The following is a 57535-nucleotide window of genomic DNA, read 5'->3' as shown; positions in this document are numbered from 1 at the left end:
AGGCACATGACGCAGCAAGAACCGGGCAACGATTACCCCCTCAGCGAAGTCCCGATGCATGCGCGCAAGGGCCTGGCGTCCACCGCCATGGTGCTGCTGGGCTTTACCTTTTTTACCGCGACCATGTTTGCTGGCGGCAAGCTGGGCGTGGCGTTCAGTTTCGTCGACATGCTCGGCGTCGTGGCCTTGGGTAACCTGCTGTTGGGCATTTATGCCGCAGGCTTGGGTTACATCGCATTCAAGAGCGGCCTGAACTCGGTGTTGATGGGGCGCTTCTGTTTTGGCGAAGTCGGCAGCAAGCTCAGTGATTTGATCCTCGGTTTCACCCAGATCGGCTGGTACGCCTGGGGCACCGCTACCGCCGCTGTGGTATTGGGCAAATATTTCGAGCTGAGCCAGGGCAACGTGCTGGTGCTGATGGTGCTGTTTGGCCTGCTGTTCTGCGCCACGGCCTACGTGGGCTATCGCGGGCTGGAGATTTTGTCCTACATCGCCGTACCGGCCATGGGCATTCTGTTGTGCCTGTCGATGTGGGTCGCCACGGTGAAAGTCGGCGGGCTGCAGGGGTTGCTGGCGGTGGTGCCGACGTCGGAACTGGACTTGTCGACGGCGATCACGTTGGTGTTCGGCACCTTTGTCAGCGGCGCGACCCAGGCCACCAACTGGACGCGCTTTTCGCGCTCGGCCAAGGTCGCGGTGCTGGCCAGCCTGATCGGTTTCTTTGTCGGCAACGGCTTGATGGTGCTGATCGGGGCCTATGGCGCCATCGTCTATCAACAGCCCGACGTGGTGGAGGTGTTGCTGCTGCAAGGCTTTGCCACGGCCGCGATGGCCATGTTGCTGCTCAATATCTGGAGCACTCAGGACAACACCATCTACAACTTCGCCGTGGCCGGTTGCAACCTGCTGCGCACCCGCCGCCGCAAGACAGTCACCCTGGCCGGTGCGGTGATTGGCACGCTGCTGGCGTTGCTCGGCATGTACGACATGCTGGTGCCGTACCTGATCCTGTTGGGCACGGTGATTCCACCGATTGGTGGGGTGATCATGGCGGACTTCTTCTATCGCTATCGCGGCCGCTACCCGCGCCTGGCCGAGGCGCGCCTGCCCGCGTTCAACTGGCCGGGGCTGACGGCCTACGCCGTGGGCACCGTACTGGCGTTCAATTCGCCCTGGGTGGCACCGCTGGTGGGGATCGTGGCCGCGTCGCTGACCTACATGCTACTCAGCGCCGTACTGCGCGGGCGGGCAGCGTTGGCTGACGTCCAGGCATGATACCGACCCTCGACGCCCGGTTTCACCAAAATGGTAACCTGGCGGCCGCCTGCCTGATTGATTTTAGCCAAGAGGAACTTGCCCATGCACATCATCAACGCCCGCCTGCGCAACCGTGAAGGCCTGCATGATCTGCACCTGGAACACGGCCGGATCGCCAGCATCACGCCACAAACGACAGCGCCCACGGCCGCGCCCGACGACCTCGACGCCGCCGGCAACCTGGTGATACCGCCCTTCGTCGAACCGCACATCCACCTCGACGCCACCCTCACCGCCGGCGAACCGCGCTGGAACATGAGCGGCACCCTGTTCGAAGGGATCGAGTGCTGGGGCGAACGCAAAGCCACCATCACCCACGAAGACACCAAGGCCCGCGCCAAAAAAACCATCCAGGCCCTCGCCGCCCATGGCATCCAGCACGTGCGCACCCACGTCGACGTCACCGACCCGAACCTCACCGCGCTCAAAGCCATGCTCGAAGTGCGCGAAGACAGTACGCACCTGATCGACCTGCAAATCGTCGCTTTTCCCCAGGAGGGCATCGAGTCATACCGCAACGGCCGCGAGTTGATGGAGGAAGCCATTCGCCTGGGCGCCGACGTGATCGGCGGCATCCCTCACTTTGAATACACCCGCGACCAGGGTGTGAGTTCGGTGAAGTTCCTGATGGACCTGGCCGAACGCAGCGGCTGCCTGGTGGACGTTCACTGCGACGAAACCGACGACCCACACTCACGCTTCCTCGAAGTGCTGGCCGAAGAAGCCCGCAGCCGCGACATGGGCGCCCGCGTCACCGCCAGCCACACCACGGCCATGGGCTCCTACGACAACGCCTACTGCGCCAAACTGTTCCGCCTGCTCGGGCATTCCGGTATCAGCTTTGTCTCCTGCCCCACCGAAAGCATTCACCTGCAAGGGCGCTTCGACAGCTTCCCGAAACGGCGCGGCGTGACCCGCGTCAACGAGCTGCTGGAAGCCGGCATGAACGTGTGCTTCGGCCAGGACTCCATCGTCGATCCCTGGTACCCCCTGGGCAACGGCAACATCCTGCGGGTGCTCGAAGCCGGGTTGCACATCTGCCACATGCTCGGTTACCGCAACCTGCAAAGCGCGCTGGACCTGGTCACGGACAACAGCGCCAAGGCCATGGCCCTCGGTGATCGCTACGGCCTGGAGCCCGGCCGGCCGGCCAACCTGTTGATCCTTTCGGCAGACAGCGACTACGAGGTGATTCGCAGCCAGGGCCTGGCGCTGTACTCGATCCGCAACGGCAAGGTATTGATGAAGCGCCAGCCCGCGCAGGTGGCGTTTTTGTAGAACGCGGGGGGCGACGATCGAATCGAGTACGCTGTGCTTGCGACTCGAATCGATCAGCCGCGCGGCCCTGCCTCGATCTGCGCCCGTGCAGCCCCGAACAAGCTGACGCTCAGCACTGTCTCAGCCTGCGTCTGCAACCGAACCGGCACCGTACCGCCCGGCATCACCACCGCGACCTCCCCGCCCTCGACCCAACCAGCGCGCCACGCCGCGCACGCCACGGCACAGGCGCTGGTCCCGGAGGATGCCGTCGGCCCCTCTCCCCGCTCGAACACCCGCGCGAGTACTCGATTGCCGGACGCCCGGGCGGCCCATTGCAAATTGACCCCGGCCACGCAGGGCTGGCCACGCCCGGCAGGTGGCGCAAATGCAATCGCCTGCAATGGCTCGAACAGCGCGGGCTGGAGCATCGGCTGATTGTCCGGCAGTGCAGCGGCCTGCGTCACCAACGTCACACAATGGGGGTTGCCCACCCGGACAAACTGGCTGCGCGTCCATTGCGGGTTGATTGCCGCCAGCGCGGGCACATGGCTGAACGCACAACCCTCGGCGACAAGCGGGTCTACGCCCACCGCGCCGACCGCCAGCGGGCCGAACGCCGGCTGCCCCAAGGCCAGCCAGAACCCGCGAACCTGCTCGTACAGCGCCGGCTCTACATAAGTCGCCAGCGGCGACCTCGCATCCGGTTTGTCGTGATGCACCCGCAGCTCGCAGCCCTGCGTCATCAAACCCTGATCGCTCAGCGCCTGGGCAAAGATGGTCAGACCATTGCCACTGCGTTCCGCGAGGGAGCCATCCGTGTTGACGATCAACAGATCAAACGGCGGCGCCGCCTGAAACGGTCCCACCAACAACCCATCACACCGGTGCGCCTTGGCACCGGCCGGACGCGGCGAAGGCCCCCAGCCACATTCGGCGGCAATCGCCGGCAGTGCCCACGCGTCCCGCCTGCTCGCCGCGAGCGCTGCATTGTCGGGCACCTCGACACCGTGGCGGCGCAAACAGGCCGGGCTGACCACCCCATAGATATTGCCGCGGGCATCGTAGAACCGGGTCATGTTGTCGCCTGCCTGAAAGTCCTTCATCGCTTCCTCCGTCAAGTCACCTGCACACAGAAGCAGCAGCGTATTACAGAACGGTCGACGTGTGGGAAGTGGCCTGGAAGGTGCGTCATCCGCCGCAAGAAGCCTGGGGTTCAGCAATTCTCACGGGGATTACGCACCTTCCAGAACACCTCCTACAGCGCGATGACCTCTAGGTGGCTGCGAGCGGCCAGAGCGTTCCGTGATGGAGAAAATAAAATCCGCAGTCGGCGTGAACCCCGCGCGAACCTGGCTCGCTCGCTGGGGCCTGATGTGCAAGGATGTCGCGCCGGACATCGTTCGCTGAACGCAAAACCAAGGATTTTCCATGACTGCCATCCCCACCCCAGCGCCCGTGGTTCCCGGGCGGCTGGAGCAAATGTCGACCCGTATTGCCTTCTTCATCGCCGGCTTCAGCATCGCTGCCTGGGCACCGCTGGTGCCGTATGCCAAGGCCCGCGCCCAACTCAACGAGGGCACCCTGGGCCTGTTGCTGTTGTGCCTGGGCGTCGGATCAATCATCGCCATGCCGATGGCCGGCGCACTGGCCTCTCGTTATGGTTGCCGGCGCGTACTGAGCGCCGGGACGATTCTGCTCTGTCTGGCCCTGCCCATGCTGGCCACCGTCAGTTCGATCCCACTGCTGATCGCCGCTCTGTTCCTGTTCGGCGCGGGCCTGGGCACGGTCGATTCCACGGTCAACCTGCAAGCGGTAATCGTTGAGCGCGCCAGCGGCAAAACCATGATGTCGGGCTTCCATGGGTTGTTCAGCCTGGGGGGCATCGTCGGTGCAGCGGGGGTTTCCGGGTTGCTGGGGTTGGGGTTTTCGCCGCTGCAGGCGACTCTGGTGGTGATCGTCATCATGGCGCTGGCGCTGCTCAAGGCCGGCCCGCATTGGTTGCCCTACGGCAGTGAAAGCTCAGGGCCGCCGTTTGCCATTCCCCATGGCGTGGTGCTGTTTATCGGTTGCTTGTGTTTCATCGTATTTTTGGCCGAAGGCGCCGTGCTCGACTGGAGCGCGGTGTTCCTCAGCGCTGAACGCGGCCTGGATGAAGCCTATGCCGGCCTGGGTTATGCGGCCTTTGCCCTGACCATGACCGCCGGCCGTCTGAGCGGTGACCGGATTGTGCGTCGACTGGGAGCTGCGCGGGTGATCGTCGCAGGCGGAACGCTGGCGGCGGCCGGGATCTTCCTCGCCACCCTGTCGCCAGCCTGGGAAATGTCTCTGCTGGGCTACGCATTGGTCGGCGCCGGCTGCTCAAATATCGTCCCGGTGCTCTACTCCGCGGTCGGCAAGCAGACCGTCATGCCGGAACACATTGCCGTGCCGGCCATCACCACCCTCGGGTATGCCGGCATTCTGGCCGGGCCTGCGGTGATCGGCTTCATTGCCCATGGCAGCAGCCTGGCGACCGCCTTCCTGCTGATCGGGGGATTGCTGGCAGCGGTGGCGGTCAGCGGCAAAATACTGCGGGTATGAACAAAAGACATGAGCGGCCTGAATCCTTCAAGTAGCTCATGCATGCCTGATCGCTTTTTCTCTGCCTTATCGTTTTCCCGGGCAGAACGGTACAACGGCTAGCCTAAATGCCGGTCGGCGTTATTGGCGGGACGACAGGACAACTTGCTCCATAAACCGGCGAGCGTTGAAAGCACTGGGTTGGACACCGGTTCTTCCATGAGCGCTCGAGAACCTTTATCGAAATCTTCGGCAGTGGGCGCCCTGAAGCTGAACTTCGGCGACGACGTGAGGTTGAGCGCCTGCGAACGGGATTTGCTTTGGACTCCGGCTTCCCGTGCAGGTATCGCCAAGGTCGCAACAGTGTATTGGGAGGGTTGAGATTCAAATGATGTCGGATTCATCGTCCACACCTGATTCGGTAGATGAAGACACCAATAGCCATTCAACGGCTGAAGGCAATGTCCTCGTGGTAAAACCTCGCAAGCGGTTCCTGCCTGGTTGAAGTGGTGCTTCCTGCTCAACACGCTCGCCAACCTATGCCGCGGGTGACGCGGCATTCGGCTGTGCCAGAGTTAACGCAGCAGTTTCAGCAATTCGCGTCGCGAAATCTTGCCGTCACGCTGCCACTCGTCAACGTTATCCATCCGCCCCTGCAGAATCGAACGGGACATGACTTCCTTGGCCAATTGGATGAGATGGTCAGTGGAGGGTTTGCCCGTCAATGGTTGCGCCGCGAGTTCTTTGAGCTTGTCGAGCTTTATGGTGTCGCCTCGGCCGCTCCCCTTCAACTGATGGAAATGGCCGAGCATTTCTTTGACCAGTTGTTTGTCGTCTTTGAGTTTAAAGGGGTTATCTGAACCAATGAGGCTCAGAATATCGTCCTTGGACAAGCGACCATCCGAAGCCCCGGTACTCATGTTTCGATCGAGCGCCCGCAGCAGATCGGGACGCCGCATCAGTTCCTTCGCCAGCCGAATATTGGCGTCCATCTGGGGATTACCGGTCAACGGTCGATTGGCCATTTGTTTCACGCTTTCGAGCGTGACTTTCCGCGAATACTGTCCCCCCTTGAACGCGCCATAATTGCTCAGCAGCGCCTGGGCCAGTTGTTGGTTGCTTTGCTTCGAGTAATACGGGTCAGGCCGCTCGGGAGTTGGGCGCGGAGGTGGGCCTGGGTTCGGGCGCACAGCATCAGGCAGCGGACGTGGCGGCGGCCCCGGGTGAAAATGACCGTGGCCAAAGTGCGGGCGTGACGCCGCGCTGCCGAATGCCGAGCCGAAGTGATACGAATCCCAGAACGAGCTCTGGCTGGCAGACGAGGTCGTAGACCACTCGGCAGTGGACATGTGGCCTCTGAGAGACTTCTCATCAGAGGAATGAGCGACAGACTGATGGAATACTGATACCGACATTTAGTTCTCCAGTTCGGTTTGATCAGACGCCTTACCTCACCGTCCCAGCCGCCCGACGATCGACAAATCGTAAAGGAAACCAGCGGAAGCAGGCTTATCCTGTGTGGCAGAACTGTGGGAGTCGGTTCCTGAGAGAGCTGAAAGTTTCCAACTGCCGGGTAGGAAGAGCATCTGCCGGGATAAGGAACTCATCCCCCTCCCAAGCGGTTTCGGCGCAACCCGCCCCATCGCCGGGGTCGGCGTAAAGGCTCAGTCATCAAGAGCGTGCTCAATCGGCGAATGCCAGCCGGCTGAGCTGACGGGCTTTTTTACGTGAACTTGTGCGGTGCCCTGCCAGTCAGCTAACTGAACGCAACTCAAAGGTAGGTAGCTGATGCATTTCTCGCTGGAGCAACAAGTCGCTTGGGTCACCGCTGCCCGTTCCGGCAGCACCTTGTTTATCGAGGGCGGCTTGCGCCTTTTCCCGGAGTATCGCGGCAATGGTTGATTTCAAGAACGAGCCTCAGAGCGCCATCGATGCCCACGGCATCATCGGCGACATGCGCAGTGCCGCATTGGTGAACGACAAGGGCAGCATCGACTTTTTCTGCTGGCCTGAGTTCGACAGCCCCTCGATTTTCTGCGCGCTCCTCGACACCCCCGACGCCGGCATTTTCCAACTGACACCGGACCTGCCCAACGCCCGCCGCGAGCAGATCTACCTGCCCGACACCAACGTGCTGCAGACGCGCTGGCTCAGCGATGACGCGGTGGTGGAAATCACTGACTTTTTGACCATCAGTGAGGAGATCGACGACCTGCCCCTGTTGATTCGCCGCGTGCGTGCGGTCAGTGGCCGGGTGACGATCCACCTGCGCTGCGCCGTGCGTCACGACTATGCGCGCACGCCCACCCATGCCAGCCTCGACAACGGCACCGTGTGTTTCGCCGCCGACGGCCAGCCCGGCCTGCGCCTGTCGAGCAGCCACCCCATGCAGATAGACGACAACGCCGCAGTGGCCAGCTTCGTCCTGGCCCAGGAAGAAGGCGCCGAATTCGTCCTCGGCGGGCAAGACGACCCGCGCGTCGACAGCAGTTGCACCGACCTGGCGCTGGCGCATAGCTTGAAATTCTGGCGAGGTTGGATCGCGCAATCGAACTACCGCGGGCGCTGGCGCGAAATGGTCAATCGCTCGGCCCTGGCCCTGAAACTTTTGACCTCGCGCAAGCATGGCGCGATCATCGCCGCCGCCACCTTCGGCCTGCCGGAATCGCCCGGCGGCGAGCGTAACTGGGACTACCGCTACACCTGGATACGCGACGCCTCGTTCACGGTCTACGCCTTCATGCGCCTGGGTTTTGTCGAAGAGGCCAATCACTACATGCGCTGGCTCAGAGGCCGGGTCAGCGACTGCAGCGACCAGCCCGCCAAGATCAACATCCTGTATGGCATCGACGGCCGCCAGGAACTGCCGGAAGCCCAACTGACGCACTTGCGCGGGCATGGCGGTGCGACGCCGGTGCGTATCGGCAACGAGGCGTTCGACCAGGTTCAACTGGACATCTACGGCGAGTTGATGGACGCGGTTTACCTGGTCAACAAATACGGCGAAGCCATTTCCCACGAAGGCTGGAAACACACGGTCGAGCTCGCGGATCAGGTCTGCGACATCTGGAACCGCAAAGACGTGGGTATCTGGGAGATGCGCGGCGAGCAGCACCACTTCCTGCATTCGCGACTGATGTGCTGGGTCGCGCTGGACCGTGCGATTCGCCTGGCGTCCAAGCGCTCGCTACCGGCGCCGTTCGCGCGCTGGGACCAGACGCGCCAGGCGATCTACGCGGATATCTGGGGTAACTTCTGGAACGAAGAACGCGGGCACTTTGTGCAGCATACCGGCAGCACCGCGCTGGACGGGTCGATGCTGCTGATGCCGCTGGTGCGCTTCGTCGCCGCCACCGATCCGCGCTGGCTCTCGACCCTCGCAGCGATCCAGAAAAGCCTGGTGCGCGACGGCATGGTCTATCGCTATCGCAACGACGACAGCCAGATCGACGGCCTGCCAGGCACCGAAGGCGCGTTTGCCGCCTGCTCGTTCTGGTACGTCGAATGCCTGGCCCGCGCCGGGCAGGTGGAAAAGGCGCATCTGGAGTTTGAACAGTTGCTGCGGTATGCCAACCCGCTGGGGTTGTACGCCGAAGAGTTCGACAACCAGGCGCGGCACTTGGGCAATATGCCTCAGGCGTTGAGCCATTTGGCGCTGATCAGCGCGGCGACGTTTCTGGACCGCAAATTGAGCGGCGAGAAGACGGTGTGGCAACCTTGAACGCCAACGCTGGCGGTGAGTCAGCCAACCTGGATGCAGGACACACTTGATCCTCGACGCTCTCAGACTTGTGGCTTTAGCGGATCGGCACTAGTTTCATCAGCAATCATCGCCCAGCCGACAGAAGCCCACCATGCGCATCGCCCCTCCGCTGCTTCACATACGCACCTCTATGCTCATGTACACGCCGGGCGATCCCGCACTGGCGTCCATCGAACAGGCGCTGGCGCTGCAACCGACGATCACGGTGCCGACGATTTCGCTGTGCGGCGCCGACGATGGCGTAGGCCCGCCGCCGCTGGAGGATGAAGACGCGCAGCATTTCAGCGGCGTCTATCGGCGGCAGGTGCTGCCCGGCGTGGGCCACAATATTCCTCAGGAAGCGCCGCAAGCGACCCTTGCGGCGCTCCTGGAATTACTCGCCTAGGCCACTGGCGAAAAGCGCTCGCGATAGGCCTGCGGCGTCACTGACAAGACCCGCAGGAAGCTGCGCCGCAAGGTCTCTTCACAGCCGAACCCGCACTGCACGGCGATGCGTTTGATCGATGCGCTGCTGTCCGCCAGTTGCCGGCGGGCGGTTTCGACGCGGATCAGCTCGACCGCGCGCGCCGGGGTCTGGCCGGTTTCAGCGCGGTAATGGCGCACGAAGCTGCGCTCGCTCATGCCGGCCTGGGCGGCCAGGGTGGCGAGGTTCAGGTCGAGGGTCAGGTGTTCCGCGATCCACGCGTGCAACTCGGCGAAGCGGCTGTCGCCTTTTTGTAATGACAAGGTCACGCTGAATTGCGATTGCCCCCCGGGACGCTTGAGGAACACCACTAGGTGTCGCGCCACTTCCAGGGCCACGGCACGCCCCAGGTCTTCTTCCACCAGGGCCAGACACAGGTCGATACCGGCGGTCACTCCGGCCGACGTCCACACCGCGCCCTGCTGGATGAAAATCGGGTTGGACTCCACCGTCAGCGCCGGGAATTTGCGCGCCAGCTCTTCACAGCGCGTCCAATGGGTCGCCACGCGGCAGCCGTCGAGCAAGCCACTGGCCGCCAACAGAAAAGCCCCGGTACACACCGACGCCATACGCCGGGTGTGCCGGGCTTTTTCGCGCACCCAGTCCACCAGCGCCGGATCTTCGGCGGCGCCGTACACGCCCCAGCCGCCGGCGATGATCAGGGTGTCGCAAGGCGTGTCGACGGCCGGCAACGGCTCGGCCACCAGCGCCAGGCCGGCGGAGGTCATCACCGGCGCTGCCTGGGCGGCGATCACCGAGACCGCGTAGGGCAACGGCGCACCGCGCTGGCGCGCCAGGTCGTTGGCCGAGGCGAACACCTGCAAAGGCCCGGTCACGTCGAGCACTTGGGCATTATCAAAAGCGAGTACGTGAATGAGTCGAGGCATGATTGGCGTGATATGTGGGTTCAATGGCGTATTCGCCAAAGCCTAGGCCTCTAAAGTGAAGCCGTCCACCCTTTATCGGAGCTTCGTTCATGACCTTGCAGATCGGCTTTTTGTTGTTCCCCGGCATCCAACAACTCGACCTCACCGGCCCCTATGACGTATTGGGTTCGTTGCCGGATGTGAAATTGCACCTGGTGTGGAAAGACCTGGCGCCGGTCACGTCCAGCACCGGGTTGGTGTTCACGCCGACCATGACCTACGCCGATTGCCCGCACCTGGATGTGCTCTGCGTCCCCGGCGGCAGCGGCGTCGGCCCGTTGATGGAAGACCCGCAGACCCTCGACTTCCTCAAGGCCCAGGCGCTCACCGCGCGTTATGTCACCTCGGTGTGCACCGGTTCGCTGGTGCTCGGTGCGGCCGGCTTGCTGCGCGGTCGCAAGGCCACCACCCATTGGGCCTACCACGACCTGCTCGCCCCGCTCGGCGCCATCCCGGTTCAGGCGCGCGTGGTGCGTGACGGCAACCTGTTCACTGGCGGCGGGATTACCGCAGGGATCGACTTCGCCCTGACCCTGGCGGCTGAGCTGTACGACGAAGCGACCGCGCAACTGGTGCAGTTGCAGATCGAATACGCACCGGCGCCGCCGTTCAATTCAGGCCGGCCGGATACCGCGCCCACGTCTGTGCTGGAAGAAGCCAACAAGCGCACGGCCGAGTCGCGCAAGGTCCGGGGCGAGATCACTGCGCGGGCGGCAGCTCGACTGGGTTGACACGCGTCGCCGTTCAGCGCGGGCAGGCGCGCTGAACACCTGCCTGATGCTCAACACGTCGCAGTTGCCGCTGCGCGGCTAGTCGCCGATGATGCGGGTCAGCGCGATTGCGATCACACTTGATCCCAAAGGCGTGGGCCGTCCTTTCCACCCAAGAAGTCCATTGATGAATACCCACGACGGATTAATTCCCTGCATCATTTCCGGCGGTTCGGGTACCCGACTGTGGCCAGTGTCCCGGCAGAACATGCCCAAGCCGTTCATGCACATGCGCGATGGCCAGAGCCTGCTGCAGAAAACCTTCCTGCGCGCCAGCCGCCTGCCCGGTGTGGAAAGCGTGCTCACCGTCACCAACCGTGACCTGCTGTTTCGCACCCTGGATGACTACCGTCTGGTGAACAACGCACAACTGCGCCTGGACTTGTTGCTGGAGCCCTTCGGCCGCAACACGGCAGCGGCGATTGCCGTGGCCGCGCTGCATGTGCAGGAGCACTTTGGCGACGACGCCCCGTTGCTGGTGATGCCCGCCGACCATTTGATCCTCAATGAAACCGCGTTTGCCGTGGCCGTGAGCCAGGCCCGCGAGCTGGCCGAAGCCGGCTATCTGGTGACCTTCGGTATCGAGCCTGATCGCCCCGAAACCGGCTTCGGCTACATCGAACAAGGTGCAGCGCTGGGGGCGGGAAACCGGGTCAACCGCTTTGTCGAAAAACCCGACCTCGCCACCGCGCAAGGCTACCTCGACGGCGGCAAGCACCTGTGGAACGCCGGCATATTCTGCTTCAAGGCCAGCACCCTGGTGAACGAGCTGACCACCCACGCCCCGCAGGTGCTGGCGGCCGCCAAGGTTGCGCTGGCGCACAGCCAGAGCCTGCAGAATACAACCTCGCGCCAGCGTGAACTGGATGCCAAAGGCTTCGGCAGCGCACCGGACCTGTCCATCGACGTGGCGCTGATGGAGAAATCCGCGCAGGTGGCCGTGGTGCCCTGTGACATTGGCTGGAGCGATATCGGCTCCTGGGAAGCCCTGCGCCAGCTCACCCCCAGCGATGCCCAGGGCAACCAGGTCAATGGCGAAGCGATTCTGCATGACGTACACAACTGCTACATCGACTCGCCCAAGCGCGTACTCGGCGCGGTGGGCGTGCGCGATCTGATCATCGTCGACACCGCCGACGCCCTGCTGATCGCCGATGCCAATCGCAGCCAGGATGTGCGCCACATCGTGGCCGAGCTCAAGCGCCAGAACCATCCGGCGTACAATCTGCACCGCACAGTGACGCGACCATGGGGCACCTACACCGTGCTGGAGGAAAGTGCGCGCTTCAAGATCAAGCGCATTGTGGTCAAGCCGCTGGCGTCACTGTCGTTGCAGATGCATCACCACCGCAGCGAACACTGGGTGGTGGTCAGCGGTACCGCACAGATCACCAATGGCGAGCGGGAATTGCTGATCAACGCCAACGAGTCCACCTACATTCCGGCCGGGCACAAACACCGCCTGACCAACCCCGGCATCATCGAGTTGGTGATGATCGAGGTGCAGAGCGGCGAGTACCTGGGCGAAGACGACATTGTGCGTTTTGACGATATCTACGGGCGCGCGCCCGCAGAAGGATAGGCCTCAGTCATCCAATGGCTGAGGGGCCGGTTTGCTGCCAGGTTTTGCCGGTTTGGCGGGCTTGGCGCCCTTGGCCGGAGCGGGTGCGACAGGTTCGGGCTCTGCAGCGGCAGCCGCTTCTTTCTCGGCCATCGGCATCTGATCGATGGCGCTGAAGAAGTCCTTCAAGTCGAGGGCATCCGGTGGCACGGTCTTCTCAACTTTCTTCTCACCATCCTTGCCCACCAGGATCACTTTGGTGCCGCTGCCAGCGCCTAATTTGAGGGCGCGGATCAGCGCGTTGGTTTCAGGCGGTGTGAGCTTCTTGTTGTCCTTCGGGTCTTTGGCGAACATCTCCCCTTCGGCACCGATGCTGCCGAACTTCACGGTGTACAACACCATGCCGCGCTCTTCAAAGGACTGCTTGGTGGCGGGCTCGTCCAGCTGTTTCTTGAGCTTGACCAATGTTTCATTGCCGGAATCAAGCTCCACCACCACCAGCGGCCGGGCTTTGCCCAAATCCTGCTTGAGCGGGTTGATATCAGCAGCAGCCAACAGCGGCCCCGTAAAAGCCATCAAGGTAGCCAGGGTCAGCGACCGGATGAGCATGCGCACCTCCTTTGAATTCCATGCAGGGTTCTTGAGTTTCATGTCTGCGACAGCCAAATTCAAGGATGATTCCTACACCACCTTGAGAAAGCGTAGGCCAGGACGCCGGCTACGCAAGGGATGGGGCGGTTTGGCGGCCATTGTTTCTTTTGGTTGCCGAAACATTAAGAGACCTCCCACTCCGGCCAATGCCGAGCAAACACAGGCGCCACGAGCGGATCGGCATCCACTCTGTCCAGGGTCTGCGCAAACGCCGGCCGCGAGGCGTGCAACGCTTCTCGCGCCGCATCCCAGCGCGACACCGCCGCCGCCATGATGCCCAGGGCATTCGGCTGCTGATCGGCGGCGAACAATTGGTCGGCAAACTGATCGGCGAACACCAACCAGGCCCGGTGCAGGTAGCAGCGCGTGCCGCTGATCAATTGTGCTTGCGCGGCCTCATCGGCGTCGCCCAGCCAGCGTGTCGGGTAGTCAATGATGCCGATTGCCGAGTAGCAATTGGCGGCGATGTACACCAGGCCGCGGAGGATCTGGCCGCGGTTGCCGGCGAGTAGGTTGGCGGCAGGGAATTCCAGGCCCAGGTGGATCAGGATCGCCGCGCTTTCCGTCAGCACCTGGCCATCGGGGGTTACCAGCGTGGGGATCTGTTTGAGCGGGTTGATACGCGCGAGCGCTTCGCTGCCCTCGCCGTCCTGCCAGGAGCTGGCGTCTACCCGATGCCATGGCACCGCGCAACGCTGCAGAGCAATTTCGATCATGCATGAGCCGGAGTCGTCGGTGCCATAGAGCGTGTACATGGGGTTTCCTCCTTGGTGTCGCGTAGCAATTGCCGAGCACGCCAACAGCGTAGACGCTCACCCGCGCGAGGCAAACAGTTTAGAACAGGCCCATTTGCCCGCCGACCAGGGTACCGAAGTCGTCATTCACAAACGGCAGGATCGCATCGGCCACTGGCTGCAATTGCCGGGTGACGTAGTGGTCATAGTCGATCGGGGCCTGGCGCACTTCCAGCGGTTCCGGGCCGTTGACGCTGATCACATAGCTGATCCAACCGCCGCGCTGGTACTGGCGCGGGCGGTTCATGCCGTCGTTGTAGTCGTCGGCCAGGCGCGCGGCGCGCACGTGGGGCGGGACGTTGCGCTCGTAGTCGTCCAACCGGCGGCGCAGGCGCTTGCGGTAGATCAGCAGCTCGTCGAATTCGCCGCTCAAGGTGCGCCGCACGTAGTCGCGCACGTAATCCTGATAGGGCTGGCGGTGGAAGATACGATGGTAGAGCTCCTGCTGGAATTGCCGGGCCAGGGGCGACCAGTCGCTGCGCACGGTTTCCAGGCCTTTGTAGACCATCTCTTCGCTGCCATCGCCGCGCACCACCAACCCGGCGTAACGTTTCTTGCTGCCCTCCTCGGCGCCGCGAATGGTCGGCATGAGGAAGCGCGTGAAGTGGGTTTCGTATTGCAACTCCAGGGCGCTGTGCAGGCCGAATGCGGTGTGCAAATGCGCGCGCCACCAATCGTTGACGTGCTGCACCAGCGCCTGGCCGATGCGGCTGGCGTCCTCCTGGGAGTGTGCGCTGCCGAGCCAGACGAAAGTGGAATCGGTGTCGCCGTAGATCACTTCATAGCCCTGGGCTTCGACCAGTTCGCGGGTCTGGCGCATGATCTGATGGCCGCGCAGGGTGATCGACGACGCCAGGCGCGTATCGAAGAACCGGCAACCGCTGGAACCGAGTACGCCGTAGAAGGCGTTCATGATGATTTTCAGCGCTTGGGACAACGGTGCATTGTGTTCGCGCTTGGCCTCTTCGCGGCCTTCGGAGATGCGCGCGACGATGGCGGGCAGGCAGTGTCGGGTACGGGAAAACCGGGCGCCGCGAAAGCCTTCCACCGACGCGCTGTCATCGGGGTGCTTGAGGCCTTCGACCAGGCCCACGGGGTCGATCAGGAAGCTGCGGATAATCGACGGGTAGAGGCTTTTGTAGTCCAGCACCAACACCGATTCGTAGAGGCCGGGGCGCGAATCCATGACAAACCCGCCGGGGCTGGCCTGGGGCGGTTTGTCGCCCAGGTTCGGCGCGACGAAGCCTTGGCGGTGCATCAGCGGCAGGTACAGGTGGGTGAATGCGGCCACGGAGCCACCGTTACGGTCGGCCGGCAAGCCGGTGACGCTGGCCCGTTCCAGCAGGAACTTAAGCAGCTCGGTCTTCTCGAAAATCCGCGTGACCAGTTCGCAGTCCTTGAGGTTGTAACGCGCCAGGGCCGGCTTGTCCTCGGCGAACATGCGGTTGATTTCGTCCATGCGCTGGTAGGGCGTGGAGATGTCTTTGCCTTCGCCGAGCAGGGTTTGCGCGACGTTTTCCAGGCTGAAGGATTCAAAACTCCAGGTGGCCGAGCGCAGCGCTTCAATACCGTCGATGATCAGCCGCCCCGCCGCGGCCGCGAAGTAATGATTGCGGCTGCCGTGTTCGCGCCAGGTCATGGGCTCTTCGCCACGGCCGAGCAAGAGTGGCACGTTGAGGCGCTGGGCATGTTCGTGGAGCACGCGCAGGTCGAACTGCACCACGTTCCAGCCGATGATCGCGTCGGGGTCATGCGTGGCCAGCCACTGGTTGAGGCGTTCGAGCAATTGGCCGCGGGTGTCGCAATAGTCGAGCTTGAAGTCCACCGCGTCGCTCTTGTTCGGCGGGCCGAGCATATACACCTGACGCTCGCCGCAGCCTTCGAGGGCGATGGAATACAGATCGCCCTGGGCGGTGGTCTCGATGTCCAGGGACACCAGTTTGAGCGGCGGGCGATAGTCGGGCGCGGGTTTCATCTGCGCGTCGAGCAGCGCGCCCGTGGCGTCGGGCGTGCCGTCGAACCACACGGGGGCGGTGATGAAACGCTCCATCATGTAACGCTCGGGCGGGCGCACGTCACCTTCGTAGACATCGACACCGGCGGCGCGCAGGCGCTTTTCCAGGTCCATCAGTTGCCGATGCTGGCGGGTGTAGAGGCCCAAGACCTTGCGGTGATGGAAATCGCACAGCTCCAGCGGGCGCAATTCGATATCGCGCTCGCCCTTGAGCAGCCAATCCAGCGGTTTGCGATGGGCTTCGGGGATGAACATCACCGAGCTTTGCACGGGGAGGCGGATGAACCTCGGCCCCTGGTCGGTGGCCAGCCAGAAGCTGACCTGCGTCCCCGCCGGGGTATCGCGCCAATGCCGGGTCAGGACAAAACCCTGCTGTAAATCCACCGTGCCGCACCTCAGGAATCACTTTCAGGGCGTGATTCTACCCGGCATCCGGCCAAACGCGGCACGTTAACGCGCACACGGCGCGCAATCGCCTCAGGCGATGCCTTGGTGGAAGTGGCTCAGGTAGCCTTCGATATTGCGCATTTGCTCGTCCCATCCGCGGGAATTCATTTTGAAGGCTTTCAGGCGGCGGGCTTCGGGCACTGCGTCGAAGCCGGATTCAACAACCCGCAGCAAAATGCCCGGGGCGCGGTCTTCAACGGTGAACTCCACCAGCGTCGGTGTTTCCTTGTCGTAGTCGATGCCTTTTTCTACGGCGAAGGGGTGCCACGAGAACGAAAACCGCGTCTGCGGCAAGATGTGTTCGATCCTGGCCTTCCAGATCACGTGTTCGTAACCTGGGTAAGTGATCGGCGCTTCGATCGTTTCCCCGGCGACAAAGGTCTTGCCCTTGAGGGCGATGCCAAACCAGCGGCCGAATTGCTCGGCATCGGTGAGCGCCTCCCACACCTTTTTGCGTGGAGCGTTCAGTAGGACTTTCCGTTCGATTCGATCTGATACGTGCATACGTCACCTCCTCCATTGACAGTAGGCGACATCGACCAATGCGCAACCTTGGGTTCTGCGCGATGATGATGCCCCCATTGTTGACCCGGCCATAGGTTATGACTGACCCGTTGAATGGAAGTTGCTTCTGTAAAGCCGTGCGCTACCAGGTGGACAGCCTGGACATGCCCATCAGCCACTGCCACTGCGATAGCTGCCGCAAGGCGCATGCGGCGGCGTTTGTGAGCACCGCAGGCGTGATGCGTGAACATTTTCGCTGGACGCAGGGCGAGGAACTGTTGGCGGCCTTCGAATCTTCGCCAGGCAAATTCAGGCGCTTCTGCTCCCGCTGTGGCTCACATCTGATGGCCGAGCGTGGGCATCAGCCCCATGTGATTGTGCGGGTGGCGACGCTGGACGATGATCCGGGTGTCAGGCCCACCGCGCATATCTGGACGGCCCATGATGTGCCGTGGCTGGCACATGAGGGCGTGGCGCAGTGGGACGAATGGCAGGTGTGAGTCAGACGTGGGGATCGCCGGGGGCTTTGCTCGGCGTCGCATATTGCGGCTTCAGGTGGCCTTCGTGGTCGAGCAGCCAGGCGTCCATGATCTGGCGCACCACCGGGCCTGCGACTCGGCCACCGGCCTCGCCGTTTTCGATCATCACCGAAATCACGATTTGAGGGTGCTCCGCCGGCGCAAACCCGACAAACAGCGCGTTGTCACGGTGGCGCTCCAGGGTTTTGTCGCGGTTGTAGCGCTCACCCTGCTTGATCGCCACCACCTGCGCGGTACCACTCTTGCCGGCAATCCGATATTGAGCACCCTGCGCGGCCGCCCGGGCGATCCCGCGGGGATCGTGCATCACCAGTTGCATCCCGTGGTTGACCTGTTCCCAGTCACGCGGGTCCTTGAGGACCACGTTGGGCATCGGGTGCTCGTCCACTGGCGCCACGCCGTTGATCGTCTTGGCCAGGCGCGGTCGATTCCACACGCCTTTATTGGCAATCAACGCGGTGGCCTGGGCCAATTGCAGCGGCGTGACCTGCATATAACCCTGGCCGATGCCGAGGATCACCGTTTCGCCCGGGAACCAGGGTTGGCGCCGTGTCGCGCGCTTCCAAGCCTGGGACGGCATCAGGCCAGCTGACTCCTCGAACATGTCCAGGGAGACTTTCTGGCCGAGGCCGAATTCGGCCAGGTAGTCATGCAGGCGGTCGATGCCCAGCTTGTGGGCCAGGTCGTAAAAATAGGTGTCGTTGGAGCGCATGATGGCCGCGTCCATATCCACCCAACCATCACCGCTGTGGTTCCAGTTGCGGTATTTGTGGTCAAAGTCGGGCAATTGGTAGTAACCGGGGTCGAACACACGGGTCTGGGCGGTCACTACCCCGCTGTCGAGACCTGCGATGGCCACTTCCGGCTTGATGGTCGAGCCCGGCGCATAGAGACCGCGCAGGACCCGGTTGAACAGCGGACGGTCGATAGAATCATGCAGGGCGGCATATTCCTTGAAACTGATGCCGGTGACGAACAGGTTGGGGTCGAAGCTGGGCTTGCTGACCATGGCCAGTACTTCGCCGGTTTGCGGGTCGAGGGCCACCACGGAGCCACGGCGATCGCCCAGGGCTTCTTCAGCCGCTTCCTGGAGTTTGACGTCGAGGCTCAGCACGATGTTTTTGCCGGGGATCGGGTCGGTATGCTTGAGCACGCGCAGTACGCGTCCCTGGGCGTTGGTCTCGACTTCTTCATAGCCGACATGGCCATGCAGCTCTGACTCGTAGAACCGCTCGATGCCAGTCTTACCGATGGACTGCGTGCCGCGGTACTCCACCGAGTCGAGGGTCTTGGATTCTTTTTCGTTGATGCGGCCAACGTAACCGATAGAGTGAGCGAAGTGCGCGCCCAGGGGATAGTGGCGAACGAATTGCGGTTCGACGTCTACGCCAGGCAGGCGGAATTCGTTGACGGCGAGTTCGGCGATCTGTTCTTCGGTCAGCTCATAAAACAACGTAACCGGCACAAAAGGATGCCGCGCCTGCTTCAGCGCCTTGTCGAACACGGCGCGGTCTTCTGCTGGTAGGTGCAGCAGACTGACGATCGCGTCCAGCTCGCCCTTGAGGTCGGTGGTGCGCTCGCGGGTGATGATCAGGTTGTAACTTGGGCGGTTGTCAGCCAGCACAACGCCGTTGCGGTCGTAGATCAAGCCACGAGTCGGCGTGATGGGCAGTACGTGGACACGGTTGTTTTCAGAAATCGTCGAGTGATAGTCGAATTGCACGACCTGCAGGAAATACAAGCGGCCCACCAGGGCGCAGGTGATGCCGATCACCAACAAGGCGCAGGCGAGCAGGCGTTTGTTGACCAGGCGGTTTTCGTTTTCGTGGTCTTTGATCGGTATCGGTTCAGGCATTTCTACAGCATCTCGTTGAAAAAGGTCGACGCCGCGTCCTGCGGATGAAAGATCAATCCTTGTGAAAATGTGCTGCACCATAGCAAAAATGCAGAAACACTTTGCATCGATTTCCCAAACGGTAGCCTGGAAGGATCGTGTGGTGCCGTTGAGTCAGGCGGCACCGAGCATCGGGGGATGAGGCCACTGTTGCCAGATGGCGACGGTGGCCTCGAACAGCAGGATGGATTTCAGATCCACTGGTCGTTCATGGCGGTGCGGTCTCCCCCTTCATGGCCGGTGTTCAAGATGCCGCGAGGTTCGATCATCATCAGTTTGGCTTCGCCTTCGGCGGCCGTCCGGTGTTCTATTGCGCGAGGAACGACATACAACTCCCCCGGCGCCACATACACGGGACCTTCCGGAAGGTCGATACGCAGTATCCCTTCAAGCACGAGAAACGCCTCGTCGGTTTCTGGATGTGAGTGCCAGATGAACTCGCCTTCGATGCGTACAACCTTGAACTGGTAGTCGTTCATCTCGGCTACGACTCTCGGGCTCCACTGTTCACTGATGAGGGAAGCCTTTTGCGCGAGATTTACAGGTTGTGCTGAGTGCTGTTGCTGAGCCATGACCAATCCTCTGGTAGGTGAGAATTGTCAGGCTATCGAAGGAAGGGTCAACCGTTCTTGTATGATCTTGCAGTTTGAAGATCGCGGCACAAACGTTCAAAGGACCTCTACTAAATCACGGCAAGGACGCACTGAAGACTATCGCGATGAGCCTCTTCGCACTTTTCGAGCGGACAAACAAAACCCCTGTCTGCGTAAGCAAACAGGGGTTCTGGAATTTAATCTTGACGATGACCTACTCTCACATGGGGAAACCCCACACTACCATCGGCGATGCATCGTTTCACTACTGAGTTCGGGATGGGATCAGGTGGTTCCAATGCTCTATGGTCGTCAAGAAATTCGGGTACTGAGTCGCGGCCAGCTGGCCTCGCTTCAGCAAATTGGGTATGTGATAGCTTTCGGTGTTTTGTAAGAGTCGAACTTTCGGTTCGTTTCGTCTTCACACACCGCAATCTGATGCTCTTTCGAGTAGTCAAATTGCTTGGGTGTTATATGGTCAAGCCTCACGGGCAATTAGTATTGGTTAGCTCAACGCCTCACAGCGCTTACACACCCAACCTATCAACGTCGTAGTCTTCGACGGCCCTTCAGGGGACTCAAGGTCCCAGTGAGATCTCATCTTGAGGCTAGTTTCCCGCTTAGATGCTTTCAGCGGTTATCTATTCCGAACATAGCTACCCGGCAATGCCACTGGCGTGACAACCGGAACACCAGAGGTTCGTCCACTCCGGTCCTCTCGTACTAGGAGCAGCCCCTCTCAAATCTCAAACGTCCACGGCAGATAGGGACCGAACTGTCTCACGACGTTCTAAACCCAGCTCGCGTACCACTTTAAATGGCGAACAGCCATACCCTTGGGACCGGCTTCAGCCCCAGGATGTGATGAGCCGACATCGAGGTGCCAAACACCGCCGTCGATATGAACTCTTGGGCGGTATCAGCCTGTTATCCCCGGAGTACCTTTTATCCGTTGAGCGATGGCCCTTCCATACAGAACCACCGGATCACTAAGACCTACTTTCGTACCTGCTCGACGTGTCTGTCTCGCAGTCAAGCGCGCTTTTGCCTTTATACTCTACGACCGATTTCCGACCGGTCTGAGCGCACCTTCGTACTCCTCCGTTACTCTTTAGGAGGAGACCGCCCCAGTCAAACTACCCACCATACACTGTCCTCGATCCGGATAACGGACCTGAGTTAGAACCTCAAAGTTGCCAGGGTGGTATTTCAAGGTTGGCTCCACGCGAACTGGCGTCCACGCTTCAAAGCCTCCCACCTATCCTACACAAGCAAATTCAAAGTCCAGTGCAAAGCTATAGTAAAGGTTCACGGGGTCTTTCCGTCTAGCCGCGGATACACTGCATCTTCACAGCGATTTCAATTTCACTGAGTCTCGGGTGGAGACAGCGCCGCCATCGTTACGCCATTCGTGCAGGTCGGAACTTACCCGACAAGGAATTTCGCTACCTTAGGACCGTTATAGTTACGGCCGCCGTTTACCGGGGCTTCGATCAAGAGCTTCGCGTTAGCTAACCCCATCAATTAACCTTCCGGCACCGGGCAGGCGTCACACCCTATACGTCCACTTTCGTGTTTGCAGAGTGCTGTGTTTTTAATAAACAGTCGCAGCGGCCTGGTATCTTCGACCGGCATGAGCTTACGGAGCAAGTCCTTCACCCTCACCGGCGCACCTTCTCCCGAAGTTACGGTGCCATTTTGCCTAGTTCCTTCACCCGAGTTCTCTCAAGCGCCTTGGTATTCTCTACCCAACCACCTGTGTCGGTTTGGGGTACGGTTCCTGGTTACCTGAAGCTTAGAAGCTTTTCTTGGAAGCATGGCATCAACCACTTCGTCATCTAAAAGATAACTCGTCATCAGCTCTCGGCCTTAGAATCCCGGATTTACCTAAGATTCCAGCCTACCACCTTAAACTTGGACAACCAACGCCAAGCTGGCCTAGCCTTCTCCGTCCCTCCATCGCAATAACCAGAAGTACAGGAATATTAACCTGTTTTCCATCGACTACGCTTTTCAGCCTCGCCTTAGGGACCGACTAACCCTGCGTCGATTAACGTTGCGCAGGAAACCTTGGTCTTTCGGCGTGGGTGTTTTTCACACCCATTATCGTTACTCATGTCAGCATTCGCACTTCTGATACCTCCAGCAAGCTTCTCAACTCACCTTCACAGGCTTACAGAACGCTCCTCTACCGCATCACCTAAGTGATACCCGTAGCTTCGGTGTATGGTTTGAGCCCCGTTACATCTTCCGCGCAGGCCGACTCGACTAGTGAGCTATTACGCTTTCTTTAAAGGGTGGCTGCTTCTAAGCCAACCTCCTAGCTGTCTAAGCCTTCCCACATCGTTTCCCACTTAACCATAACTTTGGGACCTTAGCTGACGGTCTGGGTTGTTTCCCTTTTCACGACGGACGTTAGCACCCGCCGTGTGTCTCCCATGCTCGGCACTTGTAGGTATTCGGAGTTTGCATCGGTTTGGTAAGTCGGGATGACCCCCTAGCCGAAACAGTGCTCTACCCCCTACAGTGATACATGAGGCGCTACCTAAATAGCTTTCGAGGAGAACCAGCTATCTCCGAGCTTGATTAGCCTTTCACTCCGATCCACAGGTCATCCGCTAACTTTTCAACGGTAGTCGGTTCGGTCCTCCAGTTAGTGTTACCCAACCTTCAACCTGCCCATGGATAGATCGCCCGGTTTCGGGTCTATTCCCAGCGACTAGACGCCCTATTAAGACTCGCTTTCGCTACGCCTCCCCTATTCGGTTAAGCTCGCCACTGAAAATAAGTCGCTGACCCATTATACAAAAGGTACGCAGTCACCTAACAAGTAGGCTCCCACTGCTTGTACGCATACGGTTTCAGGATCTATTTCACTCCCCTCTCCGGGGTTCTTTTCGCCTTTCCCTCACGGTACTAGTTCACTATCGGTCAGTCAGTAGTATTTAGCCTTGGAGGATGGTCCCCCCATATTCAGACAAAGTTTCTCGTGCTCCGTCCTACTCGATTTCATGACTAAGAGATTTTCGCGTACAGGGCTATCACCCACTATGGCCGTACTTTCCAGAACGTTCCGCTAATCTCAAAGCCACTTAAGGGCTAGTCCCCGTTCGCTCGCCACTACTAAGGGAATCTCGGTTGATTTCTTTTCCTCAGGGTACTTAGATGTTTCAGTTCCCCTGGTTCGCCCCTTACACCTATGTATTCAGTGTAAGGTAACCATCTTATGATGGCTGGGTTCCCCCATTCAGACATCTCCGGATCAAAGTCTGTTTGCCGACTCCCCGAAGCTTTTCGCAGGCTACCACGTCTTTCATCGCCTCTGACTGCCAAGGCATCCACCGTATGCGCTTCTTCACTTGACCATATAACCCCAAGCAATCTGGTTATACTGTGAAGACGACATTCGCCGAAAATTCGAATTTCTCAATTAAGAGAACTCACAAATTTTACCTTAGCCTGATCCGTTACCAGTGAAAGTAACGTTCAGTCTATCTTTCTATCACATACCCAAATTTTTAAAGAACGATCTAATCAAAGACTAGAAATCAACATTCACCATCATCACGATGGAATGCTCATTTCTAAGCTTTCAACTTCTAGAAGCAGTAGTGGTGGAGCCAAACGGGATCGAACCGTTGACCTCCTGCGTGCAAGGCAGGCGCTCTCCCAGCTGAGCTATGGCCCCGTATTTCTACAGGTTCCCACACAAAATTGGTGGGTCTGGGCAGATTCGAACTGCCGACCTCACCCTTATCAGGGGTGCGCTCTAACCAACTGAGCTACAGACCCAATTTCGGGCTGCTTCTTTATCGTCTTCTTCAATGAATCAAGCAATTCGTGTGGGAACTTATGGAGCAGCTGATGTCGTCGATTAAGGAGGTGATCCAGCCGCAGGTTCCCCTACGGCTACCTTGTTACGACTTCACCCCAGTCATGAATCACACCGTGGTAACCGTCCTCCCGAAGGTTAGACTAGCTACTTCTGGTGCAACCCACTCCCATGGTGTGACGGGCGGTGTGTACAAGGCCCGGGAACGTATTCACCGCGACATTCTGATTCGCGATTACTAGCGATTCCGACTTCACGCAGTCGAGTTGCAGACTGCGATCCGGACTACGATCGGTTTTCTGGGATTAGCTCCACCTCGCGGCTTGGCAACCCTCTGTACCGACCATTGTAGCACGTGTGTAGCCCAGGCCGTAAGGGCCATGATGACTTGACGTCATCCCCACCTTCCTCCGGTTTGTCACCGGCAGTCTCCTTAGAGTGCCCACCATGACGTGCTGGTAACTAAGGACAAGGGTTGCGCTCGTTACGGGACTTAACCCAACATCTCACGACACGAGCTGACGACAGCCATGCAGCACCTGTCTCAATGTTCCCGAAGGCACCAATCTATCTCTAGAAAGTTCATTGGATGTCAAGGCCTGGTAAGGTTCTTCGCGTTGCTTCGAATTAAACCACATGCTCCACCGCTTGTGCGGGCCCCCGTCAATTCATTTGAGTTTTAACCTTGCGGCCGTACTCCCCAGGCGGTCAACTTAATGCGTTAGCTGCGCCACTAAGAGCTCAAGGCTCCCAACGGCTAGTTGACATCGTTTACGGCGTGGACTACCAGGGTATCTAATCCTGTTTGCTCCCCACGCTTTCGCACCTCAGTGTCAGTATCAGTCCAGGTGGTCGCCTTCGCCACTGGTGTTCCTTCCTATATCTACGCATTTCACCGCTACACAGGAAATTCCACCACCCTCTACCATACTCTAGTCAGTCAGTTTTGAATGCAGTTCCCAGGTTGAGCCCGGGGATTTCACATCCAACTTAACTAACCACCTACGCGCGCTTTACGCCCAGTAATTCCGATTAACGCTTGCACCCTCTGTATTACCGCGGCTGCTGGCACAGAGTTAGCCGGTGCTTATTCTGTCGGTAACGTCAAAACAATCACGTATTAGGTAACTGCCCTTCCTCCCAACTTAAAGTGCTTTACAATCCGAAGACCTTCTTCACACACGCGGCATGGCTGGATCAGGCTTTCGCCCATTGTCCAATATTCCCCACTGCTGCCTCCCGTAGGAGTCTGGACCGTGTCTCAGTTCCAGTGTGACTGATCATCCTCTCAGACCAGTTACGGATCGTCGCCTTGGTGAGCCATTACCTCACCAACTAGCTAATCCGACCTAGGCTCATCTGATAGCGCAAGGCCCGAAGGTCCCCTGCTTTCTCCCGTAGGACGTATGCGGTATTAGCGTCCGTTTCCGAACGTTATCCCCCACTACCAGGCAGATTCCTAGGCATTACTCACCCGTCCGCCGCTCTCAAGAGAAGCAAGCTTCTCTCTACCGCTCGACTTGCATGTGTTAGGCCTGCCGCCAGCGTTCAATCTGAGCCATGATCAAACTCTTCAGTTCAAACATCTTTGGGTTTTTAAGAAACCCTAAACTTGGCTCAGCAATCGTTGGTTACATCTTTGATTTCTCGCGGAGCAACTTGTGATGCTGATAATCTTGTTGACTATCAGTCTGACTCCACAAGCACCCACACGAATTGCTTGATTCAGTTGTTAAAGAGCGGTTGGTTAAGATCTTTCGTCTCAACCGAGGCGCGCATTCTACAGCAGCCTCATTTGCTGTCAAGTGATTATTTTAAGAAGTTTTCAAAGTTTCCTTTGTAACTTCAACCACTTGCGCTTCCGATCTCTCGTTAGCGGGAGGCGAATTCTACAGCGTTACACGCTGCTGTCAACACCTCTTTTTCTCCGCTTTCGACCGAGAAGATCGAAACGTTAATAGAGCCAAACAACATTGCTCTACCAACTCCTTCCAGGCCTCGATGAACTGAAGCAGGCCGCTGTCGAATCTCGCATAACTCTTTGTTTACCAAGGAGTTTTCCGTTTCGACTGCGCCGGAAGTGGGGCAAATTATAGACGTCCAGGATTTGCCGTCAACCCTTAATTTGGTTTTTCTATCAAACAGCCGAAAACCTCTGAACTCCCTCTATATATAGAGGCCCGCCGATTGATGATTGAGCAATATATTGCTCAATGCCGCACAGTTAAGCATCATAGGGCTCTCTGCTACTCAAATATGACCTCGGACGAACACCCCCAATGACCACCTCCCCCCGCAGCCTGGCCTCGGCACTGTTTCCCGTCGGTCTGCTGTTGATCGCCATGGCTTCCATCCAGTCCGGCGCCTCGCTGGCCAAGAGCATGTTCCCTATCGTAGGCGCCCAAGGCACCACCACGCTGCGTCTGATTTTCGCCAGCATCATCATGTTGCTTATATTGCGCCCATGGCGCGCCACGCTGACGGCCAAATCCCTGCGCACCGTGATCGTCTACGGAATGGCCCTGGGCGGCATGAACTTCCTCTTCTATATGTCGCTGCGCACAGTCCCCCTTGGTATTGCGGTAGCCCTGGAATTCACCGGGCCGCTCGCGGTCGCCCTCTACGCATCGCGCCGGGTGGTGGACTTTCTGTGGATCGCCCTCGCAGTCGTCGGCCTCCTACTGTTAGTTCCCATGGGAGAAGCCAGCACTGGCATCGACCTGGTCGGGGCGGCTTATGCATTAGGCGCAGGTGTTTGCTGGGCGCTCTACATTCTGTTCGGCCAAAAGGCGGGGAATGATAACGGCGTACAAACCGCCGCCCTCGGCGTCATGATCGCCGCCTTGTTCGTCGCCCCCATCGGCATCGTCCATGCGGGTGTGACGCTGCTGACGCCCGCGCTGATTCCGGTCGCCATCGGCGTCGCCATCCTGTCCACCGCGCTGCCCTACACCCTGGAGATGGTCGCGCTGACTCGCCTGCCCGCCCGTACTTTTGGCACGTTGATGAGCATCGAACCCGCATTCGGCGCACTCTCGGGCCTGTTCTTCCTGCAGGAGCATTTGTCGCTTGCACAGTGGATGGCCATCGCCTGCATTATCCTGGCCTCCGTTGGCGCCACGCTGACCATGCGAAACGAGGCTAAACCTCTGGTACCAGCCGATTAATCATCTTTGACGGTAGCTCTGGTATTTGCCGCTCATTTAGGCCATGTTTAGGCCGCAACCAAATGTCATTCATGGAGAGTTTCGACAAGGACAGCGCGAACGCTACAATCGAGAGCGAGTAAAGCTGGCTTCATGCATTTTTTCGAAGCCGCTATTAAGGATAGGAATGAAGCGAATTTTGATACTGTTAATGGTCATGGCCATTGCTGGCTGTGCCGCGACCACCAAAACAGAAGTGAAACGGGGCAAAAAAGGGCTGCATATCAACTGTTCCGGCCTGTCCTCCTCCTGGGACCAGTGCTACACCAGTGCAGTCAATTCATGCGGTGCCAAAGGCTACCGGGTTATCGCCAAGTCCGGTGACAACTCCGAGGAGCCTGGGGACTATCCCTTCGGCCTCAACCCTGCCGGCTACACCAGCCGGAGCATGATCGTCATCTGTAAATGACGGCCCGAGCAGTCCACTTCCGACTGCTCCGCACCGCCCACCTTGAACGCCTCGAACCGACGCAGCCCTTCGCGACGCTGCGGCTAACCGCTTGCGCGCAGATCGCAAGCGGCACCTGCCGAGCAGCGACCGATCAAATCGCCGCAGTCCGCACCTGCAACCACTCCAACGCGGCGCCACTGAGCAATGGGCTCAAACGCTGACGCACCTCTGCATGGTACGCATTGAACCACTGGCGCTCCTCCGCCGTTAGCAACGACGGCTCCAGGCAACGGGTGTCGATAGGGCACAAGGTCAGGGTTTCGAACTTGAGGAACTCACCAAACTCGGTCTTGCCTGCTTCGCGATTCAACACCAGGTTCTCGATACGCACGCCCCAACGCCCCGGACGGTACGTACCCGGCTCAATGGAAGTGATCATGCCCGGCTGCATCGCGGTTTGCGGCGCAGTGGCCGCCTGGTAGGCGATCACCTGCGGACCTTCATGCACATTGAGGAAATAACCTACGCCGTGACCTGTGCCATGCCCATAGTCGACACCTTCGGCCCAGATCGGCGCTCGTGCGATGGCATCCAGCAATGGCGACATAATGCCCTTGGGAAAGTGAGCACGGGACAGCGCAATCACCCCCTTGAGCACGCGGGTGCAATCACGTTTCTGCTCATCACTCGGCGTACCGATAGGCACCATCCGCGTGATATCAGTGGTCCCCCCCAAGTACTGGCCGCCCGAGTCGATCAACAGCAGGCCATCACCTTCGATCAGCGCATGCTCTTCTTCGGTGGCGTGATAATGCGGCATCGCGCCATTGGCGTTGAACGCGGCGATAGTGTTGAAGCTCAGCGACACATAACCGGGCCGGCGGGTACGTGCAGCCGTCAGGTGTTCGTCGATGGTCAGTTCAGTGATGCGTTCACGGCCCAGCGCACTCTCCAGCCAGGCGAAGAATTCGCACAGGGCCGCGCCATCCTGTTCCATGGCCTGGCGGATATGTTCCGCGTCGGCCAGGCTCTTGCGGGATTTGGCCAGCGTAGTCGGATTCATCCCTTCCACCAGCTTGACGCTGGCATCCAGGTGTTCCAGCAAGCCGGCGGTCACGCGTGCCGGATCAACCTGCACACTCGCGCCCGACGGCACCGCCCGCAGCGCATCGGCGACTTCGCTGTAATCGCGCAAGGTCACGCCATCCTGCTCAAGCACAGCGCGCAGCTCGGCATCGACTTTGCTCAGCGCCACAAACAAAGTGGCCTGTTGTGCGCTGATCAAGGCAAAGGACACAAACACCGGGTTGAACGATACATCGGCACCGCGCAAGTTAAACAACCAGGCGATGTCATCCAGGGTCGCGATGAAATGCCAGTCGGCGCCCTTTTCTTTCAAACTGGCGCGCAGCGCAGCGAGTTTTTCCCCACGGCTGACGGTGGCCTGCGGTGGCAGATGCTGGTAGATCGGCTGATTCGGCAACGTCGGGCGATCGTTCCAGACTTCATTCAACAGGTCGATATCGGTACGCAGGCGTGCGCCGCGCTCTGCCAGTTTGCCGCCCAAAGTACGCGCCGAAGCCACGGCCATCACCGCACCATCGACCGCCACCACACCGCCATGCGGCGTCTGCTCGGCCAGCCATTCCAGCGGACCTGGTTGACCCGGCTGCAGTTTCACCAGTTCGATACCGCTGCCCTTGAGCTCCTTGGTCGCTTGTTCCCAGTAGCGGCTGTCGGCCCAGACACCGGCGAAATCCGCGGTGACGATCAGCGTCCCCACTGACCCGTGGAACCCCGACAACCATTGACGCCCCTGCCAGTAGCCCGGCAAGTATTCGGACAAGTGCGGGTCAGCCGACGGCACCAGCAAGGCGTGAATGCCTTCGCGGCGCATCAGTTCACGGGTATGCGCCAGGCGCTGGGGAACCGTTCCATGGGTCAAAGGCTGAGTACTCATTGTGTCTCCTGCTAACCACGAATAATTGTTATGTGTTGCAAATGAAGAATCAAACCGCCCAGAACGCCGGCGCACTGGCAAGGGCGGCCTTGATCAATTGCACGGCCTGGTCGATGTCCTGCTCGGTGGTGAACCGCCCCAGGCTCAAGCGAACGGTTCGACCGGCGCTGCGGGCGTCATGCCCCAGCGCCAGCAGCACGTGGGAAGGCGCATTGCTTGCCGAATTGCAGGCCGAGGTCGCGGAAAAAGCCATGCCCGCGCTCAAGGCTGCAGCGTCGAACTCGCCTTCACCGAACGTGAGGCTGAGGGTGTGAGGAATGCGCTGGGTGGCGCTGCCATTGAGACGCACACCGGCAACCGTCGCCAGTTGATCCAGCAAGCGCTGGCGCAAGGCCACGATTGCCGCCTGCTCTTCGCTAAAAGCCTGCGCCGCCAGGGCGAACGCCGCGCCCATGCCCGCGATCTGGTGGGTCGCCAGGGTGCCTGAGCGCAAGCCGCCCTCGTGGCCACCGCCGTGAATCTGCGCCATCACCTTCTGCTGCGCCCGCGGCCCGACATACAACGCGCCGATCCCCTTGGGGCCATACACCTTGTGCGCGGAAAACGACATCAAATCCACCGGCCATTGCGCCAGGTCGATTGCCACCTTGCCCACACCTTGCGCCGCGTCCACATGCAACAACGCGCCGTGTTCACGCACCCGCGCGCCGATGGCGGGGATGTCGTTGAGCGTGCCCAATTCGTTGTTCACCAGCATCAGCGAGACCAGGAAGGTGTCTTCACGCAGTGCTTCACTCACCGCCTCGGCACTGATCAACCCATCGGCGTCCGGCACCAGGTAGGTCACGGCCACACCGGCTTCCTGCATCTGCCGCGCGGTATCCAGCGTGGCCTTGTGCTCGATCTGGCTGGTGATGATATGCCCACCCGCCACGCCCCGTGCTTGAGTTACACCCTTGATCGCGAGGTTGTTGGACTCGGTCGCGCCGGACGTCCAGACGATCTGCTCCGGCTCGGCACCGACCAACTCGGCCACCTGGCGACGCGCCCGCTCAACCGTTTGCCGGGCCGCTTGGCCGAATGCGTGGGAACTGGACGCAGGGTTACCGAAATTGGCATGGAAGCCCAGGCACTCGATCATCACCTGGATGACCCGCTCATCCACCGGGGTGGTGGCGGCATAGTCGAAATACAACGGACGTTTATTCATAACCTTGGGGACTCGCAGAGCTGGTTCCCGAGAGCAACGTCTCAGGGGCATCGACCGGAACAGAGGTCGTCAGGTTTACCCGATCGAATGCCATTAAAAAAGGACCACTTGACGTAAATGTGCGTAGGAACGCTCCTGAAATTCAGCTTAACAGGCTGAAGTAGCGCCATGGCAAACAAAAAGCCCGAGGTTTCTTGAGAAACCTCGGGCTTTTTGGCACTGAGCACCGGCTCAACTGGGACGACCATGCAGGGTCACATTACGTTCGGCGTTCATTTCACCCTGGTGATCAAAGCCGAAAGGCTTCTGTGCCTGGGTCAGGGCAGCCCGCTGCTGTTGATACTCGTCAAACGACAACCCGCGACGGCTCAACGCCTCCAGCGCCAGTTCCCGGGTTTCTTGTGCAGTGTAAGGGCGCAATTCAGGCGAGGGATGGGTCGCACAACCGGCAACGACAGAAGTGACAAGTAATACGCAAACAGCAAGAAATCGGTTCATGGCGGTGGCTCTGCGAAGGAGGTCTCAAGTCAATGAACACAGGCTACTCCCGACCTTGAACGGAGAAAAATCATCATCCGTGATAGTCGCTATCAACCGAGGCCACACCCTCGATAGGGCAGCACGCATATTCCAATAAAATCTATAAATATAGAAATACGTTCATTTACGGAATAAAAGGAACCCTCTATAAATGGCTCCACGCGAACCCGACACTGTTCGCCACGCAACTGTTGCCCAGGCAACAGCCATTCAACAAAACACCAGGCAGACAACAGCACCGTTTTCAGCAGTAAGCCCGCAGCCCAAGCGATTCAAGGCCTGCAGCCGTTGGTACAGCTCTTGCTCAGACCGACTCACTTCTCCTGCGATGAACCACTGTTGAAAAAGGAACTGTTCATGACCCGTCCCCTGAATGTCGTTGCCCTCTCCGGCGGAACCTGGCGCCCGTCCCGTACCCTGGTGTTAACCCAGGCCGTGCTGGCCGAACTGGCAAAAGTATTGCCGATCCAGACCACTCTTATCGAGCTCGGCGATATCGCCCGGCCACTGGGCGGCGCACTGTCGCGCGATGAGTTGCCGGCCGAGGTCGAATCCCAACTGTTGGCCATCGAACAGGCCGACCTGCTGATCGTCGCCGCACCGGTCTATCGCGGTTCTTATCCAGGCCTGCTCAAACACCTGTTCGACCTGGTTGGCCTAAATTCGTTGATCGACACCCCGGTGCTGCTGGCCGCCACCGGCGGCAGCGAACGTCACGCGCTGGTACTCGATCACCAGTTGCGCCCGCTGTTCAGCTTCTTCCAGGCCCTGACCCTGCCGATCGGCGTGTATGCCACCGAAGCCGATTTCACCGATTACCAAATCACCAACGAAGCCTTGAAGGGCCGTATTCGCCTTGCGGCAGAACGCGCAGCGCCTTTGTTCGCCGCGCACTCCCCCTCTCTGCTGAAAATCGCTTAAGGATTCGTCATGGATGTTTTCTGGTTTCTGCCCACTCACGGCGACGGTCATTACCTGGGCACCACCCAAGGTGCTCGCCCGGTCACCCTCAATTATCTGAAGCAAGTCGCCCAGGCTGCTGACAGCCTTGGCTACTACGGCGTGCTGATTCCTACCGGGCGCTCGTGCGAAGACTCCTGGGTAATCGCCTCGGCGCTGGTGCCGCTGACGGAACGCTTGCGCTATCTGGTGGCAATTCGCCCAGGCATCATCTCGCCCACGGTGTCGGCGCGCATGGCGGCGACCTTGGATCGCCTGTCCAACGGCCGCCTGCTGATCAACGTCGTGACCGGCGGTGACCCCGACGAAAACCGCGGCGACGGCAGCTTCCTCGACCACAGCGAACGCTATGAAGTCTCCGACGAATTCCTCAGGATCTGGCGCCGCGTGTTGCAGGGCGAATCGGTGGACTTCGAAGGCAAGCACCTGCGTGTACAGAATGCCAAGGCGCTTTACCCACCGGTGCAGAAGCCTTATCCGCCACTGTACTTCGGCGGTTCTTCCGACGCCGCCCACGACCTCGCCGCCGAACAGGTGGACGTGTACCTGACCTGGGGCGAACCACCTGCCGCCGTCGCCGAAAAGCTCGCGGATGTGCGTGAACGTGCCGCGCGCCACGGGCGGACCGTGAAATTCGGCATCCGCCTGCATGTGATCGTGCGCGAGACCGAAGAAGACGCCTGGAAAGCCGCCGACAAACTGATCGAACACATCAGCGACGAGACCATCGCCGCCGCGCAAAAATCCTTCTCGCGCTTTGACTCCGAAGGCCAGCGCCGCATGGCCGCCTTGCACGATGGGCGCCGCGACAACCTGGAAATCGCCCCCAACCTCTGGGCTGGTGTCGGCCTGGTACGTGGCGGTGCCGGTACGGCGCTGGTGGGCAACCCGCAGCAAGTGGCTGAGCGGATCAAGGAATACGCGGACTTGGGCATCGAGAGCTTCATCTTCTCCGGCTACCCGCACCTCGAAGAAGCCTATCGCTTCGCCGAGTTGGTGTTCCCGCTATTGCCGGAGCCCTACGCCAGCCTGGCCGGACGCGGCGTCACCAATCTGACGGGGCCGTTTGGCGAAATGATTGCCAATGATGTGCTGCCAGCCAAGGCCTGAGAACGCTGAGATCCCACCTTTGATCTTCATTGCCCAATAGATCGCACACGGCATTAGAGCCCTATGAGGAATACCGCGTGACAGCCAAACCCCACAGCGTCCTGCCCTCACCTTTGCAGACCGCCAGACAGCTCGCCGCCGAATTCGCCCTCACCGCCGTCGAACGCGACGAGCGCGGTGGCACGCCAAAAACCGAACGGGATGCCCTGCGCCAAAGCGGTCTGCTGGCGCTGAGCATTCCCGCTCAATACGGCGGCCTCGGTGGGCGCTGGAGCGACACCCTGGGCATCGTGCGTGAATTCGCCAAGGTCGACAGCTCCATCGCCCACGTCTTCGGTTTCCACCACCTGATGCTCGCCACGGTCCGTCTGTTTTCGCGCCCGGACCAATGGCAACCCTGGTTCGAACAGACCGCGCGCAAAAACTGGTTCTGGGGCAACGCCCTCAACCCGCTGGACACGCGCACACTGGTCAAGGATTTTGGCGGCTGGCGTGAGTTCTCCGGCAAGAAGAGTTTCTGCTCCGGCGCCAGCGATTCGGAAATGCTGATCGCCTCGGCGGTGGATGAGAGCGCCGGCGGCAAGTTGCTGATCGCCGCCATCCCCAGTGGACGCAGCGGCATCACTTTGCACAACGACTGGAACAATATCGGCCAGCGCCAGACCGACAGCGGCAGCGCCAGTTTCGAACGGGTACGCGTCGAGGAATCGGAGTTGCTGCTCGACCCGGGTCCACTGAGCACACCCTTCGCCTGCCTACGCCCACTGATCGCACAGTTGACCTTCACGCACATGTTCCTCGGCATCGCCGAAGGTGCCTTTGACGAAGCGCGCAACTACACCCTCACCGAAACCCGCGCGTGGCACAAATCCACCGCCGAGGATGTGCGCCAGGATCCTTACGTACTGCACCACTACGGCGAATTCTGGGTGGCCTTGCAAGGTGTACGCCTACTGGTGGAACGCGCCGCCACGCTGCTCGATCAAGCCTGGGCCAAGGGGCCGAACCTCAGCGAAAACGAACGCGGCCAACTGGCCATCGCCATCGCCACCGCCAAGGTCGCCGCCAGCCGCCAGGGCCTGGAGTTGTGCAGCCGTCTATTTGAAGTCACCGGCGCGCGCTCCACCCATGCGTCACTGCGCCTGGATCGCCATTGGCGCAACCTGCGCACGCAAAGCCTGCACGATCCGGTGGACTACAAACTCCACGAACTGGGGGACTGGGCGTTGAACCAGTCCCTGCCGACTCCTACGTTCTATTCATAAAGAGGTGCCCATGCAGCTTTTAACCTTACCGCCCTCGCCCGCCCTCGCCACCTCGATCCGCGCCACGGCCCAGGTCTTCGAAGACCCGAAATCCCAGGCGCTGCTCGACCATATCCAGCAAGTGGCGCCCAGCGAAGCCAGCGTGTTGATCATCGGCGAAACCGGGACCGGTAAAGAGCTGGTGGCGCGTCATATTCATAACCTCAGCGCACGGCGTAACCGGCCCTTTGTAGCGGTGAACTGCGGGGCGTTTTCCGAATCGCTGGTGGAAGCCGAACTGTTCGGCCATGAAAAAGGCGCCTTCACCGGCGCCCTCAGCGCCAAGGCCGGCTGGTTCGAAGAGGCCGACGGCGGCACCTTGTTTCTCGATGAGATCGGCGATTTGCCGATGGCGATCCAGGTCAAATTATTGCGCGTGCTGCAAGAGCGGGAAGTGGTGCGCCTGGGCTCGCGCAAGAGCATTCCCATCGATGTGCGCGTGCTGGCGGCGACCAACGTGCAGTTGGAAAAAGCCATCAACGCCGGGCATTTCCGCGAAGACCTCTACTACCGCCTCGACGTGGTCAGCCTGGAGCTCAGCCCGTTGCGCGAGCGTCCCGGCGACATCCTGCCGCTGACCCGCCACTTCATCCAAGCCTACAGCCAGCGCCTGGGCTACGGCCCGATCACCCTCAGTCGCGAGGCCGAACACAAGCTAAAAAGCTACAGCTGGCCGGGCAATATCCGCGAGCTGGAAAACGTGATTCACCACACCTTGCTGATCTGCCGGAATGGTCTGATCGAACGCGACGATTTGCGCCTGTCGAACCTGCGCATCGAGCGTCAGGACGACAGCCAGCACAGCACCGACAACAGTGCCGAAGCCTTGCTTGAACGGGCCTTTCAAAAGCTGTTCGAGGAACAGGCCGGCGCCCTGCATGAAAAAGTCGAGGACGCGTTGCTGCGTGCCGCCTACCGCTTCAGCCACTACAACCAGGTCCACACCGCCAACCTGCTGGGCCTGAGCCGCAACGTCACGCGCACGCGCCTGATCAAAATCGGCGAGCTGGCGGTGAACAAGCGCCGTCCGGGGGAAAACGTACAAGGTGAGCGTATGCTGCACCTATCCATTTAGACGGCAGTGCAACGCATTGTCATGGCTGCGCTCGAAACTGTGCAGCACTTGGAACGAACCGAAGGTCACGGCCGTGGCCTGGTGGGCGCGTATCAGTGTCCAGAAATTTTCCTCGCCGTGCTCAAAGCACTGCAAGGCCGCCTCGCCGTCCTCGCGTGAGCGCCATTGCAGGTAATTGAGTACCCGCCGCCCGTCATCGCTGACCTGCACACTCGCGTTGAGAAAGCCGCCGTGCCCCTGGGCCAGGCGCTCACTCTGGGTGGATAACGCCGCGACCAGGGCGAGCTGTTGTTGGGGCTCGACCTGAAACTCAATCAATTGAGTGAAACTGAGATTCTTCTCTGATACCTGCATGAACACTCCCCTTTCTACGTAGGCAGAATCTTGCGATTCGATGCCACGCAGGGTAAAACCTCTAGTTAAGTCAAGGTCAAGCGTCTATCTGGAGTTTTTCATGGTTACCAAGGAGCTCACTGTCGGCCAACTGTCGGCCCGCAGCGGCGTGGCGGTCACGGCGCTGCATTTTTACGAAACCAAGGGGCTGATTAAAAGCAATCGCAATGCCGGCAATCAACGGCGTTACCCCCGCGACGTCCTGCGCCGGGTGGTGGTGATCAAAATCGCCCAGCGCCTGGGGATTCCGCTGGCGACAATTGGTGAAGCATTGCAGACCCTGCCGGATGGACGCACGCCTACCGCTAAAGATTGGCAGCGTTTGTCGGCATCGTGGCGGGAAGATTTGGACGAGCGCATCAACAAGCTGATGCTCCTGCGGGACAAGCTCAATGGCTGTATCGGTTGTGGGTGTTTGTCGCTGGAGGCATGCCCGTTGCGCAACCAGGGCGACCAACTCGGTGCGCGTGGGCCGGGGGCTCAGTTGTTGGAGCCCAGCTGAAAAACCGCTCCCTGTGGGAAATGTTCACCTTAAACCCCTTGGACAGCGCCCGCCGCAGCACTGATGGCGAAACGATCTGCCTGTTCGCTGTTGCCGGGGCAACACCTCGTCGGTTGGCCGCAAGCCACGGTTGGCGTGGCCTATAGTGAAAGAGCCTGCCCCCATAACCATAATTCAAGGAGAACGATATGAGCGTAAAACCTATCCCCGAGGGCTATCACAGCATCACGCCCTACCTGGGCGTCGAAAAAGCTGCCGAAGCCATCGAGTTCTACAAAAAAGCCTTCAACGCCACGCAAGTCATGCGCCTGGACATGCCCGACGGCACGGTCGGCCACGCCGAACTGCGTATCGGAGACTCGGCGATCATGCTCGCCTCGCCCTGCGGTGAAATGGCCTTTGGCAGCCCAAGCGATGGCCACACCAGTGTCGCCCTGCATTTATATGTGGGCGATGTGGACGCGCAGTACAAACAAGCGATCGCTGCCGGCGGTATATCCATTTCCGAACCCAAGGACCAGTTCTACGGCGACCGCTCCGGCACGTTGAGAGATCCGTTCGGTCATGTGTGGTTCTTGGCCACGCGCAAAGAGGATCTGAGCGAAGCACAAATCCGCCAGCGTGCCGAGGAGATGTTCAAGCAAGGCTGAGCCTGGTAGCGGGCTTGCTCGCGATGACGGCGTGTCAGTCGATGCATTCGGTGCCTGACCCACTGCTATCGCGGGCAAGCCGGCCTCCACCGTTTGATCGAGGGTCGGCGTTACCTTAAGCGCCATAAATGCGAACCTGAAACATTTGCTTTCATATCTCGGTTAGGGATTTCTCATTCTCATCCGTCTTAACTTAGATACAGCCCGTCGCGTCAGCAAAAGCTACGACCGGCCTTTTTCGGGCGCTCATTGCCCCCTCCGATCAAGACCCCCATTCACATGTCGAAGAAGTCGCGCTCAAAACTCTGGTTCCTCGTACACAGTTGGCTGGCCTTACCCATCTGGTTCTTTGTACTGATCGTCTGCGTCACCGGCACCCTGGCGGTGGTCAGCCAGGAAATCGTCTGGCTGGCCAACCCGGAAATTCGCGCAAGCCAGCCGTCAGATGATGCCGAGCCGCTGAGCTATGACCAGGTGATCAACGCCATCAAGCGCGCCGAGCCCCAGGTGATCGTGCAATCCATCGTCCGCCCGGACGAGTCGCACTTCGCCCTGAGTGTCGACCTCAGCTACCCCGACGGGCGCTCGGTGGAGGTCTACGTTAACCCGTACACCGGGGCGATCCAGGGCATCAGCCCGGCGTTCGACTTCAAACAATTCACCCGCGCCCTGCATGGTTGGTGGCTGGTGCCGTTCAGCAATGGGTTCAGTTGGGGCTGGTACCTGGTCTCCGCGCTCGGCCTGCCGTTACTGGCGTCGTTGATCACCGGGCTGGTGGTGTACAAACGCTTCTGGAAGGGCTTTTTGCGCCCGACCCTGCGCATCCGCCAGGGCGCGCGAATCTTCTGGGGCGACTTCCACCGCCTGAGCGGTATCTGGTCGATCTGGTTTATCGCGGTCATTTCCATCACCGGCACCTGGTTCCTGATTCAAGCGATCCTGGGGGATAACCAGATTTCCATCTCCAGCGAACCCGTCGTGCCGGTGATTGCCCGGGAGAACGTGCCAATGTCCGCCCCCGGCGTGCCGGCGCCGATGATTGCCCTGGACGACGCGATCGAAATCGCCAGCCAACGGATTCCGGGGCTGGAGACCAGTTTTGTGTTCCTGCCACTCAACGCCTACAGCCATCTGCAGATCGGCGGGCGGGGCTGGTACCCGTTGATGTACCAGACCGCACAGATTAACCCCTACACCGGCGAAGTGGCGGTTTCGCACCTGCTGTCCAACCGCTCGGCGCTGGAGTTCGTCACCGAGTCCATGCGCCCGCTGCACACCGGCGACTTTGGCGGGCTGTGGATCAAGCTGATCTGGGCATTCTTCGGCCTGGTGCTGAGCATGATGGTATTGAGCGGCCTGCTGATCTGGACCAAACGCACAGCCCTGGCCACCCTCCACGCCTTCAAGCGCAGCCACAAGGCGCCACGCCAAGCGGCATCCATCCCGGCCATGCAGGCTGAAACTTCGGAGGGCAACCGATGAGCAAGCTCGCTGCTGCAACGCCTTCGCCGCTGCGGGCCGTTTGGCTGAAATGGCGCTTCCACATCAACGTCCTGCTGTTGTTGGTGCCCCTGGGCTTCATGCCCAAGTACTTTGCCGACGCCGCACTGTTTCGCGGTGACAGCGGCATCGGCGAGCGGGTGGCCGGCGAGGTGCAGGTAGGCCCCTGGAGCCTGACCCTCGCCGAGTTTCGCAACGAAGGCCCGCGCCCGGACCCGGCCGGCCCGATGAAATTCTTCAACGCCGCCCTGTGCGCCGCCTGTGCCGACCAGGTCAAGGCAACCTACCTGCGCATCGGCAAACCCCGCAGCCTGCGCGCCGCCGGGGTGATCTTCTTCGGCACGCCATACCGCATGGGCGCGCTGCTGCCGGTGCCCGAGCGCACGCCGGCCGACGCCGAACTGTGGGTCACCATGGAAGGCTGGGACGGCACGATGCACCAGGGTTCCATTGCGCTGAGCCAGGCCTCGCCTGCCACCATTGCCTGGCTGAACCAGCAAGGAGTCAAACCATGACGTTGATACGCCTGAGCCGCGCCTGCGCCGCGCTGTTGCTGTGCGCCGGTTTCTGTCCCACAGCCGTGGCCCACAACCCGATGTGCGAATGCAAGGAAATCCCCGGCGAACAGATCGAATGCAGCGGCGGTTTTTCCGACGGCAGCGGCGCCCCCGGCGTGACCCTGGATGTGATCGGCTACGACGAAACCATCCTGGTGCCCGGCAAGCTCGGCGCGGATTCGACGCTGACCTTCAAGAAGCCGTCCGCTGAATTCTATGTGCTGTTCGATGCAGGCCCCGGTCACGTCGTTGAAATCGACCAAGCGGATATCCAGCCTCAATGAGCACGACACAGGTTGTACGCCCCGCCGGTGCCGGCCACGAAACCTCTATGTGCTGCTGCTGTGCCTGATCATCCTGGCGGTGGCCGGTACGGTGATGGCCCTGCACGGTGAAACCCAGACCGTGGTCGCCGTGCCCAGCCACCAGTTGGACGCCCGCCGCGACCTCAGCGCCGCCGAGCAAGGCATCTACGCCGACCTGCGCGTGAGCCTGGATGAGATCCACTGGCTACAGCAGGAACAAAACGCCCTGCCGACGCCCGCCCAGCGCGGCGGTGAAAACCGCAGTGACGGCCGGCGGCGCGCAACTGCTGGTATTGAACGTCGACGGCGCCGACCCGGTGACGGCGCTGGAAAGCAATGTGGATCAACTGATCAAGACGCTGAGCCCATGACATCCACGCCCACATGGATGGCATCATGCCGCCAGAACTCCAGGTCGCAGTCGATCAAGCGCTGATGCTGGTCATAGTTGACCCGCGCGATGCGCAAACCCGGGCTGCCCACCGACACGCGCAACGCGGCGGCGGCTTCCACCGGCAGTGAGGTCGGCACAATCTCGAAACGTACCCGCCCGTAGTGCAAGTCGTACTTGCGGGCGTACAGCTCGGTCATCGACTGGTTCAGGTCGCACGCCAGAATCCCCGGAAAATACTGCGGGTTCAGGTAGTGCTCCACATACAGCACCAGGCGCCCGTCGATCCTGCGCCGGCGGCAAATCTGGATCACGCTGGACAGCGCCGGCAGTTGCAGCCACGCGCATACCGCTGCCGACGCCGGTTGCAGCCGTGCGCTGATCACCTCGGTCGACGCCACGCGCCCCTGGTCGCTGACCATTGCGTGAAAGTGGCTGCGCTGCATCAGGTTGTAGGCCAGGCGCGGCGGCGAGACAAACCAGCCACGGCGCTCCTCGCGATAGATTTGCCCTTGGGCCTCCAGTTGTAACAAGGCTTCCCGCACCGTAATCCGGGTGGTACCAAACAACTCGCTGAGCTTGCGCTCGGCGGGCAGCTTGCTGGCTGGCGGCAACAGGCCGTGGTCGATCTGCTCTTGCAGCGCCAGGCCGATGGATGTCACCGCCTTGATTGCCTCATCACGCATCAACGTTACCTACCTGGACTAGACCAGCACCGTTCAGGTGCATAAATCGCTCGATATTTGGGCTTGTGCTTCTGCGTGCCAGCCTAGGCATTGCAGATGACCGACAGATGACAGCCCCTGTCGAGCCTTGCGACGAACCCTGCAATCCATCGGCCAAGTCCAAGGCCTGCGGGCGCTTTGGCATGGTCTACGCTAAACCTGCGCTGAGCGACATCGGCGCGCTAAAAACGACATCGACACGAAACTGTCATCCATCCCGCCTAGATTGGCTCAGGTATTGCTGACCTAGACCAACACCACCGCTAACGTTCATATAAAACGCCGCGTTGAAAACGCCCAAAGGAGCTTCGGATGAAACAGCTTTTCCTGGCATCACTGTTAGGCTCGACCATTGCCATGTGCACCGCCGCCATGGCCGCTGATACCGATCTAAAAACGCTCGAAGCCGCCGCGAAAGCGGAAGGCGCAGTCAACAGCGTCGGCATGCCCGATGACTGGGCCAACTGGAAAGGCACCTGGGATGACCTGGCCAAGACCTACGGCCTCAAGCACATCGATACCGACATGAGCTCGGCCCAGGAAATCGCCAAGTTCGCCGCCGAGAAAGACAACGCCAGTGCCGATATCGGCGACGTCGGCGCCGCCTTCGGCCCGATCGCGGTGAAACAGGGCGTGGTTCAGCCTTACAAGCCAAGCACCTGGGCCCAGGTCCCGGATTGGGCGAAAGATAAAGACGGCAACTGGGCCCTGGCCTACACCGGCACCATCGCCTTTATCGTCAACAAAAAACTGCTGCACGGCTCGGACGTGCCAACCAGTTGGGCTGACTTGAAGGGCGGTAAATACAAAGTCTCCATCGGTGACGTGAGCACCGCCGCCCAAGCCGCCAACGGTGTCTTGGCCGCCGCCATCGCCAACAAGGGCGACGAGAAAAACCTGCAACCCGCCCTGCTGATGTTCGCCGACATCGCCAAGCAAGGTCGCCTGTCCCTTGCCAACCCGACCATCGCCACCATGGAAAAAGGCGAAGTGGAAGTCGGCGTGGTCTGGGATTTCAACGGCCTGAGCTACAAAGCCAAGATGGCCAACCCGGATGACTACGTGGTGCTGATCCCATCGGACGGTTCGGTGATTTCCGGCTACACCACCCTCATCAACAAATACGCCAAGCACCCGAACGCCGCCAAACTGGCCCGCGAATACATCTTCAGCGACGCCGGCCAGATCAACCTGGCCAAGGGCAATGCGCGGCCGATTCGCGCCGAACACCTGACGTTGCCGAAGGAAGTACAGGACAAGCTGCTGCCGAACGAGCAATACAAGCACGTCACCCCGATCAAGGATGCCGACGCTTGGGAGAAGAGCTCCAAGGCGCTGCCGCAGAAGTGGCAGGAAGAAGTCATCATCAATATGCAGTAATGCCTGAGCTGTAGATGCGGTCAGTGTGGGAGCAGGCTTGCCTGCTCCCACATGTGTTCCGGTTCCAACCGCAAACCCGATCCAACCCCATCTGTTGCGGAGCGTCTCCCCCTATGAAGCACAACGTCATCCTTGTGGTGCTCGACGGCCTGAACTTCGAGGTTGCCCGTCATGCCATGGGGCATCTGCAAGCCTACGTCGGCGCAGGACGCGCAGCACTGTACAAACTCGAATGCGAACTGCCGTCCCTCTCCCGGCCGCTCTACGAATGCATCTTCACTGGCGTGCCGCCGATCGACAGCGGCATCGTCCACAACCATGTCTCGCGCTTGTCCAACCAGCGCAGCCTGTTCCATTACGCCCGCGACGCCGGTCTCACCACTGCGGCGGCGGCCTATCACTGGGTCAGCGAGCTGTATAACCGCACGCCCTTTATCGCCGCCCGTGACCGGCATACCGACGACAAAACCCTGGCGATCCAGCACGGGCACTTCTACTGGCAGGACCACTACCCGGATTCGCACCTGTTCGCCGACGCCGAAAGCCTGCGCTGCAGACACGCGCCGAACCTGCTGGTGGTCCACCCGATGAACATCGACGATGCCGGTCACAAGCACGGCCTCGACAGCGCGCAATACCGCAACAGCGCACGCTCGGCCGACATCCTCCTCGCCGATTACCTGCAAGGCTGGCTCGACGCCGGCTATCAGGTGCTGGTGACCGCCGACCACGGCATGAACAACGACCGCTCCCACAACGGCCTGCTGCCGGAAGAACGCGAGGTGCCGCTGTTCGTGCTCGGCTCGGCCTTCACGTTCGATCCCGACGCCACGCCCAGGCAAACCGAGCTGTGCGGCACCGTCTGCGCGTTGCTCGGCGTGCCCCACGACAAACCTGTCTGCCGGGAGCTGTTGAAGTGAGTGCCATGACCCGCAGTAAATGGCTGGCAATCCTCTGCCTGGTGCCCTTCGCACTGTTCTTCATCGTGTTTGAAATCGCCCCGCTGGCGTGGGTGATGATCAACAGCCTGCAATCGGAAGAGTTCGGCTGGGGCCTGGCCAACTTCAGCAAAATCTTCAGTTCGAAGTTCTACCTGCAGGCGATCCAGTACAGCCTGGAGATCAGCTTCTACTCCAGCGTGTTCGGCATCATCATTTCGGTGCTCGGCAGCTACTCGTTGCGCCGCGTGGACTCGCCGCTGCGCAACTTCGTCACCGCCTTCGCCAACATGACCAGCAACTTCGCCGGCGTGCCCCTGGCCTTTGCCTTCATCATCCTGCTCGGTTTCAACGGCAGTATCACCCTCATGCTCAAGCAAGCCGGGATCATTCAGGACTTCAACCTGTACTCCAAGACCGGCCTGATCATTCTCTACACCTACTTCCAGATCCCGCTGGGCGTGCTGCTGCTCTACCCGGCCTTCGATGCGTTGCGCGAAGACTGGCGCGAGTCCGCCGCCCTGCTGGGCGCCAACGGCTGGCAGTTCTGGCGCCACATCGGCCTGCCGGTGCTGACCCCGGCGCTGCTCGGCACCTTCGTGATCCTGCTGGCCAACGCCCTCGGCGCCTACGCCACGGTCTACGCGCTGACCACCGGCAACTTCAACGTATTGCCGATCCGGATCGCGGCGATGGTCTCCGGCGACATCTCCCTGGACCCGAACATGGCCAGCGCGCTGGCCGTTGTGCTGGTGGCGCTGATGACCGTGGTCACCGTGGTCCATCAACTGCTGCTCAAGAGGAGCTACCATGTCTCGCGCTGAAGCCGGCCCAGCCACCCTCTACCACCGGGTGGTGGTGTACCTGTTGTTCGCGATCCTGGTGCTGCCGCTGATCGGCACCTTTGTCTACTCCATTGCCAGCAGTTGGTCGGCGACGATCTTGCCGGCCGGTTTTACCGTGAAGTGGTACGTGCAGCTATGGAGTGACCCGCGCTTTCTGATGGCTTTCGGCCAGTCCCTGCTGGTCTGCGTGGGCGCGTTGATTTTATCGGTGGTGCTGATCCTGCCGCTGCTGTTCGTGGTGCATTACCACTTCCCCAGGCTCGACGCGCTGATGAACATCCTGATCCTGCTGCCCTTCGCGGTGCCGCCGGTGGTGTCGTCGGTGGGCCTGCTGCAACTCTATGGTTCCGGGCCGCTGGCGATGGTGGGCACGCCGTGGATTCTGATCGGCTGCTACTTCACCGTGGCGCTGCCGTTCATGTACCGCGCGATCACCAACAACCTGCAAGCCATCAACCTGCGCGACCTGATGGACGCCGCGCAACTGCTCGGCGCCAGCACCTGGCAGGCGGCGATCCTGGTGGTGCTGCCGAACCTGCGCAAGGGCCTGATGGTGGCGTTGCTGCTGTCGTTTTCGTTCCTGTTCGGTGAGTTCGTGTTCGCCAATATCCTCGTCGGCACGCGCTACGAAACCCTGCAGGTGTACCTGAACAACATGCGCAACAGCAGCGGCCATTTCACCAGTGCCGTGGTCATTTCCTATTTCTTCTTTGTGCTGGTGCTGACCTGGGCCGCCAACATCTTGAACAAGGACAAAAGCCAATGAGCTTCGTCAGCGTCCAACACCTGCAAAAAGGCTACGCCGGCACCCCGGTGTTCAGTGACATCAATTGCGAGATCGCCAAGGGCGAATTCGTCACCCTGCTCGGCCCGTCCGGCTGTGGCAAGTCCACCTTGCTGCGCTGCATCGCCGGCCTGACCTCGGTGGACAGTGGCCAGATCCTCCTCGACGGCCACGACATCGTGCCCCTGAGCCCGCAGAAACGGCAGATCGGCATGGTGTTCCAGAGCTATGCGCTGTTCCCCAACATGACCGTGGAACAAAACGTCGCCTTCGGCCTGCGCATGCAAAAGGTCAACGCCGACGACAGCCACACACGCGTGCAGGACGTGTTGCAACTGGTGGAACTCAAGGACCTGGCCGGGCGCTATCCGCACCAGATGTCCGGCGGCCAGTGCCAGCGCGTGGCCCTCGCCCGCTCCCTGGTCACCCGCCCGCGCCTGTTGCTGCTGGATGAACCGCTGTCGGCGCTGGATGCGCGCATTCGCAAGCACCTGCGCGAGCAGATCCGCCAGATCCAGCGCGAACTGGGGCTGACCACGATCTTCGTGACCCATGACCAGGAAGAAGCGCTGACCATGTCCGACCGGATCTTCCTGATGAACCAGGGCAAGATCGTCCAAAGCGGCGATGCCGAAACCCTCTACACCGCGCCGGTGGATGCGTTTGCCGCCGGGTTCATCGGCAACTACAACCTGCTCGACGCGGACAAGGCCAGCCAACTGCTGCAACGGCCGATCAGCGGGCGCATCGCGATTCGCCCGGAAGCCATCGAACTGAGCCGCAGCGGCGAACTCGACGCCCTGGTGCGCAGCCACAGCCTGCTGGGCAACGTGATTCGCTACCGCATCGAAGCGCGCGGCGTGGAATTGGTGGTGGACGTGCTCAACCGCTCGGCGGACGATCTGCACCCTGACGGCCAGCGCCTGGCACTTTCCATCGACCCAAGCGCACTGTGTGAAGTAGCCTGAGCGGCATTGCATTAATGAGAGAGCGTAACGGATGGCATTGGTAATTTTTGATTTGGACGACACCCTGATCCACGGCGACTGCGCCACCCTGTGGAGCGAGCAGATGGGCCGCCTGGCCTGGGTCGACCCCGAGTCGTTCATGCGCAAGAACAACGAACTGATGGACGCCTACAGCCAGGGCAAGCTGGCCATGGAAACGTTCATGGACTTCAGCCTGGAGCCGATGATCGGCCGCACACCGGAGGAGATCGAGCATCTGGTGGAGCCATGGGTCGAGGACGTGATCGAACCGCTGATCTACAGCGACGCCACCCGCACCATCGCCCGCCACCGCGCGAACGGCGACCGGGTCCTGGTGATTTCCGCGTCGGGCACCCACCTGGTCACGCCGATTGCGGCGCGTATCGGTATCGATGAAGTATTGGGGATTGAACTGGATGTCAGCCACGGCGTGTACAGCGGCCGTACCGTCGGCGTCCTGACCTACCGCGAAGGCAAGATCACGCGCTTGCTCGAATGGCTGGAACAGCAAGGTGAAACCCTGGAAGGCGCGTACTTCTATTCGGATTCGCGCAATGATTTGCCGTTACTGCTGAAAGTGGATCATCCGCAGGTGGTGAATCCCGACCCGGTATTGCGCGAGCACGCCGAAAAAGCCGGCTGGCCAATCCACCACTGGGCCTGACTCAACCGAGATCCAAATGTGGGAGGGGGCTTGCCCCCTCCCACATGGACCCCATTCCAATTCGAGGTCAGATCAGGCTGTCGTCGATCACCAACACCAATTTCCCGGAAATCTGGTTGGTCGCAAGCTCGGCAAACGCCGCCTCGGCATCCTTGATCGGGAAGGTCTTGGCCAGTTGCGGGCTCAAGCGGCCTTCGGCAAACAACGGCCAGACATGCTGGCTTAGATCACTGAACAGGTCGGCCTTGAACTGATCGTCGCGGCTGCGCAGGGTCGAGCCCAGCAGTTGCACTCGCTTGCCCAGCACCTGCGCCAGGTCCAACTGCGCCTCGCGCCCGCCCATCAGGCCGATCAACACCCAACGACCGTCCAGGGCCAGCAGCTTGAGGTCCAGCGCCGCGTAGCTGGCGCCGACCGGGTCGAGGATGACATCGAACGGCCCGAAATCCCGCAGCCCTTCAATACCGTCCGTGCGCACCACACCGCCCTGGGCGCCGAGCGCTTCGCAGTAGGCCAGCCGATCCGCCGAGCCGACACTGACCCAGCACGGGCTGCCAAACGCCTTGCACAGCTGGATCGCCGCCGAGCCCACGCCACTGGCGCCGGCATGCAGCAACACCTTTTCACCGGGCCTGAGGCCCGCCAGTTGGAACAGATTCAACCATGCGGTGCTATATACCTCGGGCAAGGCCGCCGCTTCGGTCAACGACAGGCCTTCCGGCACCGGCAGCACATGGCGGGCGTCCACCACCACTTCCTCGGCCATGCCGCCCCCGGCCAGCAGCGCACAGACGCGGTCGCCGACCTGCCAGGACGAGCCCGCGCCGACCTCGCTGATCACCCCGGAACACTCCAGGCCCAACACCGTGCTGACGCCCGGCGGTGGCGGATAAAGCCCCGCTCGCTGCAATAAATCGGCGCGATTGAGTCCCGCAGCCGCCACCCGAATGCGAACCTGACCTACATCGCATGTAGGACTTGGCTCTTCCAACCACTCCACATGACCTTCAACGCCTTGCAATGCTTTCACAGTGCCTCCATAGTGAGTCTGGACTGAGCCCGTAGCTGTATCGCCGGGCTTTTTGCATTATGCGACCGGCCCATATGGAACCGGCGACTTCAAAGACGGCCTAATATGCGTTATCAATTGCCCCCGCGTCGAATCAGCATGAAGCATTTGTTCCCAAGCACCGCCCTAGCTCTTTTCATTGGTCTCGGCCTGTCGTCGATGTCGACCAATACGTTCGCAGCCAACAGCTGGGACAACCTTCAGCCTGATCGCGACGAGGTGATTGCGAGCCTTAACGTCGTCGAGTTGCTCAAGCGCCATCACTACAGCAAGCCGCCGCTGGACGACGCTCGCTCGGTGATCATCTATGACAGCTACCTCAAGCTGCTGGACCCGTCGCGCAGCTACTTCCTGGCCAGCGATATCGCTGAGTTCAACAAGTGGAAGACCCAGTTCGACGACTTCCTCAAAAGCGGCGACCTGCAGCCCGGCTTCACCATCTACAAGCGCTACCTGGACCGTGTCAAAGCGCGTCTGGACTTCGCCCTGGGTGAGCTGAACAAAGGCGTCGACAAGCTCGACTTCGCCGAGAAGGAAAGCCTTCTGGTGGATCGCAAGGACGCCCCTTGGCTGACCAGCACCGCCGCCCTGGATGACCTGTGGCGCAAACGCGTCAAGGACGAAGTGCTGCGCCTGAAGATCGCCGGCAAAGAGCCGAAGGCCATTCAAGAGCTGTTGACCAAGCGCTACAAGAATCAGTTGGCACGTCTGGACCAGACCCGTGCCGAAGATATCTTCCAGGCCTACATCAACACCTTCGCGATGTCCTACGATCCGCACACCAATTATCTGTCGCCGGATAACGCGGAAAATTTCGATATCAATATGAGTCTGTCGCTGGAAGGCATCGGTGCCGTCCTGCAAAGCGACAATGACCAAGTGAAGATCGTGCGTCTGGTTCCGGCAGGTCCGGCGGACAAGACCAAGCAGGTTGCACCTGCCGACAAGATCATCGGCGTGGCCCAGGCCGACAAAGAGATGGTCGATGTGGTCGGCTGGCGCCTGGACGAAGTGGTCAAGCTGATCCGTGGGCCGAAAGGCAGCGTGGTGCGCCTGGAAGTGATTCCGCACACCAATGCACCGAACGACCAGACCAGCAAAATCGTGTCCATCACCCGTGAAGCGGTGAAGCTCGAAGACCAGGCCGTGCAGAAGAAAGTCCTCAGCCTCAAGCAGGATGGCAAGGACTACAAGTTGGGCGTGATTGAAATCCCGGCCTTCTACCTGGACTTCAAGGCCTTCCGTGCCGGCGATCCGGACTACAAGAGCACCACGCGCGACGTTAAGAAAATCCTGACCGAGCTGCAGAAAGAAAAAGTCGACGGCGTGGTCATCGACCTGCGCAACAACGGCGGCGGCTCCCTGCAGGAAGCCACCGAGCTGACCAGTCTGTTTATCGACAAGGGTCCGACCGTGTTGGTACGCAACGCTGACGGCCGCGTCGACGTGCTCGAAGACGAGAACCCGGGTGCCTTCTACAAAGGCCCGATGGCATTGCTGGTCAACCGCTTGTCGGCCTCGGCTTCGGAGATTTTCGCCGGTGCCATGCAGGACTATCACCGCGCCTTGATCATCGGCGGCCAGACCTTCGGCAAAGGCACCGTGCAGACCATCCAGCCGCTGAACCATGGCGAGCTGAAGCTGACCCTGGCCAAGTTCTACCGGGTTTCCGGGCAGAGCACCCAGCATCAGGGCGTACTGCCGGACATCGACTTCCCGTCGATCATCGACACCAAGGAAATCGGCGAGAGCGCCCTGCCCGAAGCCATGCCGTGGGACACCATCCGTCCTGCGATCAAGCCGGCGTCGGACCCGTTCAAACCGTTCCTGGCGCAGTTGAAAGCTGACCACGACACCCGCTCCGCCAAGGATGCCGAGTTCGTGTTTATCCGCGACAAGCTGGCCCTGGCGAAGAAGTTGATGGAAGAAAAAACCGTCAGCCTCAACGAAATCGATCGCCGCAAGCAGCACACCGACATCGAGAATCAGCAACTGGTGCTGGAGAACGTCCGCCGCAAGGCCAAGGGCGAAGACCCACTCAAGGAACTGAAGAAAGAAGATGAAGACGCGCTGCCGACCGAGGCGGACAAAACCAAGCCGGAAGACGACGCCTACCTGGCCGAGACAGGCCGGATTCTGCTGGACTACCTGAAAGTGACCAAACAGGTGGCCAAGCAGTAGATGATGGCGATTTAATGTGATCGCTCTGCGGAGTGTCATCATATAGACATCATTCTGTCGTGAAATATAGGACCGCTGGCTCACCGCCTGCGGTCCTTTTTTTTCGATCGAGATCGAGATCGCCATGACCATGACCGAACAGCTGAATGCATTGGGCTCTATCCTGGCTCAAGGCAGTTTGCACAGCCTGTTCCAACCGATCATCTGCCTGTCCGAACGGCGCATCCTCGGCTACGAGGCCCTGAGCCGTGGCCCGTCCAACAGCCCGTTGCACTCCCCCGTCGCCCTGTTTGCCGTGGCCAGGCATGCCGGGCGCCTCAGCGAACTGGAAATAGCCTGTCGCGAAAGCGCGTGTCGGCGGTTCAGCGCGCAGAAGTTGCCGGGCAAGCTGTTTCTCAACATCTCGCCGGAATCCCTGATGGAAACCGCGCACCAACCCGGCCGCACCCTGCAACTGTTGCGGGACTTCGGCATCCCACCCAGCCAGGTGGTGATCGAACTCACCGAGCAGACGCCCACCGACGATTTCGACCTGCTGCAAACCGCCCTGCATCACTACCGCGACATGGGTTTCGCCATCGCGCTCGACGACTTGGGCGCGGGGTATTCCAGCCTGCGCTTGTGGTCGGAACTGCGTCCGGACTACGTGAAGATCGATCGGCATTTTATCGACGGCATCCACCAGGACGCGCTCAAGCGCGAATTTGTCGGCTCCATCCTGCAGATCGCCCGGGCGTCGCGCGCCCAGGTGATTGCCGAAGGCATCGAGCTACCGGAAGAGTTGGCGGTGTTGACCGAGATGGGCGTCGATCTGGTCCAGGGTTACTTGCTCTGTCGTCCCCAAGAACACCCGCCGCAGGAAGCGCGCCTGATGCTACCCAAACCCGACAACGCCAACATTGCCCTCAGCGAAGAGGGCAGTGACCTCAGCGCCCTGCTCAACAAGCAGCCGGCAGTGGATCAGGACACCGCCACCGCCCTGGTGCTGGAGTCCTTCCGCCGCCAGGCCAACCTCAACTCCCTGGCAGTGCTGGATGGATGCGGCCGGCCGGTCGGGATTGTGCATCGCCACTCGTTGTCCGACGCCCTGCTCAAGCCGTTCGCCACCGACCTGTTTGCGCGCAAGCCGATCAGCCGCTTGATGAGCGATGATTTTCTCGCGGTGGAGTTGAGCCAGTCCCTGCAACAGGTCAGCCGGCTGCTGACCAGCCGCGCCCGGCAACGCATCGAGGAAGACTTCATCATCACGCTGAACGGCGACTACCTCGGCCTGGGCCGGGTGATCGATGTGCTCAAACTGATCACCGAGCTGAAAATCCAGCAGGCCCGCTACGCCAACCCGCTGACCCTGCTACCCGGCAACGTGCCGATCCAGCAATGCCTGACGCGGCTGTTGCAACAACAACGCGAGTCGGTGATTTGCTACGTGGATATCGACAGTTTCAAGCCGTTCAATGACATCTATGGCTACGGGCGTGGCGACGAAGTGTTGCTGTGCCTGGCGCAATGCCTGAACGACCGGGTCGACCCCAGCCGCGACTTTGTCGGGCATATCGGCGGCGATGATTTTTTGCTGGTGCTCGGGCCGCAGGATTGGCGCAAACGGCTCAATCAACTGCTGGATGATTTCCACACCCAATGCCGGCGCTTTTATCGCGCAGAACACCTGGACGCCGGCTGTTTTGTGGCCTCGAACCGCCAGGGTGTGCGCCAGGAATACGCACTGCTGTCGCTGTCCATCGGCGTGGTGCATTTGTATCCACAGGCCTGTGGACAACTCGATGCCAGCCAATTGGCGGAGCTGGCATCCCAGGCCAAGCATCATGCCAAGGATGTGCCCGGTTACAGCATCCATGTGATCGACAGCCTGGACATGCTGCCCCTGCCGATTTAAGCCTCGGCAGATTCCGGGTACTCGTACTCGAACACGCGCACCACTTCCGAAGCGTGCCAGGACGCAGCGGCCACGCCATCGGAAGGCCCGCAAAAGCGTCCCAGGCGCTCCACGCATTCAAAGAAACCGGTACGCGGCAGGCGGCTGGCGCCTTGGCTGATCACCAGGGAACTGCGCAATGGCTGCTCGGCTTTGGCGTCCAGCGCCGCCAGGTGCTCCAGGGCCGCGGTGAGTGTCTGCATCGCCGGCGTGGGAAATTGCAGGCGCTCCAGCAGCGCGCGGTAGGTCAGCAAGTGGCGCTGGCGGCGCGCCTGGTCCAGTTCGTTGAGTAACCCATCCCAGTGTTGACGGCTGATACGTAGGCTCAAGATTCATCCCTCCAACCTGCCACGCCCAATTCCCAGGCCAGGCTGCGGCGGATCGCGGCATCCGGCTGGCGTTCACCACTTTCGATCAATCCGAGGTACGAGGGGCTGATCCCCACGGTGCGGGCCAGGGTTTCGATGGCCAGCCCCTTGGCTTCGCGCAAGCCGCGCAGGTCTGCAAGCGGGTGCAGGTCCTGAGGAGGCGCGACTTGGGCAGTAGAAGAAGGTGTTGGCGCAGGTTGCTGCTGACCGGCGGCTTTTAGCAGCGCCTGGTACTGATCCCATGGCAACACCGCATACTCGGGCTCGCCATTCCGTGAAATTATCTGAATATCCATGACAGCCCCGTAGGATAACAACACTTACTAAGTAAGCACTTTCTTAGGAGTGTAATCCTAACAGCCACAAAGGTCGCAGGGGGATATCCGTGTCATGGGGCTTTTTGCGGGTTTTCCTGGGCCAGCAGCGCGGGCGTCGCCGGCAGGCGCTCAACCACGGCGAGCTTTTCCGGACGCTGCGCCTCACGCCAGGCGCGAAAGGCGCTCAGTTCGGCGCTCAGGCTCTTCATGACCCAGGCCAGCACTGCGATGTCGTCGAGCATGCCGAACATGGGGATAAAGTCCGGTATCGCGTCGATCGGGCTGAGGAAATACATCAGTCCTGCCACGACCGACACCAGCGCCTTCGGGCTGATCGCCCGGTACTCGCCCCGCCAGTAGGCCAGGCATAGGGCCTGGAGCAACTTGAGGTCATCCTTGAGCTTACCGAGGCGGTTGCCCTGGCTTGCGCCCTTGGCCGCCACGGCGAACAACAACGTCGGCAAGCGCCCACGCCCCAGCAGGCGCGCGGCCATGGGCAGGAAACGGGCGAAATTGAAGGGTGGTTTCATTCGGCACTCCAGTTCCATGGGTCAGAGAAGGTTATCCACACAAATTGTGGATAACCTTGTGAACAGAGCCCATTTTCATGGCTGAAAGCCACGGTTTACAAGGCTCTTAGTCAGATCGGGCGTTTTTTGCGCACATCAAAAAAACCCAAGAATTCATTGACTTGGCGCTTGCGTCCGGCTACCCGCACTCGAGTCTTTTATCAGACTGTTGCAAGTGACGGTTGTTCGTTTGGATTTGCACAGGCTGAGTGTGAAAGCACCCTGCACAAACAACAACGCCCCGTCGAGACGGGGCGTTGGGTGTTCAGGCGCCGATTACTTCTTGGCGGCTGGTGCGTCAGGGGCTTCAGCCTTGGCTGGGTCCTTGATGGCCAGCAGTTCCAGGTCGAATACCAGCACGGAGTTGGCCGGGATCGCCGGGCTCGGGCTCTGGGCACCGTAGGCCAGGTCGGATGGGATGTACAACTCGACCTTTTCGCCGACGTGCATCAGTTGCAGGCCTTCGACCCAACCCGGAATCACGCCGCTGACCGGCAGGTCAATCGGGCTGCCGCGATCCACGGAGCTGTCAAAGGTAGTGCCGTTGGTGAGCTTGCCGGTGTAGTGCACAGTGACCACGTCGGTCGGCTTAGGCTGGGCGCCGTCGGCTTTCTTGGTGATCTTGTACTGCAGGCCGGAAGCCGTGGTGACTACGCCGTCTTTCTTGGCGTTGTCTTCGAGGAATTTCTTGCCGGCGGCTGCCGACTCTTCGCTCATTTTGGTCATGCGTTCTTCAGCACGCTTCTGCAGTGCGGCAAACGCTTCAACCAGTTCGTCGTCTTTCAGCTTCTGCTCTTTCTTACCGACGGCATCTTCAATGCCCTGGGCTACCGCTTTGGAGTCCAGATCGTCCATGCCTTCTTGGGCAAGGCTTTTGCCCATGTTCAGGCCGATACCGTAGGAAGCTTTCTGCGCCGGGGTTTTCAGCTCTACGCTGGTCTGCGAATCACAACCCGCAAGTACCAGGCTAACCAGGGCCACCGCCGCCGCCAACCGATGCTGTTTCATGCTATTTCCTTGTTCATGCGCCAAAAGGGCAATCGAATAAAGTCGCGAGCTTATCAGGCGGCCACGACCAATGGCTACCGGCATCTGAGCAGGAAACTTCTGATAAGTTCACGTGTTTAAAAGCATTTTCATTCATGATGGACGCCCGCGACGGATCGCGGGACCGCCAGCCACCAAGATCATGGCCACTTGCCGCACCTGTGGCGTAGTGGCATAACAACGCAATCACTCGACAAGGATAGTTATCTTGCGCATTTTTTCCCGTGTTTCACTGCTGATCCTCGCCCTGCTGGGCCTGATCCTGGCAGTGGTGCTCTATTACACCGCCAACCCCAGGCTGCCGGACTACGTCCCCGTGGAACAGGTGCATTACCAGGATCAATGGAGTGCCGCCGACCGCCAGACCTACTACTTCACGCCCCAGGGCACCCAGGTAAAAGGCCTGCATTACGACTGGTTCACCGCCCTGGAACTGCCGTTTTCCGAACAGCGCTTCGCCACGCCGGAGTACCTGGCACGCTTCGGTTTCCTGGTCGACCCCAGGCAAGTGCCCAGCCCACAAAACCCCGGCAACCTGCCGGTCGGCTTCGCCCGGCACAAGAACGCCGGCAGCAACACCGAATACCTGGACATCACCTGCGCCGCCTGCCACACCGGCGAACTGCATTTCAACGGCCAGGCCCTGCGCATCGACGGCGGTTCGGCCCAGCACGTGCTGCCCTCCAGCGTGCCGACCTTGCGCGGCGGCAGTTTCGGCCAGGCCCTGGTGGCCAGCCTCGCCGCGACGTATTACAACCCGTGGAAATTCGAACGCTTCGCCCGCCAGGTGCTCGGCCACGATTACGATGACCACAATGAAGACCTGCTGCGCCAAGACTTCAAACAGTCGCTGAACCAGTTCATCAAAGTCGCCTGGAACGATACCCACCGTGGCCTCTACCCCACCGAGGAAGGCCCGGGGCGCACCGATGCCTTCGGCCGCATCGCCAACGCCAGCTTCGGCGACGCGATCTCGCCGGACAATTACCGCGTTGCCAACGCGCCCGTGGACTACCCGCAGCTGTGGGATATCTGGACGTTCGACTGGGTGCAATGGAACGGTTCGGCGCAACAACCGATGGCCCGCAATATCGGCGAAGCCCTCGGCGTGGGGGCGACCCTGGGCTTCTTCGACAGCGCCGGCCAACCGCTTCAGGGCGACGCACGCTACCCGTCGAGCGTGCGGGTGCGCGACCTGAACCTGATCGAAGAAACCCTGCAGCGTCTCAAGCCGCCGACCTGGCCGGAAGACCTGTTCGGTGCCATCGACAAGCCCCTCGCCGCCCAGGGCCGCACGCTGTTCGCCGAAAACTGCGCCGGCTGCCATGTGCCGGCCGTCACCCAGCAAAATGGCCGCCCGGTGCAGCAACTGAAAATGCTCCCGGTGGACTACATCGGCACCGACCCCAGCACCGCCAGCAATATCGCCGACCAGCGCTATGACCTCAGCGCCTTGAAGTGGGACCCGGCAGAATTGGCCCAGTTGAACGTCGAGTTGCACCCCACGCCCACCGAACCGCTGGACCTGAAAAAAATCTCCGTGGCCAAGGGGCTGGCCTACGTCACCGCGTTCGTTGAGGACCACGCCTACCGCGCCGCCGGCGTCACCCCGGCCGAGCGCCCGCGCCTGGACGGTTACGGCCTGCCCATCGGCGTGCGCGAGTTGCGCGCCTACAAAGCGCGGCCGCTGGCCGGCGTGTGGGCCACCCCGCCGTTTTTGCACAACGGCTCGGTACCGACGATTTACCAGTTGCTCTCGCCCCAGGACGAGCGCAACACCACCTTCTATAAAGGCACCTTCAACTACGACCCGCGCCACCTGGGCTTTGAGACCGGTGCGTTCAACAATGCCTTCCTGTTCGATACGCGCATCACCGGCAACCACAACAGCGGCCATGAATTCCGCGCTGGCCAACGTGGCAACGGCGTCATCGGCCGCGGCTTGTTGCCGCAGGAACGCTGGGCACTGCTGGAATACCTCAAAGTCCTCGGCGGCCCGCTGGAGCAACAACTGCCATGATTATCCACTCGCATAACCCGCAACCGTCCATGCTTGCTCGCCTGTGGCTGCGCCTCGGCGCCGTGCTCGGCAAAACCCTGTTATGGCTGGCGGCCCTTGGCCTGCTCGGCTGGCTGGCGGCCACTGCTTGGTACGCCTGGCAGCACAGCGGCCCGGTGTCGCCGGACGAGCAGATTCCGTCCGGTGAAGCCGCAATGACCCAAGGCATTATCCAGACGGCAGTGCGTATCGTTGACCAACACCGCGAAGGCACACGTTACCTACGCGATGCCCATGCCAAGGCCCACGGTTGCGTGAAGGCCGAAGTCAGTGTGCTGGCCGACCTCGACCCGGCGTTGCGCCAAGGCGTATTCGCCGAACCGGGCAAGACCTGGCACGCGATGATGCGGCTGTCCAACGGCAACGCCTACCCGCAATTCGACAGCATCCGCGATGCGCGCGGCATGGCCATCAAGCTGCTCGACGTGCCGGGCACACAGTTGCTCGCCGACCAGCAAGCGCGGGCCGAGCAGGACTTTGTGATGTTCAGCCACCCGAACTTCTTTGTCAGCGACGTGGCCGAGTACGCGCAGAACATCGGCGCCCAGGCGGACGGCAAGAAAGTCCTGGCGTTTTTCCCCAAGCTCGACCCCCGCAGTTGGCAGGTGCGCCACCTGTTCATCGCCCTGGCGACCCTGGCCCCCGCACCGGCCAGCCCGACCCAGACCACATACTTTTCCGTCTCGCCCTACAAGTTCGGCGCGGCCAACGCCAAGTTCCGCGTCGCACCCGACCCGCAAAGCTGCCCGGACTATGTGCCGCCCAAACAGAACCAGGACCTGCCGAACTTCCTGCGCAGCGCCCTGAACCAGCAACTGTCCACCGACCGCGTGCCAGCGTGTTTCGTGCTGCAGATCCAGCGACAGAACCCGCAGAAGTTCATGCCGATCGAAGACACCAGCATCGAATGGAAAGAAAGCGATGCGCCCTATGAAACTGTGGCCAAGGTGACGATTCCCGCTCAGGATTTCGATACGCCGGCGTTGAACCTGGCATGCGACAACCAGTCCTTCAACCCGTGGTTCGGGCTGGAAGCGCACCGTCCCATCGGCGGGATCAACCGGTTGCGTAAAGCGGTGTATGAGGCAGTCAGCGATTACCGGCACAGCCGAAATTTGTAAGGCCGGCGGTCATCAGCGCCCAGGCCTCCACAGGACCTGTGGCGAGGGGGCTTGCTCCCGCGGCGGCCTGAAGATTGATGGACATCTAGCTGATGTCCCTCGATCCAAATGTGGGAGCTGGCTTGCCTGCGATGGCGGTGGGTCAGTTGCAAATAGGCTGGCTGACACACTGCCATCGCAGGCAAGCCTGCTCCCACATGGACCGAGCCAATACAGCAGCAAAGTTGTGTACTTACCCACTACCCCGTAAAGAGTTCGTATAGTTTGCCGATTCGCCATAACGATTACGTCGACTCTATTGAGTCACTAAGCCCGAACACTTTACCGTAACTTCCTACCCCCAAACACCCGTAGGAAGTCATCGTGGAAAGTTCAACTTTAGGCATGATCGTCCTGTCAATGATTGCGCTCTTCGGCACCGCCGCGTTTTGCTTCGAACACCTCGCTACCCGCAGCGAGAAGAAAAAGAAAGCCAAATAAGCGGCGCGTCAACATCAGCAGAACCCCAGTTTTTCAAGGGATACCCGGGCGGCGGGCTATCCCTTTTTTTCGTTCGCCCCGTATAAACCCACCTATATACCGTCTTAATACCGCCGCCTGTAATC

At 60.5% G+C, this 57535-nt stretch carries 47 protein-coding genes, 2 tRNA genes, 3 rRNA genes and 3 pseudogenes; 31 read left to right on the top strand and 24 right to left on the bottom strand.

The window, feature by feature from the left end:
• The first annotated feature begins 6 nt into the window (after nucleotides 1–6).
• Nucleotides 7–1275 carry a cytosine permease gene (gene codB, locus U5A08_RS10230; protein ID WP_253394603.1) on the top strand — a complete coding sequence of 423 codons (1269 nt, stop codon included), beginning with the start codon at nucleotides 7–9 and terminating at the stop codon, nucleotides 1273–1275.
• 84 nt (nucleotides 1276–1359) lie between these two features.
• Nucleotides 1360–2595, top strand: a complete 1236-nt coding sequence (codA, locus tag U5A08_RS10225; RefSeq protein WP_321851407.1) for a cytosine deaminase — start codon at nucleotides 1360–1362, stop codon at nucleotides 2593–2595.
• Between the two features lie 53 nt (nucleotides 2596–2648).
• Here codA and U5A08_RS10220 read toward each other — a convergent pair whose 3' ends face one another.
• A complete protein-coding gene (locus U5A08_RS10220) occupies nucleotides 2649–3653 on the bottom strand; it encodes a diaminopimelate epimerase (RefSeq protein ID WP_321852198.1) in 1005 nt (334 codons plus the stop codon).
• Nucleotides 3654–4005: 352 nt separating this feature from the next.
• Here U5A08_RS10220 and U5A08_RS10215 point away from each other — a divergent pair, with 352 nt between their 5' ends.
• On the top strand, nucleotides 4006–5157 hold the full coding sequence (locus U5A08_RS10215; RefSeq protein WP_253394601.1) for an MFS transporter: 1152 nt from the start codon (nucleotides 4006–4008) through the stop codon (nucleotides 5155–5157).
• Nucleotides 5158–5711: 554 nt separating this feature from the next.
• Here U5A08_RS10215 and U5A08_RS10210 read toward each other — a convergent pair.
• Nucleotides 5712–6551, bottom strand: a complete 840-nt coding sequence (locus U5A08_RS10210) for a hypothetical protein (protein ID WP_321851405.1) — start codon at nucleotides 6549–6551, stop codon at nucleotides 5712–5714.
• A gap of 479 nt (nucleotides 6552–7030) precedes the next feature.
• Here U5A08_RS10210 and U5A08_RS10205 point away from each other — a divergent pair, with 479 nt between their 5' ends.
• Both U5A08_RS10205 and U5A08_RS10200 read left to right on the top strand, forming a co-directional pair.
• On the top strand, nucleotides 7031–8857 hold the full coding sequence (locus U5A08_RS10205) for a glycoside hydrolase family 15 protein (protein WP_321851403.1): 1827 nt from the start codon (nucleotides 7031–7033) through the stop codon (nucleotides 8855–8857).
• A 178-nt stretch (nucleotides 8858–9035) separates the two neighbouring features.
• Nucleotides 9036–9284: pseudogene (locus U5A08_RS10200) on the top strand (alpha/beta fold hydrolase); the annotation flags it as partial.
• Here the strand turns inward: U5A08_RS10200 and U5A08_RS10195 are convergent.
• Nucleotides 9281–10249: a GlxA family transcriptional regulator gene (locus U5A08_RS10195; RefSeq protein WP_321851401.1), complete on the bottom strand. Its 969-nt coding sequence runs from the start codon at nucleotides 10247–10249 to the stop codon at nucleotides 9281–9283. The pseudogene U5A08_RS10200 and the gene U5A08_RS10195 overlap by 4 nt on opposite strands.
• A gap of 89 nt (nucleotides 10250–10338) precedes the next feature.
• Here U5A08_RS10195 and inhA point away from each other — a divergent pair, with 89 nt between their 5' ends.
• Nucleotides 10339–11019, top strand: coding sequence for an isonitrile hydratase (gene inhA, locus U5A08_RS10190; RefSeq protein ID WP_321851400.1), 681 nt, complete (start codon nucleotides 10339–10341; stop codon nucleotides 11017–11019).
• A gap of 166 nt (nucleotides 11020–11185) precedes the next feature.
• The gene (locus U5A08_RS10185; RefSeq protein ID WP_321851399.1) at nucleotides 11186–12640 is read left to right on the top strand and encodes a mannose-1-phosphate guanylyltransferase/mannose-6-phosphate isomerase; all 1455 of its coding nucleotides are present in this window, start codon (nucleotides 11186–11188) and stop codon (nucleotides 12638–12640) included.
• 3 nt (nucleotides 12641–12643) lie between these two features.
• On the opposite strand, the gene U5A08_RS10180 is transcribed toward U5A08_RS10185, so the two are convergent.
• From U5A08_RS10180 to U5A08_RS10165, 4 genes are all read right to left on the bottom strand, one after another.
• Nucleotides 12644–13228: a DUF4174 domain-containing protein gene (locus U5A08_RS10180; RefSeq protein WP_253400361.1), complete on the bottom strand. Its 585-nt coding sequence runs from the start codon at nucleotides 13226–13228 to the stop codon at nucleotides 12644–12646.
• Nucleotides 13229–13392: 164 nt separating this feature from the next.
• Nucleotides 13393–14025 carry a glutathione S-transferase family protein gene (locus U5A08_RS10175; protein ID WP_253394591.1) on the bottom strand — a complete coding sequence of 211 codons (633 nt, stop codon included), beginning with the start codon at nucleotides 14023–14025 and terminating at the stop codon, nucleotides 13393–13395.
• A 79-nt stretch (nucleotides 14026–14104) separates the two neighbouring features.
• Complete coding sequence (locus U5A08_RS10170; protein ID WP_321851398.1) at nucleotides 14105–16462, bottom strand: DNA polymerase II; 2358 nt, start codon at nucleotides 16460–16462, stop codon at nucleotides 14105–14107.
• A 93-nt stretch (nucleotides 16463–16555) separates the two neighbouring features.
• Nucleotides 16556–17029, bottom strand: coding sequence for an SRPBCC family protein (locus U5A08_RS10165; protein WP_253394586.1), 474 nt, complete (start codon nucleotides 17027–17029; stop codon nucleotides 16556–16558).
• Nucleotides 17030–17127: 98 nt separating this feature from the next.
• Here U5A08_RS10165 and U5A08_RS10160 point away from each other — a divergent pair, with 98 nt between their 5' ends.
• Entirely contained in the window at nucleotides 17128–17529 is a 402-nt protein-coding gene (locus U5A08_RS10160) for a GFA family protein (RefSeq protein WP_321851396.1), read from the top strand.
• 1 nt (nucleotide 17530) lies between these two features.
• On the opposite strand, the gene mrdA is transcribed toward U5A08_RS10160, so the two are convergent.
• The 7 genes from mrdA to U5A08_RS10125 form a co-directional block, all read right to left on the bottom strand.
• Entirely contained in the window at nucleotides 17531–19423 is a 1893-nt protein-coding gene (gene mrdA, locus U5A08_RS10155) for a penicillin-binding protein 2 (RefSeq protein ID WP_253394582.1), read from the bottom strand.
• A 230-nt stretch (nucleotides 19424–19653) separates the two neighbouring features.
• Nucleotides 19654–20034, bottom strand: coding sequence for a cupin domain-containing protein (locus U5A08_RS10150; RefSeq protein WP_253394580.1), 381 nt, complete (start codon nucleotides 20032–20034; stop codon nucleotides 19654–19656).
• Nucleotides 20035–20256: 222 nt separating this feature from the next.
• Nucleotides 20257–20372, bottom strand: a 5S ribosomal RNA gene (rrf, locus tag U5A08_RS10145).
• A gap of 157 nt (nucleotides 20373–20529) precedes the next feature.
• Nucleotides 20530–23420, bottom strand: a 23S ribosomal RNA gene (locus tag U5A08_RS10140).
• Between the two features lie 247 nt (nucleotides 23421–23667).
• Nucleotides 23668–23743 (bottom strand) — tRNA-Ala (locus U5A08_RS10135).
• A gap of 27 nt (nucleotides 23744–23770) precedes the next feature.
• Nucleotides 23771–23847 (bottom strand) — tRNA-Ile (locus tag U5A08_RS10130).
• Nucleotides 23848–23930: 83 nt separating this feature from the next.
• Nucleotides 23931–25467: ribosomal RNA gene (locus U5A08_RS10125) — 16S ribosomal RNA — on the bottom strand.
• The 16S, 23S and 5S rRNA genes sit together here with 2 tRNA genes alongside, the layout of an rRNA operon.
• Nucleotides 25468–26166: 699 nt before the next feature.
• On the opposite strand from U5A08_RS10125, the gene rhtA reads away from it, so the two are divergent.
• Both rhtA and U5A08_RS10115 read left to right on the top strand, forming a co-directional pair.
• On the top strand, nucleotides 26167–27054 hold the full coding sequence (gene rhtA / locus U5A08_RS10120) for a threonine/homoserine exporter RhtA (protein ID WP_321851394.1): 888 nt from the start codon (nucleotides 26167–26169) through the stop codon (nucleotides 27052–27054).
• Nucleotides 27055–27220: 166 nt separating this feature from the next.
• Nucleotides 27221–27502, top strand: a complete 282-nt coding sequence (locus U5A08_RS10115) for a hypothetical protein (RefSeq protein ID WP_253394578.1) — start codon at nucleotides 27221–27223, stop codon at nucleotides 27500–27502.
• Between the two features lie 133 nt (nucleotides 27503–27635).
• Here U5A08_RS10115 and U5A08_RS10110 read toward each other — a convergent pair whose 3' ends face one another.
• The 3 genes from U5A08_RS10110 to U5A08_RS10100 all read right to left on the bottom strand — a co-directional run bounded on the left by U5A08_RS10110 (nucleotide 27636) and on the right by U5A08_RS10100 (nucleotide 31152).
• Entirely contained in the window at nucleotides 27636–29444 is a 1809-nt protein-coding gene (locus U5A08_RS10110) for an aminopeptidase P family protein (RefSeq protein ID WP_321851392.1), read from the bottom strand.
• A gap of 49 nt (nucleotides 29445–29493) precedes the next feature.
• The gene (locus tag U5A08_RS10105) at nucleotides 29494–30654 is read right to left on the bottom strand and encodes a cysteine desulfurase family protein (RefSeq protein ID WP_321851391.1); all 1161 of its coding nucleotides are present in this window, start codon (nucleotides 30652–30654) and stop codon (nucleotides 29494–29496) included.
• A 231-nt stretch (nucleotides 30655–30885) separates the two neighbouring features.
• On the bottom strand, nucleotides 30886–31152 hold the full coding sequence (locus U5A08_RS10100) for a hypothetical protein (RefSeq protein ID WP_253394575.1): 267 nt from the start codon (nucleotides 31150–31152) through the stop codon (nucleotides 30886–30888).
• 399 nt (nucleotides 31153–31551) lie between these two features.
• Between U5A08_RS10100 and msuE the strand changes: the two genes are divergently transcribed.
• The 4 genes from msuE to U5A08_RS10080 all read left to right on the top strand — a co-directional run bounded on the left by msuE (nucleotide 31552) and on the right by U5A08_RS10080 (nucleotide 35643).
• A complete protein-coding gene (gene msuE / locus U5A08_RS10095) occupies nucleotides 31552–32115 on the top strand; it encodes an FMN reductase (RefSeq protein WP_321851390.1) in 564 nt (187 codons plus the stop codon).
• A gap of 9 nt (nucleotides 32116–32124) precedes the next feature.
• The gene (gene ssuD / locus U5A08_RS10090) at nucleotides 32125–33264 is read left to right on the top strand and encodes an FMNH2-dependent alkanesulfonate monooxygenase (protein WP_078833079.1); all 1140 of its coding nucleotides are present in this window, start codon (nucleotides 32125–32127) and stop codon (nucleotides 33262–33264) included.
• Nucleotides 33265–33341: 77 nt separating this feature from the next.
• Complete coding sequence (locus U5A08_RS10085; protein ID WP_253394572.1) at nucleotides 33342–34529, top strand: acyl-CoA dehydrogenase family protein; 1188 nt, start codon at nucleotides 33342–33344, stop codon at nucleotides 34527–34529.
• Nucleotides 34530–34539: 10 nt separating this feature from the next.
• Nucleotides 34540–35643 carry a sigma-54 interaction domain-containing protein gene (locus U5A08_RS10080; protein ID WP_247402608.1) on the top strand — a complete coding sequence of 368 codons (1104 nt, stop codon included), beginning with the start codon at nucleotides 34540–34542 and terminating at the stop codon, nucleotides 35641–35643.
• Here U5A08_RS10080 and U5A08_RS10075 read toward each other — a convergent pair.
• A complete protein-coding gene (locus tag U5A08_RS10075) occupies nucleotides 35632–35997 on the bottom strand; it encodes an antibiotic biosynthesis monooxygenase (protein ID WP_253394570.1) in 366 nt (121 codons plus the stop codon). The genes U5A08_RS10080 and U5A08_RS10075 overlap by 12 nt on opposite strands.
• Nucleotides 35998–36097: 100 nt before the next feature.
• Between U5A08_RS10075 and soxR the strand changes: the two genes are divergently transcribed.
• The 7 genes and pseudogenes from soxR to U5A08_RS10040 form a co-directional block, all read left to right on the top strand.
• Nucleotides 36098–36538: a redox-sensitive transcriptional activator SoxR gene (gene soxR, locus U5A08_RS10070; RefSeq protein ID WP_321851388.1), complete on the top strand. Its 441-nt coding sequence runs from the start codon at nucleotides 36098–36100 to the stop codon at nucleotides 36536–36538.
• A 188-nt stretch (nucleotides 36539–36726) separates the two neighbouring features.
• A complete protein-coding gene (locus U5A08_RS10065; RefSeq protein ID WP_253394566.1) occupies nucleotides 36727–37188 on the top strand; it encodes a VOC family protein in 462 nt (153 codons plus the stop codon).
• A 279-nt stretch (nucleotides 37189–37467) separates the two neighbouring features.
• Nucleotides 37468–38670 carry a PepSY-associated TM helix domain-containing protein gene (locus tag U5A08_RS10060; RefSeq protein ID WP_321851385.1) on the top strand — a complete coding sequence of 401 codons (1203 nt, stop codon included), beginning with the start codon at nucleotides 37468–37470 and terminating at the stop codon, nucleotides 38668–38670.
• Entirely contained in the window at nucleotides 38667–39203 is a 537-nt protein-coding gene (locus U5A08_RS10055; RefSeq protein WP_321851384.1) for a PA2404 family protein, read from the top strand. The genes U5A08_RS10060 and U5A08_RS10055 overlap by 4 nt, the downstream gene beginning before the upstream one ends.
• On the top strand, nucleotides 39200–39529 hold the full coding sequence (locus tag U5A08_RS10050; protein ID WP_253394560.1) for a hypothetical protein: 330 nt from the start codon (nucleotides 39200–39202) through the stop codon (nucleotides 39527–39529). Before U5A08_RS10055 ends, U5A08_RS10050 begins: the two co-directional genes overlap by 4 nt.
• A pseudogene (locus U5A08_RS10045) lies at nucleotides 39526–39806 on the top strand (DUF6162 family protein); the annotation flags it as partial. The gene U5A08_RS10050 and the pseudogene U5A08_RS10045, both read left to right, overlap by 4 nt.
• Nucleotides 39784–39921, top strand: a pseudogene (locus U5A08_RS10040) (metal ABC transporter substrate-binding protein); the annotation flags it as partial. The pseudogenes U5A08_RS10045 and U5A08_RS10040, both read left to right, overlap by 23 nt.
• Here the strand turns inward: U5A08_RS10040 and U5A08_RS10035 are convergent.
• On the bottom strand, nucleotides 39902–40627 hold the full coding sequence (locus tag U5A08_RS10035) for a UTRA domain-containing protein (RefSeq protein WP_253394558.1): 726 nt from the start codon (nucleotides 40625–40627) through the stop codon (nucleotides 39902–39904). The pseudogene U5A08_RS10040 and the gene U5A08_RS10035 sit on opposite strands and share 20 nt — an antisense overlap.
• A 351-nt stretch (nucleotides 40628–40978) precedes the next feature.
• Between U5A08_RS10035 and U5A08_RS10030 the strand changes: the two genes are divergently transcribed.
• From U5A08_RS10030 to U5A08_RS10005, 6 genes are all read left to right on the top strand, one after another.
• On the top strand, nucleotides 40979–42046 hold the full coding sequence (locus U5A08_RS10030; RefSeq protein WP_321851380.1) for an ABC transporter substrate-binding protein: 1068 nt from the start codon (nucleotides 40979–40981) through the stop codon (nucleotides 42044–42046).
• Nucleotides 42047–42159: 113 nt separating this feature from the next.
• Nucleotides 42160–42966: an alkaline phosphatase family protein gene (locus U5A08_RS10025; RefSeq protein WP_253394554.1), complete on the top strand. Its 807-nt coding sequence runs from the start codon at nucleotides 42160–42162 to the stop codon at nucleotides 42964–42966.
• Nucleotides 42967–42971: 5 nt separating this feature from the next.
• On the top strand, nucleotides 42972–43808 hold the full coding sequence (locus U5A08_RS10020; RefSeq protein WP_247405200.1) for an ABC transporter permease: 837 nt from the start codon (nucleotides 42972–42974) through the stop codon (nucleotides 43806–43808).
• The gene (locus U5A08_RS10015) at nucleotides 43795–44595 is read left to right on the top strand and encodes an ABC transporter permease (protein ID WP_253394553.1); all 801 of its coding nucleotides are present in this window, start codon (nucleotides 43795–43797) and stop codon (nucleotides 44593–44595) included. The genes U5A08_RS10020 and U5A08_RS10015 overlap by 14 nt, the downstream gene beginning before the upstream one ends.
• Nucleotides 44592–45581, top strand: a complete 990-nt coding sequence (locus tag U5A08_RS10010; protein WP_253394552.1) for an ABC transporter ATP-binding protein — start codon at nucleotides 44592–44594, stop codon at nucleotides 45579–45581. Before U5A08_RS10015 ends, U5A08_RS10010 begins: the two co-directional genes overlap by 4 nt.
• 31 nt (nucleotides 45582–45612) lie before the next feature.
• On the top strand, nucleotides 45613–46266 hold the full coding sequence (locus tag U5A08_RS10005) for an HAD family hydrolase (RefSeq protein ID WP_253394551.1): 654 nt from the start codon (nucleotides 45613–45615) through the stop codon (nucleotides 46264–46266).
• A gap of 67 nt (nucleotides 46267–46333) precedes the next feature.
• Here the strand turns inward: U5A08_RS10005 and U5A08_RS10000 are convergent, their stop codons facing one another.
• Nucleotides 46334–47296 carry a zinc-binding dehydrogenase gene (locus U5A08_RS10000; RefSeq protein WP_253394550.1) on the bottom strand — a complete coding sequence of 321 codons (963 nt, stop codon included), beginning with the start codon at nucleotides 47294–47296 and terminating at the stop codon, nucleotides 46334–46336.
• A 138-nt stretch (nucleotides 47297–47434) separates the two neighbouring features.
• On the opposite strand from U5A08_RS10000, the gene U5A08_RS09995 reads away from it, so the two are divergent.
• Nucleotides 47435–49516 (top strand): carboxy terminal-processing peptidase, encoded by a 2082-nt coding sequence (locus U5A08_RS09995; protein ID WP_321851377.1) that lies wholly within the window; start codon nucleotides 47435–47437, stop codon nucleotides 49514–49516.
• A gap of 124 nt (nucleotides 49517–49640) precedes the next feature.
• Nucleotides 49641–51410 (top strand): bifunctional diguanylate cyclase/phosphodiesterase, encoded by a 1770-nt coding sequence (locus tag U5A08_RS09990; protein WP_321851376.1) that lies wholly within the window; start codon nucleotides 49641–49643, stop codon nucleotides 51408–51410.
• Here U5A08_RS09990 and U5A08_RS09985 read toward each other — a convergent pair.
• From U5A08_RS09985 to bamJ, 4 genes are all read right to left on the bottom strand, one after another.
• Nucleotides 51407–51778: a hypothetical protein gene (locus U5A08_RS09985; protein WP_247404699.1), complete on the bottom strand. Its 372-nt coding sequence runs from the start codon at nucleotides 51776–51778 to the stop codon at nucleotides 51407–51409. The two genes, U5A08_RS09990 and U5A08_RS09985, sit on opposite strands and share 4 nt — an antisense overlap.
• Nucleotides 51775–52113 (bottom strand): helix-turn-helix domain-containing protein, encoded by a 339-nt coding sequence (locus U5A08_RS09980; RefSeq protein ID WP_253394546.1) that lies wholly within the window; start codon nucleotides 52111–52113, stop codon nucleotides 51775–51777. The genes U5A08_RS09985 and U5A08_RS09980 overlap by 4 nt, the downstream gene beginning before the upstream one ends.
• A gap of 92 nt (nucleotides 52114–52205) precedes the next feature.
• Nucleotides 52206–52664 (bottom strand): YkvA family protein, encoded by a 459-nt coding sequence (locus U5A08_RS09975; RefSeq protein WP_253394545.1) that lies wholly within the window; start codon nucleotides 52662–52664, stop codon nucleotides 52206–52208.
• Nucleotides 52665–52979: 315 nt separating this feature from the next.
• Complete coding sequence (bamJ, locus tag U5A08_RS09970) at nucleotides 52980–53711, bottom strand: BamJ family beta-barrel-assembly machinery protein (protein WP_247404708.1); 732 nt, start codon at nucleotides 53709–53711, stop codon at nucleotides 52980–52982.
• A gap of 247 nt (nucleotides 53712–53958) precedes the next feature.
• Here bamJ and U5A08_RS09965 point away from each other — a divergent pair, with 247 nt between their 5' ends.
• Entirely contained in the window at nucleotides 53959–55770 is a 1812-nt protein-coding gene (locus U5A08_RS09965) for a di-heme-cytochrome C peroxidase (RefSeq protein ID WP_253394543.1), read from the top strand.
• A gap of 29 nt (nucleotides 55771–55799) precedes the next feature.
• The gene (locus U5A08_RS09960) at nucleotides 55800–56930 is read left to right on the top strand and encodes a catalase family protein (protein ID WP_373423732.1); all 1131 of its coding nucleotides are present in this window, start codon (nucleotides 55800–55802) and stop codon (nucleotides 56928–56930) included.
• Nucleotides 56931–57535 lie beyond the last annotated feature (605 nt).

The sequence above is a fragment of the Pseudomonas paraveronii genome (assembly GCF_963681955.1).
GTDB classification, from domain to species: domain Bacteria; phylum Pseudomonadota; class Gammaproteobacteria; order Pseudomonadales; family Pseudomonadaceae; genus Aquipseudomonas; species Aquipseudomonas paraveronii.
The sequence above is the reverse complement of the archived record's forward strand: the minus strand, read 5'-3'. Positions and strand labels throughout refer to the sequence as shown.

Bases quoted from the DNA above. Each gene is read 5' to 3' on its own strand.
- codB (WP_253394603.1), top strand. From the start codon at position 7: ATGACGCAGCAAGAACCGGGCAACGATTACCCCCTCAGCGAAGTCCCG.
- codA (WP_321851407.1), top strand. From the start codon at position 1,360: ATGCACATCATCAACGCCCGCCTGCGCAACCGTGAAGGCCTGCATGAT.
- U5A08_RS10220 (WP_321852198.1), bottom strand. From the start codon at position 3,653: ATGACCCGGTTCTACGATGCCCGCGGCAATATCTATGGGGTGGTCAGC.
- U5A08_RS10215 (WP_253394601.1), top strand. From the start codon at position 4,006: ATGACTGCCATCCCCACCCCAGCGCCCGTGGTTCCCGGGCGGCTGGAG.
- U5A08_RS10210 (WP_321851405.1), bottom strand. From the start codon at position 6,551: ATGTCGGTATCAGTATTCCATCAGTCTGTCGCTCATTCCTCTGATGAG.
- U5A08_RS10205 (WP_321851403.1), top strand. From the start codon at position 7,031: ATGGTTGATTTCAAGAACGAGCCTCAGAGCGCCATCGATGCCCACGGC.
- U5A08_RS10195 (WP_321851401.1), bottom strand. From the start codon at position 10,249: ATGCCTCGACTCATTCACGTACTCGCTTTTGATAATGCCCAAGTGCTC.
- inhA (WP_321851400.1), top strand. From the start codon at position 10,339: ATGACCTTGCAGATCGGCTTTTTGTTGTTCCCCGGCATCCAACAACTC.
- U5A08_RS10185 (WP_321851399.1), top strand. From the start codon at position 11,186: ATGAATACCCACGACGGATTAATTCCCTGCATCATTTCCGGCGGTTCG.
- U5A08_RS10180 (WP_253400361.1), bottom strand. From the start codon at position 13,228: ATGCTCATCCGGTCGCTGACCCTGGCTACCTTGATGGCTTTTACGGGG.
- U5A08_RS10175 (WP_253394591.1), bottom strand. From the start codon at position 14,025: ATGTACACGCTCTATGGCACCGACGACTCCGGCTCATGCATGATCGAA.
- U5A08_RS10165 (WP_253394586.1), bottom strand. From the start codon at position 17,029: ATGCACGTATCAGATCGAATCGAACGGAAAGTCCTACTGAACGCTCCA.
- U5A08_RS10160 (WP_321851396.1), top strand. From the start codon at position 17,128: ATGACTGACCCGTTGAATGGAAGTTGCTTCTGTAAAGCCGTGCGCTAC.
- mrdA (WP_253394582.1), bottom strand. From the start codon at position 19,423: ATGCCTGAACCGATACCGATCAAAGACCACGAAAACGAAAACCGCCTG.
- U5A08_RS10150 (WP_253394580.1), bottom strand. From the start codon at position 20,034: ATGGCTCAGCAACAGCACTCAGCACAACCTGTAAATCTCGCGCAAAAG.
- rhtA (WP_321851394.1), top strand. From the start codon at position 26,167: ATGACCACCTCCCCCCGCAGCCTGGCCTCGGCACTGTTTCCCGTCGGT.
- U5A08_RS10115 (WP_253394578.1), top strand. From the start codon at position 27,221: ATGAAGCGAATTTTGATACTGTTAATGGTCATGGCCATTGCTGGCTGT.
- U5A08_RS10110 (WP_321851392.1), bottom strand. From the start codon at position 29,444: ATGAGTACTCAGCCTTTGACCCATGGAACGGTTCCCCAGCGCCTGGCG.
- U5A08_RS10105 (WP_321851391.1), bottom strand. From the start codon at position 30,654: ATGAATAAACGTCCGTTGTATTTCGACTATGCCGCCACCACCCCGGTG.
- U5A08_RS10100 (WP_253394575.1), bottom strand. From the start codon at position 31,152: ATGAACCGATTTCTTGCTGTTTGCGTATTACTTGTCACTTCTGTCGTT.
- msuE (WP_321851390.1), top strand. From the start codon at position 31,552: ATGACCCGTCCCCTGAATGTCGTTGCCCTCTCCGGCGGAACCTGGCGC.
- ssuD (WP_078833079.1), top strand. From the start codon at position 32,125: ATGGATGTTTTCTGGTTTCTGCCCACTCACGGCGACGGTCATTACCTG.
- U5A08_RS10080 (WP_247402608.1), top strand. From the start codon at position 34,540: ATGCAGCTTTTAACCTTACCGCCCTCGCCCGCCCTCGCCACCTCGATC.
- U5A08_RS10075 (WP_253394570.1), bottom strand. From the start codon at position 35,997: ATGCAGGTATCAGAGAAGAATCTCAGTTTCACTCAATTGATTGAGTTT.
- soxR (WP_321851388.1), top strand. From the start codon at position 36,098: ATGGTTACCAAGGAGCTCACTGTCGGCCAACTGTCGGCCCGCAGCGGC.
- U5A08_RS10065 (WP_253394566.1), top strand. From the start codon at position 36,727: ATGAGCGTAAAACCTATCCCCGAGGGCTATCACAGCATCACGCCCTAC.
- U5A08_RS10060 (WP_321851385.1), top strand. From the start codon at position 37,468: ATGTCGAAGAAGTCGCGCTCAAAACTCTGGTTCCTCGTACACAGTTGG.
- U5A08_RS10055 (WP_321851384.1), top strand. From the start codon at position 38,667: ATGAGCAAGCTCGCTGCTGCAACGCCTTCGCCGCTGCGGGCCGTTTGG.
- U5A08_RS10050 (WP_253394560.1), top strand. From the start codon at position 39,200: ATGACGTTGATACGCCTGAGCCGCGCCTGCGCCGCGCTGTTGCTGTGC.
- U5A08_RS10035 (WP_253394558.1), bottom strand. From the start codon at position 40,627: ATGCGTGATGAGGCAATCAAGGCGGTGACATCCATCGGCCTGGCGCTG.
- U5A08_RS10030 (WP_321851380.1), top strand. From the start codon at position 40,979: ATGAAACAGCTTTTCCTGGCATCACTGTTAGGCTCGACCATTGCCATG.
- U5A08_RS10025 (WP_253394554.1), top strand. From the start codon at position 42,160: ATGAAGCACAACGTCATCCTTGTGGTGCTCGACGGCCTGAACTTCGAG.
- U5A08_RS10020 (WP_247405200.1), top strand. From the start codon at position 42,972: ATGACCCGCAGTAAATGGCTGGCAATCCTCTGCCTGGTGCCCTTCGCA.
- U5A08_RS10015 (WP_253394553.1), top strand. From the start codon at position 43,795: ATGTCTCGCGCTGAAGCCGGCCCAGCCACCCTCTACCACCGGGTGGTG.
- U5A08_RS10010 (WP_253394552.1), top strand. From the start codon at position 44,592: ATGAGCTTCGTCAGCGTCCAACACCTGCAAAAAGGCTACGCCGGCACC.
- U5A08_RS10005 (WP_253394551.1), top strand. From the start codon at position 45,613: ATGGCATTGGTAATTTTTGATTTGGACGACACCCTGATCCACGGCGAC.
- U5A08_RS09995 (WP_321851377.1), top strand. From the start codon at position 47,435: ATGAAGCATTTGTTCCCAAGCACCGCCCTAGCTCTTTTCATTGGTCTC.
- U5A08_RS09990 (WP_321851376.1), top strand. From the start codon at position 49,641: ATGACCATGACCGAACAGCTGAATGCATTGGGCTCTATCCTGGCTCAA.
- U5A08_RS09980 (WP_253394546.1), bottom strand. From the start codon at position 52,113: ATGGATATTCAGATAATTTCACGGAATGGCGAGCCCGAGTATGCGGTG.
- U5A08_RS09975 (WP_253394545.1), bottom strand. From the start codon at position 52,664: ATGAAACCACCCTTCAATTTCGCCCGTTTCCTGCCCATGGCCGCGCGC.
- bamJ (WP_247404708.1), bottom strand. From the start codon at position 53,711: ATGAAACAGCATCGGTTGGCGGCGGCGGTGGCCCTGGTTAGCCTGGTA.
- U5A08_RS09960 (WP_373423732.1), top strand. From the start codon at position 55,800: ATGCTTGCTCGCCTGTGGCTGCGCCTCGGCGCCGTGCTCGGCAAAACC.